Below are 56,367 nucleotides of genomic sequence, written 5' to 3'. Positions count from 1 at the left end.
GCGTCCGGCTCGAATACATGATGTCCTTGTGGCGCGACAACACGTCGGGCATGCTGCGCGGCAGTTCGCCCCGCGCGCTGAACAGGTCGACCTGGAACACCAGGGAACTGCGATCCTCGTCCAGGTCGAGCAGATATTGCAGCGGCGTGTTGGAGACGATGCCGCCGTCCCAGTAATATTCGCCCTCGATGCGCACAGGCGGCAGGGCCGGCGGAAGCGCGCCGCTGGCCATGATGTGCTCGGGGCCGATGCGCACATTGTCGGTGTCGAAATAGAGGAAATTGCCGGTGCGGACGTTCACGGCGCCGACACTGAGCCGCTTCCTGCCGTTATTGAGGATATCGAAATCGATGACTTCCGTCAGCGTCTCCCGCAATTCCTCGGTCTGGTAGAAGCTGGTCGCGCCCTCGGCCCCGGCCGGCATCAGCCATGGACTGGGGAAGCGGGGCTTGAAGAAGCCGGGCTGGCCCAGCGTCATCGTCAGCCACGAACTGGTGCGGTTGCGGATGTCGCGGAAGATGTCGCCCTCCGGCGTGTAGCTCCACACCTTCCGCCCGGAGATCTTCTGCCAGAACTGCTCGAGGCGGGCGAGGCGCCGGCTCGGCTCGTTGCCGGCGATGATCGAGGCATTCACCGCGCCGATGGAGACGCCGGAGAGCCAGTTGGGCTCGCAGTCGGCGTCGGCGAGCGCCTGGTAGACGCCGGCCTGGTAGGCGCCGAGCGCGCCGCCGCCCTGGAAGACCAGTGCGACGCGGTCATACCGCCCGGCGATTTCCGCGATGCTCGCACGCGCGGCCTTGTCCCGGTTTCGATCAAGCACGGTGTCCGTTCTCCCAATCCCGCGCCGCAGAGGCGCAAATGCGCCAGTGTCTTGGCACGGGCCTGTGACATCGCCGTGTCGGCAGGCGGGACTGGGGCGACCGGCCGCGGGCCGGTGGCGAAGGAGAAAACGCAGGCCCCCATGCGCTGGTTTTGCCAGGTAAGGCGTGACGATGGAGGGCGATCACCAGGTCACCCTTCTCGGCGGAGAGGAAGAGGTCGATCGGGGATCGCCCCTCCAATCGGGCCTGAGTTGGCGCATAGGGGCGGCCCGCCGGCGCGAACGCGCCGGGGCTACCTCAATGGGCCCTGTCGATGCAGAAATCCACGACGTCGAGCAGGGCCGATTTCACCGGGCCATCGGCAAAGAGGCCCAGGGCATCCTTCGCCATCGACCCGTAGTGACGGGCGCGCTCGATCGTATCCTCCAGGGCGTGATGGCGCCGGATCAGCGCCACCGCATGGTCGAGGTCGGCCTCCGCAATCTCGCCCCGCTCGAGCGTGCGGCGCCAGAATTCGCGCTCCTGCTCGCTGCCGCGGCGAAAGGCGAGCACCACCGGCAGGGTGATCTTGCCCTCGCGGAAATCGTCGCCGACATTCTTGCCGAGCTCGGCGCCCGAGCCGCCATAGTCGAGCGCATCGTCGACGAGCTGGAACGCGATGCCGAGATTCATGCCGAACGACCGGCAGGCCGACTGCTCGTCGCGGGGGCGCTCGGCGAGCACCGGCCCGACCTCGCAGGCGGCGGCGAAGAGTTCGGCGGTCTTGCCGCGAATCACGGCGAGATAATCGTCTTCGGTCGTCGCCGTGTCCTTGGCGGCCGCAAGCTGGGCAACCTCGCCTTCGGCGATCACGGTCGCGGCGCTGGAGAGGATGTCGAGGGCCCGAAGCGACCCCACCTCGACCATCATGCGGAAGGCCTGGCCGAGCAGGAAGTCGCCGACCAGCACGCTCGCCTCATTGCCCCACAGCATGCGGGCGGCCGGCTTTCCCCGGCGCATGTCGCTCTCGTCGACGACATCGTCGTGCAGGAGCGTCGCGGTGTGCATGAATTCGACCGAGGCGGCCAGCTTGATGTGCCCCTCGCCGCCATAATTGGCGAGCTGGGCGGTCGCGAGGGTGAGAATCGGCCTCAGACGCTTGCCGCCCGACGAGATCAGGTGGTTGGCGACCTCGGGAATCATCGTCACATCCGATCCCGTGCGCGACAAAATGGTGGAATTCACCTTCGCCATGTCGGCCCTGGTCAGCCCGACGATGGCATCGATGGACGCCAGCGGCCCGGATTTGTCTTCAAATGCGACGACGACACCCAAAATAACCACTCCCTTGACCGGCGCACCATAGAAATGAGCGTCGCCGCACACAAGCATCCTGTTGCCGCATCGTAATCACCTCCGGCTGATCGAACCCGGAGTTCTACGGCATGGGCGATATCGTGCCCGATTATCATCCCCGCTGTTGCATGTCGTGCCCATAGCAGCAACAATTGGGTGATGGAAGAAATCGTGCGCACCAACGACCTTGTCCTCATCTCCTATATCGAAGCCTTGCTCGATCAGGCCGGCGTCACCCATCTGGTGCTCGACACACATATGAGCGTGCTCGAGGGATCGCTCGGCATCATCCCGCGCCGCATCCTGGTCGATTCGGACCAGGCCGGGCTGGCCCGCATGCGCCTGCGCGAGGCCGGGCTCGCCAAGGAACTGCGCGAGACGTGAGCGTCGTCACCAAGAGCCCGTTCCTCGGCGGACGGCTGACGCTCCTCCAGCCGGAGAAGGGCCACCGCGCCGGCACGGATGCCGTGCTGCTGGCCGCTTCGGCTGCACCGAAACCGGGCGAGACGTTGTTCGACCTCGGCGCCGGCGTCGGCGCGGCCGGCCTCGCCGTGGCGATCCGTGCGCCCGAATGCCGGATCCGGCTGGTCGAGATCGTCGCCGAGATCGAGGAACTCGCGGATGCCAATATCCGGGAGAACGGTCTCGGCGCCCATGTCGCGGCCATGCGGGCCGACGTCACCGCGCCGCTGCTTCAGGAAGGCCCGATGCAGCCCTCGGGCGCCGACTACGTCATCATGAACCCGCCCTTCCACCTCGAGGGCACCGTACGCGCCCCGCCGAGCGCCTATCGCGGCACCGCCCATATCCACGGGCCGGAAGGGGACGAAGCATGGATCCGCTGCGCGCACGCGCTGCTGCGCTCCAAGGGCACGCTGACGATCATCCATCGCGCCGATGCGCTGCCCCGGTTGCTCGCCGCGCTCGACCGACGCTTCGGCGACATCCGCATCAAGCCTGTCCTCCCGCGCATGGACGAGCCCGCCGGCCGCATCCTGCTGCGCGCCGTGAAGGACAGCCGCGCCCCGCTGGTGCTGCTGCCGCCGCTGGTGCTCCACGGTGCCGACGGCGCCTTCACCCCCGAGGCGCAGGCTCTGCATCGGGGCGAGGGCCTGATCGACTGGCGGAACGGCGGCTGAGTTCACGCCATGCGGTTGATCAGCTCGATGAACCGGGCGAACAGGCCGGCCTGGGAATGGATGCCGAGCTTCTGGTGGATGTTGCGCCGATGCACCTTCACGGTGCCGACGCTGATGCCGAGGGCGCGGCCGATCGATTCGGACGAATGGCCCTGCAGCACGAGATTGACGATCTCGCCCTCGCGTCCGGTCAGGGACTGGCTCGCCCACAGCCGCGCCCGATCGAACTCGGAGCCCGGCAGCAGCGGAAGGGCCGTACGGTCCGGCGCGCTCCGGGCGGTCGGCAGATCCTTCCAATGCTGCCCGCAGAGGCACAGGACGAGCGGCGCGAGGTCGCGCAACGCCCGCACCTCGGCGGTGCCGAACGGCCCCGAGCGGGCCAGACGCATCAGCGACAGCACGACGGCCGTGCTTTCGGGCAGCTGGACGAAGAAGCCGGCCTCTTCCGCGAGCCCCGTCTGGGTGTAGTAGGAGCGATAATACTCGCTCGTGTAGAACCGGTCGGGCGCCAGTTCCCGCATGCGCCAGAAGCCTTCCCGCCCCTCGATGGCGGCATGGTAGAACGGGTCGAGCAGATAGGGGCCCTCCTGATAGAGCGCCACATAGATGTAGCTTTCTGCGGCGGAGAACGTCTCGAACAGCATCGGCGGGCGCGCCGCGCCGCGATAGCCGAACACCACGCAGTGATCGAAACCCACATGCAGGCGCAGCCAGTCGAGCAGGGCCCGCTCGAACACGCCGCCCGTTCCGCCCGCCGACCGGATCGCATCGGCCAGCGTGAGCGCACTCTTGAATCGAGGATTGGACGCGCGAATGACTACCCCTCCTGCCGAACAAACAAGCAGATTCTACCCCCCGAGAGGTATATACGGCCACGAATTTCCTCTGTTAGCATTCCCTGATACCGGGACGAAAGCCTGAAGGTGAGCCCGGCGGAAAGCCCGCATCCAGGGGTTGGACCAGTGAGCGAGACGGCACTGCCCGATATCGAATTTCGCGCCATCACCAAGAAATATGGCGAGGTGACCGCCGTCCACGGCGTCGACCTCGCCGTTCCCAAGGGCGCCTTCGTCGCGCTGCTCGGCCCGTCCGGCTGCGGCAAGACCACCTGCCTGCGCATGATCGGCGGCTTCGAGGAGCCCAGCACCGGCCAGGTGATGATCCGCGGGCGGGACATGGCGGGCACGCCGCCCTTCCGGCGTCCCGTCAACATGGTGTTCCAGCAATACGCGCTGTTTCCCCATTTCGACGTCGGCGACAACATCGCCTACGGCCTGCGCCAGGCGCGCCCGCGCATCGAACGTGCCGAGATCGGCCGCCGGGTCGACGAGGCGCTGGCGATGGTCCGCCTCGCCGGCTATCAGCGGCGGCGCGTCCACGAATTGTCCGGCGGCCAGCAGCAGCGCGTCGCCCTGGCGCGCGCGCTGGTCAACAGGCCGGCGGTTCTCCTCCTCGACGAGCCGCTGGCGGCGCTCGACAAGAAGCTGCGCACGGAGATGCAGCTCGAACTGCAGAACCTCCAGCGCGAGCTCGGCATCACCTTCGTGCTGGTGACGCACGACCAGGAGGAGGCGCTGTCGATGAGCGACCTCGTCTGCGTCATGAACAAGGGCCGCATCGTCCAGCTCGGCCAGCCCAGCGCGATCTATGACGACCCGGCGGACCTCTTCGTCGCCGATTTCGTCGGCAAGACCAACCTCCTGCCCGGCACGGTCGCGCAGGCCGGCGAGGACGGCGCCCAGATCCGGCTCGCCAACGGCGTTGCCCTAGCCTCCCGCAGCCGCAGCCGCCTCCACGGCGGCCAGGCGGTCTCGGTCAGCATCCGGCCGGAAGCCCTGCGGCTCGGCGCCACGGAGGGGCCGCTGCTGCAGGGCACGATCCAGAACCGCATCTTTCTCGGCTCGACGGCCGAATATGCCGTCGATGTCATCGGCCTCGGCACGGTGATGGTGACGGCCGACCACAACGCGAACGAAGCGGGCCTCAGGGGACCGGGCGACAGCGTCGCCATCGGCTTCGCTCCGGGCGCCCCGCTCGCCTTCCCCGCCTCCTGAATCTTCAAAGGCCGTGGAAACGGTCGACACACAGAGGGAAACCAGCCATGTCGAAATCCTACCGCGACAACCTGCCGATCTCGGCCAGGGCGTTCGTCGACCAATTGCTGCGCTATCGCAAGGGCTCGATCAGCCGCCGCCATTTCCTCGGGGTGACCGGCCTCGGCATGGCGATGGCGGTGCTGGCGCGCGAGAACGGCTTCCTGCCGGCGCCCGCCTATGCCGCCGGAGAGCTCGGCGACAAGATGTCGATCGCGACCTGGCCGAACTACCACGATCCGCAGACCTTCGTGAACTTCACCAAGGCGACGGGCGTCGCCGTCGAGGTCAACGTCTTCGGCTCGAACGAGGAGATGCTGGCCAAGCTGCAGGCCGGCGCCTCGGGCTGGAGCCTGTTCGTGCCGACGAATTATACGATCTCGACCTACAAGAAGCTCGGCGTCATCGAAGCGCTCGATATGTCCAAGCTGCCCGCCTATAACGGCCCGACGGAAGACAAGCGCTTCACCGCCGAAGGCACCATCGACGGCACCATCTATGCCGTGCCGAAGAACTGGGGCACCACCGGCTTCTCGGTCAACACGCAGAAGCTCAGCAAGCCGATGTCGAGCTGGAAGGAATTCTGGGACACCGCGATGGCCGAGGGCGACAACCGCACCCTCGTGCACGACTACCAGCTCACCGCCATCGGCAACGCCCTGAAATATTACGGCTTCTCCTTCAACTCCCTGAAGCCGGAGGAGATGGCCAAGGCCGAGGAGTTGCTGCTCAAGGTCAAGCCGCATCTCTACGGCATCTCCAGCGACTACCAGCCGCCGATGCGCGCGGGCGACGCCTGGATGACGATGTGCTGGACCAATGACGGGGCGCAGCTCGCCCGCGATCTCCCCCACATCCAATATGTCCTCGGCCGGGAGGGCGGCGAGATCTGGACCGATTTCTATGCCATCCCGAAGGACGCGCCCAACAAGCCGGCCGGCTACGCCCTGCTCAACTACCTGATGACGCCGGAGAATGCCGTCAAGGAACACCTCGCCAACGGCGCCCCCTGCACGGATTCGCGCGTCAATGCGCTTTTGCCGAAGGAATTCCTCACCAACCCGATCCTCTATCCGGCCGCCGAACTGCTGGCGCCGCTGGAATTCGGCGCCGCCGCGACGCTCACCAGTCCCGACCGCGCCGAGCTGATGGCCCGCTTCAAGGCGGCATGAGCCTCAAAACGGGCATTTCAACGGCCTTCTCTCCCGTTTGGGAGAAGGTCCCGGCGGGGGGATGAGGGTCTGGACGTCGACGAAGACAGCTCGATAGTTGCGCTGGAATTGTCGAATGCCAGTCCCTCATCCGGCGCTACGCGCCACCTCTTCCCGCCCGGGAGAAGGAAATTGCGCCATTTCTTGCATGCCCTGCGCCTATGGACACCCCGCCGCCTTCCCCGGAAATATGCGCCGCGTCCGGCTCCGCCGGGACCCACACAGACTGACCGACCACACCAGGACACCCCGCCCCGTGGCCACCGCTACCGCACGCCGCACCCTCGTGACCACCCTGCTCCTCGCGCCGGCGACGGCGTGGCTGGTGGTCTTCCTTGTGCTGCCGTTCATCGCCGTGATCGTCTTCAGCGTCGGCCTGCGTGCGCCCGAAGGAGGCTACCAGGCGGCCTTCACCCTGGCGCAATATGCCAATCTCGGCGCCCGCTCGACCGCCTTCTGGAACACCATGGTGCTGGCGCCCGCCGGTGCGCTCGCCTGCCTGCTCGTCGCCTATCCCGTCGCCTATTACCTTGCCTTGCGGGTGTCGCCGCGCCGGCGCCTCATCCTGCTCGCTTTGGTGGTGATCCCGTTCTGGACCAGCCTGCTGATGCGCACCTATGCCTGGATGTATATCCTCGGAGCGCGCGGCATACCCGCCTTTCTCGACCTCATCGGCATTCCCGACGTCAGGCTCCTGAACACGCCGGGCTCGGTGATGCTCGGCATCGTCTACGGCTATCTGCCGCTGATGATCCTGCCGATCTATGTCAGCCTCGAGCGGCTCGACAGGCGCCTGCTCGAAGCCTCGGCGGATCTCGGCGCCACGCCGGTCTCGACCTTCCTCGGCGTGACGCTGCCGCTCTCCCTGCCCGGGGTGATGACCGGCATCTCGCTGGTGACGATCCTGCTGCTCGGCGAGTACCTGATCCCGACCCTCCTGGGCGGCGGCAAGGTCTTCTTCATCGGCAACGCCCTCGTCGACCTCTTCCTGCAGTCGCGCAACTGGCCCTTCGGTTCGGCCATCGCGGTGACGCTGGTGGTGGCCTCGGTGCTGGTCCTGCTGGTCGCCAACAGGGTCACGGCACGGATTTCGGGCGCGCGCCAAGTGGACCTCATCTAAGGGTGGACCTCATCTAGTGGATCTCGTCTGATGCGCGCCTTCGTCATCGCCGTCTTCGGCTTTCTTTATCTGCCGATCGCGCTGGTCGTGCTGTTCTCCTTCAACGCCGGCCGCAACGCCAGCGAGATCGTCGGCTTCTCGTTCCGGTGGTATGGCACGGCGCTGTCCAACCCGTTCCTGGTGGAAGCGCTGCAGAACACGCTGATCGTGGCCTCGACCAGCGCCGTCCTCGCCGCGGTCTTCGGCACGTCGGCCGCGCTCGGCCTGGCGCGCGTCGGCCCCAGGACCCGCGCGGTGTTCGACGCCCTGTTCGGCGCCGCGATCGTGGTGCCGGGCGTCGTCATCGGCATCGCCACGCTGGTGGCGCTGGTGGCGCTGTTCGCCGCCGTCAATCCGCTGCTGGCCTCGGCCTGGCCCGGGCCGAACCCGCCCCGGCTCGGCCTCGGCTACAGCTCGATCATCGCCGCTCACGGCCTGTTCTCGATGGCGCTGGTCACCATGATCGTCAGGGCGCGCCTCGGCAGCCTCAGCCGCGACCTCGTCGAGGCTTCGAGCGATCTCTACGCCACCCCGCTGACCACCTTCCGCTCGATCGTCCTGCCGCAGATCTTCCCCGCCATCCTCGCCGGGCTGCTGCTCGCCTTCACCTTCTCCTTCGACGATTTCATCATCGCCTTCTTCGTCGCCGGCGCGCAGACCACGCTGCCGATCTACATCTTCGCCTCGATCCGGCGCGGCGTGACGCCCGAGATCAACGCCATCGCCACCATCGTCCTCATCGCCTCCGTGGCGATGGTTCTCGTGGCGCAGGCCCTGCTGCGCCGGCGCAGTTGAAGAACGCCTTTCGCAGGCGCCAGCCCTCCAGCCCATGCCCGAGAGAAAATCCATGATCCTGCAAGACCGCATCGCCATCGTCACCGGCGCGGGTTCCGGCATCGGCCGTGCGGGCGCCCTCGCCATGGCGCGCGAGGGCGCCCATGTCGTCGTCGCCGATCGCAACGCCGCGGCCGGCGAGGAGACGGCCGGCCGGATCCTGTCGCAGGGCGGGCGTGCCGAAGCCGTGGCGACCGACGTGGACGACGACGATGCGGTCGAGAGACTGATCCGGTCGACGCTCGCAAAGCACGGCCGCATCGACATCCTGCACAACCATGCCGGCATCCAGGTCGGCGGCCCGCTCACCGAGGTGACGCTCGCGGCGATGGATGCTTCCTGGCGGGTGAACGTCCGCGCCCATTTCCATACCGCCAAGCTGGCGATGCCGGCCATGATGGCGGCGGGCCGCGGCGTCATCCTCAACACCGCCTCCAATTCGGGCGTCTTCTTCGACCGCGAGATGATCGCCTATGCGACGTCCAAGCACGCCATCGTGGCGATGACCAGGCAGATGGCTATCGACTATGCCCGCTACGGGGTGCGGGTGAACGCGCTGTGCCCCGGCTGGGTGGATACCCCGTTCAACGACCCCTTCATCGCCCAGATGGGCGGCCGGGGCGCGATCGAGGCCTATGTCCGTGACAAGATCCCGATGGGACGCTGGGCCAGCGCCGAGGAGATCGCCGAGGCCATCCTCTTCCTCGTCTCCGACCGCTCCTCCTTCGTCACCGGCCATGCCCTCGTCGTCGACGGCGGCGAGAGCATCTCGTAACGCAAATTAACGCATTGTTTTGACGCGTTTTCTTAATCGAAATTCGATCGGCTTTTCTGAAAATGCCATAGTCGGCTTGGTGGAGGGCGACCGGCGGTCGCCCCCTGTCTTACCGTGCGGGGATCACCAGCAGACGCGACGACGGACCCAGACCACGCGGTGCCGGTAATAGACCCTGCGGTTTACCCAGCGGCAACGCCGGTGCCCGTAATAGCCGTGACGATAGCCGTAGCCGCGGCGGTGATAGCCATAGCCGTAATGACGGTAGCCATGACGGTAACCATAGTGGCGCCGATACTGCACGTCCGTGGCCGCCGGGGCGGGTCCGGTCTGTTCGATCGCCTGGACGAGCGCATTGCTGGCCGCCGGATGGATGACGGCCGCCTGCGCATTCGTGACGGCGAGGGCGCCGCTGCCCATGCCGAGCGCCAGGGTAACAGCGAAGACGAGCTTACGAAACATTCTAGCCTCCTTTGCTATTGCCGATATGAAGGCCTGGTCGAACCCGATTCAGGCCCCCCGCTGCAGCCGGCGCCTCGATCCGAGATCGCCGACTCTCTCGTTTTCGGATTCCCGCCCTCCTTGGATCGGCAAAGTCTCCGCACGAAATGCCGAAAAGTTCGCACGTGCCGGCCGGCACGTCGCCGGCAAGACAGTCAAGCGATATATTATGGAACCTTGTCACCTCTGCAGACATCATACATCCATACCGCAACTATTCCTATTCATAGTTGAACGTGGCTTGATCGATACATTCATGCGGCGTTCACCGGCATGAACGGCGCCTCGCGATGCCGGCGAGGTTCGGCCGGGACATCGCGGAGGCGGGGCCCTCCTTCTGCGAAGGGGATTCGATCCCTATATTGATCGGCGGGCGCCCCCGACGGCGCTCCTGTTGCAAGGACGGAAACGCGTTGTCCCCGACGATCACCGACACCCTTTCCCCGGATTCCCCCTCTTCCACCAAGGTTTCGAAAGCTGGACCGGTGCGGCGCATGCTGGCGCCGCTCCTCGCCCTCGTGCCGGAGAAATGGCGCCGCCGGGCGCCCGTGGTCGCCGTGCTCCACCTCTCCGGCGCCATCAGCGCCGCCTCGCGCTTCGGCGGCGGCCTGAACATCGCCAGGCTGGAGAAGACGATCGACGGCGCCTTCCGGGTGAAGGGTGCCAGCGCGGTCGCGTTGGTCATCAATTCGCCGGGCGGCTCGCCCGCCCAATCCCACCTGATCATGCGGCGCATCCGGGCGCTGGCCGAGGAGAAGAAGCTTCCCGTCTTCGCCTTCGTCGAGGATGTCGCGGCCTCTGGCGGTTACATGATCGCCTGCGCCGCCGACGAGATCATCGCCGATCCCACATCGATCATCGGCTCGATCGGCGTGGTCTCCGCCTCCTTCGGCTTCGACCGGCTGATCGACAAGCTGGGCATCGAGCGGCGCGTCCACACGGCCGGCCGCTCCAAGACGATGCTCGACCCCTTCCGGCCGGAAAAGCAGGAAGACGTCGACAGGCTCCTCGCCTTGCAGCGGGACGTGCACGACATCTTCATCGCGCTCGTCAAGGAGCGGCGCGGCGCCAAGCTGAAGGGAGCGGACGACGTCCTGTTCACCGGCGAGTTCTGGCTCGCCTCGCGCGCGATCGAACTGGGCCTCGCCGACGGCATCGGCGACATCCGCTCGACCCTGCGCCGGCGTTTCGGCGAGAAGGTCCGCTTCAAGCCGGTGTCGGAGCCGCGCGGCTTCCTGAGCCGCCGTCTCGGGCTGGGGACCGGCCTTGCGGCCGCCCAAAGCGAGCAATGGGCGGAAGGATTGCTCGCCGCCATCGAAGCGCGTGCAATTCGCTCGCGTTTCGGTCTATAGTCACCAATGTGTCAAACAGAGGGCCTGCCATGCACCCTGTCGTTCTCGCACTCGCCGGCTTCGTCGGCACCGTGATCCTCCTGCGCCTCATCAAGCGGGAATGGGACAGGATCAACCGCGAGCTCTACAAGCCTCAGCCCGTGAGGCAGGAGGCCGTCAATCTCCGGCGAGACCCCAGGAGCGGCGTCTGGCGCCCCGAATAGCCTGATGCCCGTTGCGGGGCGCCGATCCGGCGGCCCGTCCGGCCTGGAATGGGTGCGACGAACGCCGGTGGCTGTCGCCGGCCCGTTCAGTCTTCGTCCTGCACGATCCTGCATGCCCGGCGCATCGGCAGGCTGCGATCTTCGACGATCGTTCCGTCGGACAGGATGACGTGCTGCCATTCATAGACGTCGCAATGCGATCCGGTCACGGCCCGGTCGCGGATCCTGACGACCGGCGGCCCGCGATGGCCGCAGCGTCCGGCGGCGATGCCGGGCGGACAATTGCCCGTGACGATGACCAGTGCGGATGTATCGCCGCCGCTATGGCCGCCGGAGGACGTTGAGCCGCCGGGCGAGGAGCCTCCCGGCGAATTTCCGGAACGGCCGGTGGTCGCCGCGGAGGCCGATGCGGAGGAAACCGCGAGCGCGCCGATGACGAGGGCTGCGACGAGGCCGCCGCGCAGATGAAATCGCTTGTCCATGGCATTTCTCCCAAATTGCGGAACGCCATCCGTTCCCGTCCCTCGAAAGTCCCATGACCGGCCCCGGAAGGATGTGCGGGCCGGCACACATCCCTCGGCACGGCGGAAGCGGCGCCGGCGCTATTCAGAATCCGGTTTCCCCTGTTTCGATCTTGCTCTAAGGGTGTGGCCCGTCGTCCGGGGCTTCGGCCGGGACGACGACAACGACCAAGCCCGAGCAGTGAAATGGCCGATGCCTTGCCCGCCCATATGCGCCCCGAACGGTCCTTCCAGGGCCTCATCCTGACCCTGCAGCGCTATTGGGCCGATTACGGCTGCGTCGTGCTGCAGCCCTACGACATGGAGGTCGGCGCCGGCACCTTCCATCCGGCCACGACCTTGCGTTCGCTCGGCCCGAGGCCGTGGCATGCGGCCTATGTGCAGCCCTCCCGGCGTCCGAAGGACGGGCGCTACGGCGAAAATCCCAATCGTCTGCAGCATTACTACCAGTTCCAGGTCATCCTGAAGCCGTCGCCGCCGGATCTCCAGGAGCTCTATCTCGGATCGCTCGCCGCCATCGGCGTCGACCCGCTGCTGCACGACATCCGCTTCGTCGAGGACGATTGGGAAAGCCCCACCCTCGGCGCCTGGGGCCTGGGCTGGGAATGCTGGTGCGACGGCATGGAAGTGTCGCAGTTCACCTATTTCCAGCAGGTCGCGGGGCAGGAATGCAACCCGGTGTCCGGCGAACTCACCTACGGCCTCGAACGGCTCGCCATGTATGTGCAGGGCGTCGAGAATGTCTACGACCTCAATTTCAACGGCCGCGAAGGCGCCGAAAAGGTCACCTATGGCGATGTCTTCCTGCAGGCCGAGCAGGAATATTCACGCCATAATTTCGAACATGCCGACATCGCCATGCTCAAGCAGCACTTCGCCGACGCCGAGAAGGAGTGCCGGGCCCTGCTCGCCGCCGGCGACAAGGGCGACCGGCACGAACTCGCTTTGCCCGCCTACGACCAGTGCATCAAGGCGAGCCACCGCTTCAACTTGCTCGACGCCCGCGGCGCCATCTCCGTGACGGAACGCCAGAGCTACATCCTGCGCGTGCGCGAGCTCGCCAAGGCGTGCGGCGAAGCCTGGGTAAAAACCGCAGCCGGCGGCGCCTAACGAGCTACCCTCCCCTGGAGGGGGAGGGTCGACGCGAAGCGTCGGGGTGGGGTGGCCCGAAAGGGAGCGGAATGACGAGAAAAACCATTTCCGACTTTCGCCGCGCCGGCGCTCGACGTCTACGCGAGAACACCACGGGAGCCGAACAGAAACTCTGGCATGCCTTGCAGCGGATTCCCCTGGAGGGCTCGAAATGCGCCACACTTCACCCTCCCCTCAATGGGGAGGGTCGGCCCGTAGGGCCGGGGCGGGGTGGCGGCTCTACGGCGGCAATGTTATTGGAAACCCTGCAGCCAGATGCAATTGTTCGAAACGACGCCAGACGGCGCCCCACCCCGACGCTCCCCATCGAGGGAAGGTGCGGGTTGCGGTTCCATTCCACACGGAGATCGTATGAAAGGTGACGCTCTCTCCCGTTTCCGGCTCGCAAATGCCAAACGCCTGCGAGCGAACACCACGCCGCCCGAGCAGATTCTATGGCGCCATCTCGAACGGATACCGCTCCACGGCACCCATTTCCGGCGGCAGGCTCCGATCGATCGCTACGTCGTCGACTTCGTCAGCCACAATGCAGGCCTCATCATCGAACTGGACGGCGACCAGCACGGCTCCTCCCTCGCTCGTTCCCATGATGCACGGCGCGCGGCTTTCCTCGAAGGCCAGGGATATCGGGTGCTCCGGTTCTGGAACGACGACGTCCGTTCCAATCTGGAAGGTGTCCTCGATACCATCTATGCGGCGCTGTATGGCGACCTCCATGCCGCACCGACGCGGTTTGAGCGTCGGCGACTTCATCGAATCCCGTCCGATCCCGTCGATAGTCCACACCACACCGATGCTGCGCATCACCCCACCCCGGCCCTGCGGGCCGACCCTCCCCATCCAGGGGAGGGTGAACCTGGCACCGACTAACCCATGCCCGATCTTCTGCTTGAACTCTTCTCCGAGGAAATTCCCGCCCGCATGCAGGCCAAGGCGGCCGAGGACCTCAAGAAACTGGTGACGGATGCGCTGGTGGCGCGGGGCGTGGTCTATGAGGGCGCCTCGGCCTATGCCACGCCGCGCCGTCTCGCCCTCACCGTGCACGGCCTGCCGGCCCGCCAGCCCGACACGCGCGAGGAGCGCAAGGGCCCCCGCGTCGGCGCGCCGGAAGGAGCCGTCCAGGGCTTCCTCAAATCGGCGGGCCTCGCTTCGCTCGACGAGGCGAAGATCGAGAGCGACCCGAAGAAGGGCTCCTTCTACGTCGCGGTCATCGAAAGGCAGGGCCGCGCCGTGCCGGAGCTGATCGCCGAGATCGTGCCGGAGACGGTGAAGGCCTTCCCCTGGCCGAAATCGATGCGCTGGGGCTCGGGCTCGCTGCGCTGGGTCCGGCCGCTGCATTCGATCATCTGTACCTTCGGGCTGGAGACGGAGGACCCGGAGGTGGTGCCGTTCGAGATCGAGGGCGTCAGCGTCGGCGACACCACGCGGGGGCACCGCTTCATGGCGCCCGGCCTCCTCAAGGTGCGCCGATTCGAGGATTACGTCGCCAAGCTCGAAGCCGCCCGCGTGGTGCTCGACCCGGCCCGCCGCCGCGACATCATCCTCAACGACGCCCGCAACCTCGCCTTCGCCCAGGGCCTCGAACTGGTCGAGGACGACGCCGTGCTGCACGAGGCCGCCGGCCTCGTCGAATGGCCGGTCGTGCTGATGGGCGCCTTCGACCCCGCCTTCCTCGGCGTGCCGGACGAGGCGATCCAGGCCACCATCCGGGCGAACCAGAAATGCTTCGTCGTGCGCGATCCGAACACCGGACGCCTGACCAACCGCTTCATCCTCATCGCCAATATCGAGGCCAAGGACGGCGGGGCGGCGATCGTCGCCGGCAATGAGCGCGTCATCCGCGCCCGCCTGTCGGACGCCAAATTCTTCTGGGAGACCGACCAGAAGCCCCTGCCCGGCTATGAGGACACTGGCAAGCCGCTCGACCAGCGCCTCGCCAAGATCATCGCCTCGAATGTCGTCTTCCACGAGAAGCTCGGCACCCAGGGCGAGCGCATCGCCCGCATCGCGGCGCTGGCGGGAGCCATCGCGCCGCTGGTCGGCGCCGATCCTGCCAAGGCCGAGCGGGCGGCGCGGCTCGCCAAGGCGGACCTCGCTTCCGAGATGGTCGGCGAGTTCCCGGAGCTGCAGGGCCTGATGGGCCGCTATTACGCCGAAGCGCAGGGCGAGGAGGTCTCGGTCGCCGCCGCGGTGGAGGATCATTACCGGCCCCGGGGCGCCGGCGACGCGGCGCCGTCCGAGCCCGTGGCGATCGCCGTGGCGCTCGCCGACAAGCTCGACACGCTGGTGGGCTTCTGGTCCATCGACGAAAAGCCCACCGGCAGCAAGGACCCCTACGCCTTGCGCCGGGCGGCGCTCGGCGTGATCCGCATCGCCTTGGACAACCGTCTGCGCCTGCCGCTGCTCGCCCTCGTGCGGAAGGCCCCCTTTGCCGGCGGCGGCGGCATCGCTGACGATCTCCTCGCCTTCTTCGCCGACCGCCTCAAGGTGCAGTTGCGCGAACAGGGCGCGCGCCACGATCTCGTCGACGCGGTGTTCGCGCTCGGCGGCCAGGACGACCTGCTGCTCATCGTGCGGCGCGTCGAGGCGCTCGGGCGCTTCCTCGGCACCGACGACGGCAAGGCGCTGCTGGCCGGCGCCAAGCGTGCGGCCAACATCCTGCGCATCGAGGAAAAGAAGGACGGCGCCGGCGCCTATGCCGGCGGCCTCGACCCCGCTTTGCTGGCCGAGCCGGAGGAACGGGCGCTCCAGGCCGCGCTGCAGACGGCCCGCCAGGCCGCCGCGGCAGCGGTCGCGACCGAGGATTTCGAAGGCGCGATGACGGCGCTGGCGCAGCTGCGCCTCCCAGTCGATGCCTTTTTCGACAGGATCCTCGTCAATGCGGACGACGCCGCCCTGCGGCTCAACCGCTTGAAGCTGCTGGAGGAAATCCGCGCGGCCATGCGCAGCGTCGCCGATTTCTCGAAAATCGAGGGTTGATCGCGCCGCGACTGCAAGACATCCCGTCCGGGCCGGCCGATCATCGATCCTCTCGATAGATTGCATTATGCGGCCCGGATGGTGTTAACTCATGCCGATATGCGGCATCGCCATGAATCAGGCTCGGAATCAGGCTCGCGCATGGTTTGGCACTGCCGTTCAACGCAGGCGCCGGCATGACAGTTTCGGAAACGACACTCCCCCGCCCCTCGACCAACTGGGACGACTACCGGTATGTCCGCGCGGTCGCGGAAACCAAGTCGCTGGTCGGCGCCGCCGAGATCCTCGGCGTCAACCATTCGACCGTGTTCCGCCGCATCAACGCCGTCGAGGAGGTGCTCGGCGCCCGCCTGTTCGAACGCGGGCGCGGCGGCTATTCGCTGACGGCCGCCGGCGAGGAGATGGTGGCGCTGGCCGCCCGCATGGCCGACGACATCACCGGCTTCGAGCGCCGCATCGCCGGCCGCGACGTCAAGCCCTCCGGCGAATTGCGGGTCACCACCAATGACAGCATGATGGCGCATCTGATGATGCCGGTATTCTCCAGCTTCCTCGACGCCTGCCCCGACATCCGCCTCGACATCGTCGTCTCCAATGCGCCGCTGAACCTGTCGAAGCGCGATGCCGACGTCGCCATCCGCGCCACCTCCTCGCCGCCGGACACGCTGGTCGGCCGGCGCGTCTGCACGCTCGGATGGGCGGTCTACGGGCCGGAGCGCCTGAGGGGCGCCGACATGCTCGACCTCTTCTCGGAGCGCTGGATCGGCACCGGCGAGAATCTCGGCAATATCCCGTCGGCCCGCTGGCTCGAGCGGGAAGTGCCGACGGAGCGCATCGTCATGCGCATCAACACCATCCTTGGCGTGGCGGAAGCGCTGCAGGCGAGCGCCGGCATCGGGCTGCTGCCCTGCTTCATCGGCGACACCCTCCCGCTGGCGCGGCTGTCCGAGACCATGCCGGACATCGGCGCCAACATCTGGCTGCTCACCCATCCGGACCTGAAGCAATCGGCCCGTGTCCGCGCCTTCATGGACCACACATGGGAAGCGCTGACGAAGCAGCGCCCGCTGCTGGAGGGGACGGGGGGGTAATGCAGAGCCCTTCGCCCCTTGCGGGAGAAGGCAAGCCTCCTCACCCGATCTCCACCACCACGCGGCCGCGGACCTGGCCGTCGAGGATCTTGGTCGCGATGTCCTTCACCTCGTCGAACGGGATGGACTGCGTCATCGCGTCCAGCTTGTCCCGATCGAGTTCGCCGGAGAGGCGGCGCCAGGCCTCGCGGCGCACCACCGCCGGACACTGCACCGAATCGACGCCCAGCAGCGAGACGCCGCGCAGGATGAAGGGCGCCACGGTGGCGGGCAGGTCCATGCCGCCGGCAAGGCCGCAGGCGGCGACCGCACCGCCATATTTGGTCTGGGACAGCACGTTGGCGAGCGTGGTCGAGCCCACCGTGTCGACGGCCCCCGCGAAACGTTCCTTGCCCAGCGGCTTCACCGGCCCGGTGAACTCGGCCCGGTCGATGACTTCGGCGGCGCCCAGACCCCGGAGGTAGTCCCCCTCCTCCGGCCGGCCGGTCGAGGCGACGACGTGGTGGCCCGCCCGCGCCAGCAATGCGACGGCCACCGAGCCGACGCCTCCCGCCGCGCCCGTGACCAGCACGGGGCCCCGCTCCGGCGTGATGGCATGAGCCTCCAGCGCCATGAGGCAGAGCATGGCGGTGTAGCCGGCGGTGCCGATCGCCATCACCTGGGCATGCGTCATGCCGAAGGGCACCTGCACCAGCCAGTCGCCTTTGACGCGGGCCCTCTCGGCATAGCCGCCGAGATGGGTTTCGCCGACACCCCAGCCGTTCAGGAGCACATGGTCGCCCGGATTCCAGTCCTTGTGCGAGGAAGCGATCACTTCGCCGGCGAAGTCGACACCCGGAATCATCGGAAAGCGCCGCACCACGGGCGACTTGCCGGTGATGGCGAGGCCGTCCTTGTAGTTCACCGTCGAATGGGTGATGCGCACCGTGACGTCGCCATCCATCAGATCGCGCTCGTCGAAATCGGCGAAATTGCAGGAATAGCCGGTATCCGGTTTCGTGACCACGAGGGCCCTGAAGGTCGACATGCGTTCTCCCGAAGAAATCGGCCGGATGCTGATCCCCGCCCCGGCTGTTGCCGTTTTCGGGGCGCGAAGGTCGGAAGGCAAGCAAAAAAGCGGGCGCGCCGATGCGGCGCCCGGCCGGCGGCGGGCACGCGGCACCTGTCGCCGGGGGGATGGCAGGACTATGCCGCCCCCAGGCGGAAATATCGCGGCAGGACGTCGCGACATCCTGCCGGCGACAGAACGCGCTAGCGGGCCCCGAACGCCTCCGTGAGAGCGACCGACAGGCTGCTCACATAGGCATCGAGAAACTGCTGCCCCTTGTCCGCCGTGGCGCTGGAGGCGGTGTTGAGCACGCCGTCGGCGGGTACCGCCTCGATATCGTAGGGCCACAGCTCGTAGCCGGGGACGCGCGAGGGCGCGTGATCGACGAGCCGGTCCATATGGACGAGGTCAGGACGCAGATGCAGCATCATCGATGTCTCCATGATGCCCGCATGCTCCATGTCCCAGTCGATCGAGGTGGTGCCGAAGATCGCCTGCGCGGTCGCAGCCGGAAGGAACTGCCAATAGCCGACATTCAGCAGGCGAAGCCCTTCCGCATTCGGCGCATTTTCGCGATAGGCGAGATCGCATCCCTCGCTGACATGCCAGAGATTCTCGGTATGGCCGACGATGAAGGCGATCTTGCGCGCCCCGTGCCGGACGAATTCCCGCGTCAGGTCGCGCACCTGCGCGATCAGGCTCGCCGCGTCGAGGCTGGTGGTCCCCGGAAAATGCTGGCCGCCGCCCGAACGGGGCATGGATTTGTAGCCATAGGCCAAGGGCGGCGCGACGAGATAGCCGCCGGCGGCGGCCACGCCCTCGCAGACGGCGGTGGGAAGAATGACATCGACCGAGAGCGGCAAATGCGGGCCGTGCTGCTCCGTGGCGCCGACCGGAATGAGGATCACCGGATCGCCGGCGAGAGCCTCCTGGTATTCGGGCCATGTGATGTCGGCCATGCGGAAACTGGTCACGTTGCTCTCCTCGCGAAGCGGTTTTCAGGATGTCTCATGATTCGAGCAGATAGGCATTCTCGGGCGCCCAGCCGGCAAAGAGCTCATCGCCGTTGCCGGGCGACAGCCGCTCGAAAACATGCAGCGGCACTTGCGCGCGGAGGCTGTTGTCGCTGCCGGCATCGAGATGGACGACGACGACCGATCCGACGAACTGCTCGCCGGCGACCCGGACCGGCACCACGTTGGGCATGTCGGGGCGCTCCCGCGACAGGACGAGGAAATCGGCGCCGATCACCATGTCGACACGCTGGCCGGCGGTGAGCCGCCCCTCGCCGGGTATGAGCAGCGGTCCGAAGGCGGAATCGATGGCCGCCTGTGTCCCCGCCATGCGCACCACGCCCGACACGATATTGTTGGTGCCGACGAACTCCGCGACGAAACGGTTGGCGGGCCTGCGGAAGATCTCGCGCGGCGCGCCGACCTGCTGGATGCTGCCGCCATTCATGATCACGACCCTGTCGGCCATGGCGAAGGCCTCCGACTGGCTGTGGGTGACGTAGCAGAAGGTGATGCCGAGCTGCTTCTGCAACTCGGTCAATTCGGCCTGCATCTTGACGACGAGATGGGCGTCGAGGGCGCTCAGCGGCTCGTCGAGAAGCAGGAGCTCCGGTTCGAGCACCAGCGACCTCGCCAGCGCGACGCGCTGCCGCTGGCCGCCCGACAGCTGGTTCACCCGGCGCCCGGCAAAGGCGCCGAGGCCGAGCCTCTCCAGCCAGCGGTCCGCCTTCGCCCGCCGGGTGGCGGTGTGGACGCCTCGCATCTTGAGGCCGAATTCCACGTTCTGGCGCACATTCAGGAACGGAAACAGCGCCAGGCTCTGCCACACCAGCGGCGTCTCCCGCCCCCAGGGCGCGACATCGTTCAATCTCCTGCCGCGCAGGCGGATTTCGCCGGATGTCGGCACGTCGAGCCCGGCGATCATGCGCAGCGTCGTGGTCTTGCCGCAGCCGCTCGGCCCCATGATGGCGATGAATTCGCCGGCCTCCACGGTGAGATCGATCGACTTGACCGCGACGAAATCATCGTAGCGCTTTTCGACTTTGTCCAGAACGAGCAGAGGGGCGGTCATAAGGCATCGCGTTGGCTGGAGGCAGGGACAGGGGCGGCTTCGTCACGCCGCCGCCCCGAAGACAGGAACAGCGCGACGGCAGCCAGCACGATGGTGACGAGGAAGACGATGCTGCCGATGGCGTTGACGCGCGGGCTCACCTCGCGTTGCAGCAGCACGAGAATGCGCACCGGCAACGTCTCCTGGAAGCCCGACACGAACCACGCCATGGCGAACTCGTCGAAGGAGACGGCCATGGTCAGGAAGAGCGCCGCGAGAATGGACGGCAAGGTGAAGGGTATGATGACATGCCGTATCGCCTGCCCCTGGCTCGCCCCGAGATTCCACGCCGCCGCCTCCAGATCCGCGTCCATCTGCGACAGGCGCAGGCGGATCAGCGCCATGGCGAAAGGCGCGCAATAGACGACGTGGGCGATGATGACCGAATACAGCGCCCCCGACAGGGACAATTCGCTCTGATAGACCAGCATCGCCAGGCCGAGGATCATGACCGGCACGTTCGGCGGCAGCATCGCCACCGCCATATAGATCGACTTGCCGGTGAAAGTGTAGCGATAGTCGGTATAGGCCGCGGTGAAGCCCAGCGCGGTGGCAATGACGGAGGTGCACGCCGCCACGATCAGGCTGTTGATCAGCCCCGAGCGTATGGCCGAATCCGACAGCACGGCGGCATACCACTGCGTACTGAAGCCCGCCCAGGGCAGGCTCGGGAAGCGCCCGGCGTTGAAGGAGAACACGAAGCTGGAAACGATCGGCGCGAGGATGAAGACGAGGATCAGCGCGAGATAGCCCAGCAAGGCCCAGCCGATGAGACGGTTCGCCATCACCGGCCTGCCTTCCGGCCGCCATAGGCGAGGCGCAGCGCACCGAGCCCGCAGGCCAGCAATGTCGCCACCATCACCATGGCGATCACCGAGGCGCGCGGCCAGTCCGAGCCCGAGCGCACCGTGTCCACCATCAGAATGCTCAGGGTCGGCGGCTTGCTGCCGCCGAGCAAGGTCGGGCTGACGAAATCGCCGAAGGACAGAATGAAGGCGAAGGTCGCGGCCAGCACGAGGCCGACCTTTGCCGAGGGTATGATGACCTCGAAGACCGTCCGCAACCGGCCGCAGCCCAGATTGTGAGCGGCCTCGATGAGATTGCGGTCGACATTGGACAGGCTGATCATCTGGATCAGCAGGACCAGCGGGAAGCACAGCGTGACGTAGCCGACCGTCGTGCCGAACAGGTTGCTGTACATGCGGAACGGACCGAGCCCCAACGCACCGAGCCCGAGATTGATCAGGCCCTGGTCGGTGAGCAGGATCTTCCAGGAATAGATGCGGACGAGATAGCTGGTGAAATAGGGCGTGATCAGCAGGAACAGAAAGGACCGGCGCAGGCCAGCCGGAATCCGGTAGGACAGGTAGAACGCACCGGGAAAGCTCACGAGGCTGGTGATGCCGGCAGCCAGCAGGGCGTAGAGGAGCGTGCGGAGGTAGATATCCCAGAAATACCCGGTCGAAAGCACCTTCTGCCAATTGGCGAAGGTGAAATCCGGGGCGAGCTTGTAGTTCCGCACGCTCCAGAACGTCATCATGACGAGGAAGCAGAGCGGCGCCACGAACAGCAGCACCTGCCAGATCAGCATCGGCGCCGCGAGCATCACGCCGAACAGGCCGCGCGACATTCCTTGCCGGCCGACGGGAATTGCCGGCGCGCGGGCCGCCTCACTGGGCATCTGCGATCTCACCTCGAGGAAGGAAACGACGATGCGCGGCAGGCCAACCCGGTTGGACGGCCTGCCGCGCCTTTATCTCAGGCGTTCTTGAAGCGAGTCCACACGTCCGTCCAGTCCTCGATCGTCTGCTGGGTCGGCAGGCCGCGGATCTCGATCTTGCCGTCGGTGATCTCGTTCATCACGTTGCGCTTGTCGAAGCGGTGCTCGAGCAGATCGGCCATCTTGGGATCGGTCTCGTTCAGCAGCTTCCAGCCGGCCTTGCTCGGCATGGAGGCGACATAGGAGGACTTGGTCGCGGTCTGCACCTGTCCGGCCGAGGAGGCCCGGTATTGCAGGAACTTCACCGCCAGGTCCTTGTTGGCCGAGGACGATACGATCGACAGCGATTCGGTCCATTGCACGCCGCCCTCGTCGGGAATGCTGGCCACCACCGGCACGCCGTTCTTCTGCAGCAGGATAGCCGCCCAGGCGCCAACCCCCGGCATCACCCAGGCCTCGCCATTGGTCAGCGAGGAGAACACCGACGACCACGGCCCGATCCCGGACATCTGCGGGGAGAGCGACATCAGCGTGTCGCTCAGCTTGGCGAACTTCGCCTTGTCGACGTCGTAGGGAGGACGGTTGCCGTTATACATGCTCAGGCACGACATGTTCGGCAGGTACCAATCATACATGCCGACCTTCTTCGTCACCTTGCCGTCCCACATCACCTTGTAGGACTTGGCCTCCTCCGCGGAGAGCTTGGTGTTGTTGTAGACGAGCCCGAGATATCCGAAGCTGTTGATCAGCGAGTAGAGCTTGCCGCCCTCCCAATGCAGCGGGAATTTCTGGAACTGCGGCCAGAAGTCGTTCAGCGGATATTGCGCGGGATCGAGCGCGTCGATCTGCCCCGCCTTCGCCAGCATCGTCACATATTCGGCGTCGGTCAGCACCACGTCGAAGGTACCGGGTGGCGAGGATTGCAGCAGCGCCATCATCTCTTCGCCGCCGGTATATTCCTTGGCCTGGACCTTCACGTTGTACTGCTTCTCGAAGCCGCCGACGACCTCGGGGCTGGCGTGCCCGGGCCAGCTCAGCAGGTTGAGCACGCCGCCGTCGGCCGCCTTGGCGGCGTCGAACGACAGCCCGGCCGAAACGCCCAGGCCGACGAGCGCGCCGGTCTTGATGAAGCCGCGCCGCGAGATCCTGTCGGCGAACAAACCTCTTCCTTCGAATTTAGCCATGATCTTTTATACCCCTTCTGAAGACTGATCGTTCATGGTCGATGCGGCGTGCCGCCGTCATTCTTGAGCGCGACGAGGCACAGCAACTCGAAAAGCACCTGTGCCGCGATATGCGCCGTATTGGTCGTGGAGTCATATTGCGGGGCGACTTCGACGACGTCGCCGCCGATGATGTCCAGGCCGGCGAAGCCGCGCAGCAGCTGCAGGGCCTCGCGCGGCAGCAAGCCTCCGATCTCCGGCGTGCCGGTGCCGGGTGCGAAGGCGGGGTCGAGGCTGTCCACGTCGAAGGTGACATAGGTCGGGCCGTCGCCGACCACCCGCCGAGCCCGCTCGATCACGGCCGGGATGCCCATCTCGACGACCTCCTCGGCGTGGATCACCGTCATGCCGGATTCGTAGGAGAACTCCCACAGATACTCCGCGCCGCCGCGGATGCCGATCTGTACCGTGCGCGTGGGATCGAGGACACCGGCCAGCACGGCTTCGCGGAACGGACCGCCATGATGGAATTTCGATCCCTCATAGGCTCCGGCGGTGTCGCAATGGGCGTCGATCTGAATGAGGCCTACGGGCCGGCGGGCGCCCAGCCCCATCAAGATCGATCCCGTGATCGAATGGTCCCCGCCGACCGACAGGGGAATGGCGGGCGTCTCGGCGATCATGCGGTAGCACGCTTCGATGTCGGCGTGGCATTCGCTCAGGCTGAACCGGCTGCGCATCGGCACGTCGCCGACATCCGCCACCCGCAGCACACCCATCGGTGCGGTGCGCAGGACGTGCTCATACGGGCCGACGCGGTCGATCGCCCGCACCGCCCGCGGCCCGAAGCGGGCGCCGTTACGGTTGGTGACGCCGAGATCCATCGGCACGCCGATAAGGGCGACATCCAGCGCGGCGAGAATCTCAGGCCTGAGGCCGCCGGCTATGAAGGACGCGTCGAGCAGCGTCGCGGGATCGGCGAAGGGCCATTTCCGGCTCTCGGAATCACGAAATATCCGCCGCGCCACCTCGCGGAAGTGGGGATCGTGAATGTCGCCGCCTCCGGCATCGGCATAGCGCTCGCGCAGACGGTCGAGGGCGGAAGTCTCAAGCGGCATCGGTCTCGTCACATCGGCTCAGGGCATGCCTCGCGGCAGGCGTGAGAAGCAGGGTTCATGGCGGATCGACGATGCCATTCCGGTCCGTCCCGACATAGATCGAAAAATGTAGACGGGGTATAATTAAAAATGAATGATACGGCCGCCCGATGGCCGTGCCGCTGCCTTCTTCCGTCCACCGCAGAAATTGACTCGAAACTACTCAATTTCATGGAGGAATGACCAAAAATCAGGCAACCGTCCTGAGGCCGAGGCGGTGACGTCGCTATAAGAGAAATTGAATGATATATTTCGACCCCTACCTTTTGCGTGCCTTTCTCACCGTGGCCGAGATCGGAACGGTGAACGGCACCGCCGCGGCGCTGGGCCGCACGCAGGCGGCCGTGAGCATGCAGATCCGCAAGCTGGAGGGGCTCGTCGGCACCCGGCTCTTCGAGCGCTCCTCCAAGGGGCTCACCATCACGGCCGACGGCCAATTGTTGACGGCCTATGCGCGCGAGATCCTTTCGCTCAACGAGGAGATCGGCAAGCGCCTGCAGAACAGCCAGATCGAAGGGCGGGTCAGGCTGGGCGTAGTGGAGGATTTTGCCGCCACCCGGCTGATCCACATCCTCAAGGCGTTCCGCGACCAGAATCCGAAGGTCGATATCGACATCATCGTCGAGCCGAACAAGCGCCTGGCGGCGATGTTCGAGAACCAGAAGCTCGATGTCGTCGTCTGCGACGTATCCCAGGTCAACCGCAAGCCGATGCTGGTATGGGGCGAGGAACTGCTGTGGGTGGTGCGCTCCGATATCGCCGTTTCCGCGGGGACGTCGCTGCCGATCATCATGTTCGAGGAATCGTGCCCCTGGCGCACGGCGGCCATGGCCGCGCTGGCCGACCGCGACATCCAGTGGAAGATCGTCTGCGAGGCCTCGACGCTGGTCGCCATGGTGACCGCCGTGCGGGTCGGCATCGGTATCGGCCCGATGATCTGCGATACCATACCGGAGGATTGCCGCATCCTGGACCGCGCGGCCGGTCTTCCGGTGCCGGTCCGCATCGATGTGGGGCTCTATGCCCAGTCCGCAGCTTCGGCCGAAGCCGATTATCTGGCGCGGTTCATCGCCCGCTACAGCCGGCGCGGCCTGGCGTGAGGACCTTCCGCCGACGGGCGGCGCGGCCCGATGCCGCAGGCGCCGCCCTGCCGGCCCGACTTGCCGCCCCGCGAGGCGTTCGTTCCGAAAAGACGATCCGGACGGCGCGGCGCCGGGGTACGACAGCGCTACCATCATCGATGCTACACAATATCGAATTCATACTTCGATATATTTTGTTATCGCGCGAGCCATCGGAACCGATATTTTCCGAATTGAATTCGACTGGCTCCTGTGAACAGCCTCCGCGGGCCGAAACGGCATCGCGGATCTGCGTCGCGGCATGAGCCGCCCGCGTTCCCGAAGCCGGCACGCCGCGGATCTCGCAAGCGGCTTATCTTGAGGGTGCATGATGACGAAGTGGGTCTATGGGTTCGGTGACGGCAGGGCCGAGGGCGAACAGGGCATGCGCAACCTGCTCGGCGGCAAGGGCGCCAACCTGGCGGAAATGTCGAATATCGGCCTGCCGGTTCCGCCCGGCTTCACCGTCACCACCGAGGTCTGCACCTGGTACTATGCCAATGGCCGCACCTATCCCTCCGAATTGAAGGCGCAGGTCGAAGCCGCGCTCGCCGAGATCGGGCGCATCACCGGCAAGGTCTTCGGCGACGCGGCCAACCCGCTGCTCGTCTCCGTGCGCTCCGGTGCCCGCGCCTCGATGCCGGGCATGATGGACACCGTACTCAATCTCGGCCTCAACGACACCACAGTCGCCGCCGTGGCGGAGGCTTCCCGCGACGAGCGCTTCGCGTGGGATTCCTACCGGCGCTTCATCACCATGTATTCGGACGTGGTGCTCGGCGTCGACCACGGCCATTTCGAGGAGATCCTCGACACCTACAAGGAACGCAAGGGCTATGTCGTCGACACCGACCTGATGGCGGCGGATTGGCGCGTCATGGTCGGCGAATACAAGGCGCTGGTGAGCCGGGAACTCGGCAAGCCCTTCCCCGACGATCCGCAGGAGCAGCTCTGGGGTGCGATCGGCGCGGTGTTCTCCTCGTGGATGAACGCCCGCGCCATCACCTACCGCTCCCTGCACGGCATTCCCGAAAGCTGGGGCACCGCCGTCAACGTGCAGGCCATGGTGTTCGGCAATCGCGGCGATACGTCCGCCACCGGCGTGGCCTTCACCCGCAATCCCTCCACCGGCGAGCATGCGCTGTATGGCGAGTTCCTGATCAACGCCCAGGGCGAGGATGTGGTCGCGGGCATCCGCACGCCGCAGCCGATCAGCGAGGCGGCGGCGAAGGCCGGCGGCTCGACCGAGACGTCGATGGAGAAGGCGATGCCGGGCGTGTTCGCCGAATTCGTCGCGGTGACGCAGCGGCTCGAGAAGCATTACCGCGACATGCAGGACATCGAGTTCACCGTCGAGGACGGCAAGCTGTGGATGCTGCAGACCCGCTCGGGCAAGCGCACCGGCAAGGCTTCCCTGCGCATCGCCGTGGAGATGGCCAAGGAAGGGCTGATCACCCGCGAGGAGGCGATCGGCCGCGTCGATCCCGCCGCCCTCGACCAATTGCTGCATCCCACCATCGACCCCACGGCCGCGCGGGTGGAGATCGCCCGCGGCCTGCCGGCCTCGCCCGGCGCGGCCTCGGGGGAGATCGTGTTCACCTCGGAGGAGGCCGAGGCCGGCAAGGCGGCCGGCAAGACGGTGATCATGGTGCGCCAGGAGACGAGCCCCGAGGACATCCGGGGCATGCTGGCCTCGGCCGGCATCCTCACCCGTCTCGGCGGCATGACCTCGCATGCGGCGGTGGTGGCGCGCGGATGGGGTAAGCCATGCGTCTCCGGCGCCGGCGGCATCCGCGTCGACGGCGCGGCGGGGGCGCTGATCGCCGGCGGGAAGACCTTCCGCCGGGGCGACGTCATCACCATCGACGGTTCGACCGGCCAGGTGCTGGCCGGACGCATCGCCATGGTGCAGCCCGAGCTGTCGGGCGAATTCGCCGAATTGATGGAATGGGCCGATGCGGTGCGCCGCATGAAGGTGCGCACCAATGCCGAGACGCCTGCCGATGCACGCCAGGCCCGCATGTTCGGCGCCGAAGGCATCGGCCTGTGCCGCACCGAGCACATGTTCTTCGACGGCGACCGCATCGTCGCCATGCGCGAGATGATCCTCGCCGACGACGAGAAGGGCCGCCGCGCCGCCCTCGCCAAGCTGCTGCCGATGCAGCGGGCCGATTTCCGCCAGCTCTTCGAAATCATGCACGGCCTGCCGGTGACGATCCGCCTGCTCGACCCGCCGCTGCACGAATTCCTGCCGCATACCGACGAGGAGATCGAAGAGGTGGCGAAGGCCATGGGCGCCCCGGCCGCGAAGCTGCGCGCCCGCGCCCTCGAACTGCACGAGTTCAACCCGATGCTGGGCTTCCGCGGCTGCCGCCTCGCCATCGCCTTCCCGGAGATCGCGGAGATGCAGGCCCGCGCCATCTTCGAGGCGGCCGTCGAAGCCGCGGTCTCCACCGGGCAGCCGGTGGCGCTGGAGGTGATGGTGCCGCTCGTCGCCACCAAGGCCGAACTCGACCTCGTCAAGGCCCGCATCGACGCCATGGCACAGGCCGTCGGCAAGGAACGCGGCGAGACGCCGGCCTACCAGGTCGGCACCATGATCGAACTGCCGCGCGCCGCCATTCGCGCCGGCGAGATCGCCGAGACGGCCGAATTCTTCTCCTTCGGCACCAACGACCTGACGCAGACCACCATCGGCATCAGCCGCGACGACGCCGCCTCGTTCCTCGGCACCTATGTGCAGAAGGGCATCTTCGCCGTCGACCCCTTCGTCTCGATCGACCAGGAAGGCGTCGGCGCGCTGGTGGAGATCGGGGCCGAGCGGGGCCGCCGGCAGAGGCCCGGCCTCAAGCTCGGCATCTGCGGCGAGCATGGCGGAGACCCCGCCTCGATCGCCTTCTGCGAACGCACGGGGCTGGACTACGTGTCCTGCTCCCCCTTCCGCGTGCCGATCGCCCGCCTCGCCGCGGCCCAGGCGGCCCTGGCGCGAAAAGCATAGCGAGGTTAGGCCGCCAGCTCGCCCGTCCTTGCTCCGGACGTGAATATTTTTGCTGAAATCGCATCGGCCGGGCGATCCGGATGCCGTGCTGCCGCGTTAAGGCTTCGCTGCGCCCGGGCCCCGATGGTTCCGAACGATACCATAGGGTGATCCGTGCGCCCCGCCGCAAACGAACCGGAGCCGAGGATGAACACCGACAGCATCGATCCCGACAAGGCCCGGATCGGTGTCCCGGGCCTCGACGACGTGCTGGGAGGCGGCCTTTCGCGGGGCCACGCCTTCCTGCTGGAGGGCAACCCCGGAACCGGAAAGACGACGATCGCGCTCCGTTTCATGCTCGAAGGGGCCCGGGCCGGAGAGCGCTGCCTCTACATCACGCTTTCGGAGACCGAGCGCGAGCTGCGGGCGGGCGCCGCCTCGCATGGATGGACGCTCGACGACAATATCGGGATCTTCGAGCTGGTGCCGCCCGAAAGCCTGTTCGACGCCGGCCGGGAGCAGAGCCTGCTCTACTCGTCCGACCTCGAGCTCGGCGAGACCACGAAACTCATCTTCGAGACGTTCGAGCGGGTACGGCCGAGCCGGGTGGTCATCGACAGCCTTTCCGAGATCCGCCTTCTCGCCCAGAACTCGCTGCGGTACAGGCGGCAGATCCTGGCGCTCAAGCATTATTTCGCCCGGCACTCCACCACGATCCTGCTGCTCGACGATCTGACCTCGGAACTGTCGGACAAGACGGCGCACAGCGTGGTGCACGGCGTCGTCCAATTGGAGGAGCTGGCGCCCGACTACGGCGCCGAACGCCGGCGCCTGCGCATCCTGAAATATCGCGGCCAGGCCTTTCGGGGCGGATATCACGACTTCGCCATCAAGACCGGCGGCGTCATGGTGTTTCCGCGGCTCGTCGCGGCGGAGCACCGGACGAGCTTCGCGCGCCACCAGGTGAAGAGCGATATTCCGGGCTTCGATGCGCTGCTCGGCGGCGGCATCGAACAGGGTTCGAGCACGCTGATCCTCGGACCGGCAGGCACGGGCAAGAGCACCTTCGCCCTGCAGTTCGTCTCCGCTGCGATCCGGCGGGGCGAGAAGGCCGCCATCTTCATCTTCGACGAGGAACTGAGCCTGCTGTTCGACCGGACCGCCGCGATGGGCTTCGACCTCGAAGCGATGCGCGATGCCGGCGCCTTGAACATCGAGCAGGTCGATGCCGCGGAACTGTCGCCGGGCGAGTTCGCCCATCGCGTCCGCGACCGGGTCGGCAAATCGCAGGCCAAGACGGTGGTGATCGACAGCCTCAACGGCTACCAGGCGGCCATGCCCGAGGAGAATTCGCTCGTTCTCCACATCCACGAGCTCATGCAATATCTCAACCGACAGGGAGCGAACACCTTTCTCACCGTGGCCCAGCACGGCCTCGTCGGCGACATGAAGGCACCCGTCGATGTGACCTATCTGGCCGATACCGTCATTCTCCTTCGCTATTTCGAGGCGCTGGGGCGGGTTCGCCGCGCCGTTTCGATCATCAAGAAGCGGACGGGCCGGCATGAAGAGACGATCCGCGAGTTCAGCATCGGCGGGAACGGATTGGTGCTCGGCGCGCCCCTCAGCGATTTCCAGGGCATTCTGCGCGGGGTTCCGACCTTCGTCGGCGACGCAGCTCCGCTCCTGAAGCTGAAAAATCCGGGCGATGACCATTCCTAACGCAGGTTCCATCAAGGCGGTCATCCACGCGCCGCTGGGCCGCGACGCGTCGGTGGCGAGCGCCCTGCTGGACGAGGCCAGAATCCCCTCCGTCATCTGTGCCGACACCGCCGCTTTCGGGAAGGCCTTGCGGGACGATGCCGCCTTCGCGCTCGTGACGGAAGAGGCGCTGCGCTCGGCGGACCTGCGTGACATCGTGGCCTTCCTGAAGGAGCAGCCGGCATGGTCCGACCTGCCCTTCATCATCCTGACCCTGCGGGGGGGAGGCCCCGAATCCAGCCAGGACGTGGTCCGGCTCACGGAACTGCTGGGCAACGTCACCTTCCTGGAACGGCCGTTCCGGCCGGCGACCTTCATCAGCCTCGCCCGCACCGCCCTCAAGAGCCGCCAGCGCCAATATGAGGCGCGCGGGCACATCGAGGAACTGCATGAGAGCGAGGAACGGCTGCGGACCGCGCTCGTCGCCGGACGCCTCGGCTCGATCGAGCTGGCGCTGGGCACCCGCAAGCTCACGACCTCGCCGGCCTGCCGGGCGATCTTCGGGCGGGATGATGCCGACGCCCCCTTCACCTATCGCGACCTCGTCGCCGCCCTCCCCCCGGGCGACCGGTCCCGGGTCGCCGCCCTCGTCGGGGAGAGCCTGCGGACAGGCACGGATCTCGCAGTGGAAAGCCGCATCCTGTGGCCCGACGGCACAGTCCATTGGGCGGAGTTGCGGGCGAGGCTTGTGCTCGACAGGACGGGCGCGAACTCCCGGCTCGTCGGCGTCGCCTCGGACATCACCGAGCGCAAGACGGCGGAGGCGACGCTCCGGCAGCTCAACGAAACGCTGGAGGAACGTGTCGCCGAGCGCACGGCCGAATTGAAGGAGGCGCACGCCGCCAGGCTGGCCGAGATCGAGCACCGGCAGAAGACGGAGGAGCAGCTGCGCCAGGTGCAGAAGATGGAGATGATCGGGCAGTTGACGGGTGGCGTCGCCCACGATTTCAACAACCTGCTGATGGTCGTGCTCGGCAATCTCGAACTCCTGCGCAAGCACAGTCCCGACGATGCCAAGGGCATCCGCCTCATCGACGGCGCGCTGCAGGGCGCCAGGCGCGGTGCGGCGCTGACGCAGCGGCTGCTCGCCTTCGCCCGCCGGCAGGACCTGAAAGCCGAGCCCAGGGACCTCGTCGGCCTGGTCGGCGGCATGACCGATCTGATCGAGCGGTCGCTCGGGCCGGGAATCGAGCTGCATCTCGACCTGCCCGCAGGCCTGCCGCCGGTGATGGTCGATGTGAACCAGCTCGAACTCGCCGTCCTCAACCTGGTGGTCAATGCGCGGGACGCCATGCCGGACGGCGGATCGCTCTCGATCACGCTCCAGCCCGCGGAGACGGCCGCCGCGCAGGACCTGCCGGCCGGGCGCTATGTCCGGCTCATCGTCGGCGATACCGGCCAGGGCATGGCCGGGGAAACGCTGAGACGCGCCACCGAACCGTTCTTCTCGACCAAGGGAGTCGGCAAGGGGACGGGCCTCGGCCTCTCGATGATCCACGGCCTGATGATCCAGCTGAACGGCGCGCTGCGGATGACGAGCGAGCTCGGCAACGGCACCCGGGCCGAATTGTGGCTCCCGGTGGCGACGGAGGCACCGGAGGCGGAACCGGCGCCGGAAACCGCCCCGCCGCCCGACGACAGCCCGGCGAGCTATACCATCCTGGTGGTGGACGACGACGCGCTCATCGCGATGAGCACGGTCGACATGCTCGAGGATCTCGGCCATGCGGTCATCGAGGCCAATTCGGGCGAAGCCGCCCTCGAGATCCTGCGGAACGGGCGCGCCGTCGACCTGCTGATCACCGACTATTCGATGCCGCGGATGAACGGCGCGCAGCTGGCCGACGCGACCCGCAGGCTGCGTCCGGGCCTGCCGGTCCTGCTTGCCACCGGCTATGCCGAGCTTCCCGAAGGCCGGAGCCTCGACCTGCCCCGGATCGGGAAGCCCTACCGGCAGGAGCAGGTGGCCGCCGAGATCCGTAGACTTTTGAACCCGGGCGCGGCCTGATAGTATTGCGGCCATGCCGCGACGCGGGGAGGCGCGGCAGCACGCAGCCCCCGATCTCCCGCCCCCGCCGAGGCTGGCATGTCGAACAAAGCCCTCCTTGCCTTGCTTGTCGCGATCGGCTCGGCCGCGCCGGCCGTCGCCGCGGCGGAGACCGTCGAGGTTTCCGACGATCATGGCGGCAGCGTGCGTGCCTATGCCGAGCGCTGGCAGGGCCTGGCGGCGCGCGGCGTCGATGTCAGGATCGTCGGCCCCTGCCAGTCGGCCTGCACCGTGCTGCTCGGCTATATCCCGCGCCGCCATATCTGCGTGACGCCGGAGGCGCGGTTCGGATTCCACACCGCCCATCTTCCCGAGGCGACCGCCCTCCTCTGGCGCGGCTATGCGCCCGACATCAGGGGATGGATCGAGGCGCATGGCGGGCTGACCCCCGACTTCAAATGGATGGGCGCGCCCGATACGTATCGCTATTTCCACAGATGCTGACGGCGGCGTTGTTCGGCCGACTTGCGCCTCCCCTCCGAAATCCGGTTAGGTTTGTCCATGAACGAATCCGGCAAGCGCCATACGGGCGGCTGTCTCTGCGGCGCCGTCCGGTACGAAGCGGAGGGCGAGCCCGATCTTTGCGGCCATTGCTATTGCGCCGACTGCCGCAAGGCCTCCGGCTCGGGCTTCATTCCCTTCATGGGCTTTTCGAGTCGCGCCGTGCGGTTCACCGGCCGCACGCAGCAGTTTCGCTCGACGTCCTGGCGGGGAACCGAGGCAGTGCGCAATTCCTGCCCGGTCTGCGGCGGCCTCGTCTTCGGCGGCGAGGTCGGCAAGGACGATTCGCATACGATCTATGCCGGCTCGCTGGACGACCCCTCCGCCTTCCGTCCCACGGTGGCGATCTTCACGCGCGGTCGCCCCGACTGGGCGACGATCCCGCCGGGCCTCGCCGTCTTCGAGACCCTGCCGGAGTGATGGCGAGGGCGCGCGATCGCCTCACTTGCGCCGAAACGGATGGCTGGGGTTGCGCACCACGAAATCCGGTACCTGTCCCGGCTTCTCCGGCATCGGCTCCGCTTCGGGATGGCTGCGATAGCTCGAGAACCGGAACCCCGCCCGCCACAGGGCTTCGACCTTGCGCCATTGCGCGATGTTCCGTTTCCCCGGAGGCTTGAAGGAACGCCCCATCCAGTGCAGCCGGGCGCCGCAATGAGGACAGGGCTTGTCCGCGGGATCCGAACTCCGGATATCGACGTCGATCTTGAAGGAGATCCGGCACTCGAAGCAGGCATGGGCCACCCGATAGGGCGCGCCGCGGTGATAGGCGGGTGGCATGGCGGGCCGCCAGCGGCGCTGGCCAGCGCCGCGGCGAAGTTCCATGCGTCGTGCTTTTTCGGCTGGACTCCCCATGCCCGAAAGATAGCTTCCCACCGCATTCCGAGCAATGACCGGCCAAAGGGATTTGTGCCCGGTCCGGCAAGGTCGAGGTGGTGCGCAAGGCAACACGGCAGCCCGCCTCGCCCCCGGCGCGGCGTCAGCGCATCGCCGGATGCGGTTTCGAAAACCCGATGGCCCACACATTATAGGCGGCCCCCGCCAGCATGAGGATGCAGGTGCCGAGGAACACCGCCGGCATGCCGGCATGGCCGCCGATGAAGCCGCCGACGAGAGGCCCCGCGACCTGGCCGGCGAATTGCGAGGATATCGAATAGCCGAGGATGGCGCCGGCGAAATGGTCGGGAACGTTGTGGCGGATCACGGCGGCGATGCAGGGCAGCAGGCCACCGAGCGCGAGACCCATCAGGAAACGCAGGCCGATCAGCTGCCAGCCGGCCGTCACGAAGGCCTGCGGGATCAGCAGCAGGCCCGAGACGGTGAGCGCCAGGATGATGACGGTGGAATGGCCGATGCGGTCGGCGAGCTTTCCGAGCTGCGAGGCCGACAGGATGCTGCCGAGCGCCGCCGCCGACATCACCAAGCCGGCGATGAAGGTCACCTGGCCCTCGTCCGCCACCAGCGTGCGGACATAGACGGTGATGATCGGCTCGATCGACATGGTCGCGAACATCAGCAGGAGGCCCGTCGCCAGCATGGCGAAGACGGCGCCCTTGTTGGGGATGTCCGCCCATCGTCCGCGCGGCTGCGCCTTCCTCTCCTGCGTCCGGCGCGGCGTTTCCCGGATCAGGAACACCGTCGCGACGAAGGCGACGAAGATGAAGGCGCCGGCGAACCAGAAGGTCTCGCGGATGCCGATCAGCGGCGGCAGGAGACCGCCGACCAGCGGGCCGATCAGGTTGCCGGCCATGATGCCGGAGGAGAGCACGCCCAACGCCCAGGCGGACCGGTGTTTGGGCGTCTGCATCGCGACGAGGATGGTCGATCCGGACGAATAGCCGCCCGCCAGCCCCGCCAGCAGCCGGAGGCCGACGAGCTGCCAGATATTGGCGGAGAAGCCGATGAGCGACATGGTGACGGCCATGCCGAGGCTCGCCCGCACCAGCATGGACTTGCGGCCGTAGCGATCGCCGAGACGCCCCCACAGCGGCGCCACCAGGGCGGCGGCGAAGAAGGTGGCGCTGTAGGCGATGCCGGACCATTGCACGATCGCCGCATGCCCCGTCACGCCGAGATGCTCCACATAGAGCGGCAGGAACGGCAGCATCAGCGTCATCGCCACGATCGTCGAGAAGGAGCCGAAAAGGCACACGATCAGGTTGCGCCGCCAATAGGCGGCGTTGTCGTCATTCATGTCATTTGCCGGTTGGAAGGCCAAATTCTATTGGTAGGACAATGAGGTAGGAATAGTCGTGGGAGCGATGGGTGTCAATTCCGCCCCGGCCCGCCGCCGCCTTGCCGCTATCCGCGATCGGCGGAGAGCTCCAGCCGGCGCGAAATCCCGATGGCGTCCAGGAACGCCTCGTCATGGCTGACGACGAGGAGCGCCCCGTCATAGGCCCGCAATCCCGCCTCGACGGCGGCGATCGCCTCGATATCGAGATGGTTGGTCGGCTCGTCGAGGATGAGCAGCCCCGGCGGCGCCGATCCGCCGAGGACACAGGCGAGGCCGGCGCGCAGCATCTGCCCGCCGCTCAGCGTCGCCACCATCTGCAGCGCCGCATCGGCCCTGAACATGAAGCGGGCGAGCGCCGCGCGGCAGGCATTCTCATCCGCCTGCGGGTTGATGCGCCGGAAATTGTCGCGGATCGACATCGCCGGATCGAGCAGGCTCACCCGCTGGTCGAGCATGGCCGGCGCGGTCGTGACCCGCATTGTCCCGCGCCAGGGCGCGAGCGTGCCGGCGACGAGCGCGAGCAGCGTCGTCTTGCCTGCGCCGTTGGGGCCGGTCACGGCGATGCGCTCCGGCCCGGTGACGGTGAAGGACAGGTCGAGGAGGACCGGCTTGCCCGGCACATGGCCGGCCGTCACGCGGTCGAGCGCCAGCACGATCCTGTTCGGCGGCAGTCCCGTCGGCGCCAGCCTGACGCAGACGGCCTCGAGGACCTCGATCCTGCCGCGCGCGGCGGCCGCCGCCTCCAGCGCCTCGCTACGCCGGCGTTCGGCGAGCCGCGCCTTTTCGCCGCCCGTCGCCTCGCTGCGCTGCTTTGCCCCGCCGAGGGCGATGCGCGGCACGCCGCCCTTCGCCGCCTGCCGCCTGCCGGCGCCGTCCCTGCGGGCCTGCCGTTCGGCCGACAATTGCGCGGCATCGGCAAGAGCGCCGGCGCGCTTCTCGGCGGCGGCGAGGTCGTGCCGGGCGGCGGCGAGTTCGACCGCGCGGCGCTCGCGATAGCCGCTCCAATTGCCGCCATAGCGGGTGGCGCCGAGCGAGGTCAGCTCGACGATGGCGTCGACGGTCTCCAGCAGTTCCCGGTCGTGGCTGACGATGATGGCGCCCGCCTGCCAGCCGGCGACGAGCTCGATCACGGCGGCGCGGCCGTCCCGGTCGAGATCGTTGGTCGGCTCGTCCAGGATGAGGAAGTCGGGCTCCCCGAAGACGAGGGCTGCGAGCCCGGCGCGGGTGCGCTGCCCGCCGGACAGCGCGGCGAGAGGCGTCTGCGCCGCCGCGTCGAGGCCCACTTTTGCGAGCGCGGCGGCGATGCGGGTCTCCAGCATCCAGTCGGCGGCGGCGATCTCGTCCGCATCGGCCTCCCCCGCCTCCGCCCGCCGCAGCACGGCGAGCGCCTCGGTCGCGCCGAACAGCCCGGCGATCGTCTCGCCGGGCTCCGCCCGAACGCTCTGGCGCAGCAGGCCGAAGCTGCCGCCGACGGATATCGTCCCGGATCGGGGCTGCCTCTCGCCGGCGATCATCGCCAGGAGCGTCGATTTGCCGACGCCGTTGCGGCCGACGAGGCCAGTCCGCTCGGCGCCGAAAGTGAGATCGAGATGGGAGAAGAGCGGCCGGCCGTCAGGCGTGGACCAGGAAAGATCGGACAGCACGATGGAGGCGGACATGGACGGCAAAATCCCCGGAAGCAAGGCAAATCGGCATTGCGATCGGGTGGAAATCCATGGCGGCGCACATCCTGCGGAAACGATTGTCGCCTCTGAGATTAGGCGATCGGCGCACACGGTTCAAGACAGCGATGGCTTCGGTCGGGAGGACCATCGCTCTTTTTGCGTCATCCCATGCGCCGCCATTCAGCTCCCGGCCGCCAGTCTGTCCTGCGTCTTCGTATCGAAATCGCCGGCGTCGTGGCGCTCGTGCAGCTGGCTCGACGGCTCGCCGAAGGTGCGGTTGACCATACGCCCGCGCTGCACTGCCGGCCGGCTGCCGATCGTGTCGGCCCAGCGCTGGACATTCTTGTAGTCCTGCACCGAGAGGAACTCCGCCGCTTCGTAGAGCCATCCCTTGACGAGGCCGCCATACCAGGGCCAGACGGCGATGTCGGCGATGGTGTAGTCGCTGCCGGCCAGATATGCATTGTCGGCGAGGCGCCGGTCGAGCACGTCGAGCTGGCGCTTGGTCTCCATGGCGAAGCGATCGATCGCATATTCGATCTTCGTCGGCGCATAGGCATAGAAATGGCCGAAGCCGCCGCCGAGATAGGGCGCGCTGCCCATCTGCCAGAACAGCCAGGACAGGCATTCGGCGCGCGTGCCGATGTCGGCGGGCAGGAACGCTCCGAACTTCTCGGCGAGATAGAGCAGGATCGCGCCGGATTCGAACACGCGGATCGGTTTCGGGCCGCTGCGGTCCATCAGCGCCGGGATCTTGGAGTTGGGATTGACGCCGACGAAGCCGCTGCCGAACTGCTGGCCGTCGCCGATCTTGATCAGCCAGGCATCGTATTCCGCGCCGCCATGGCCGAGGGCCAGGAGCTCCTCCAGCATCACCGTGACCTTGACGCCGTTGGGCGTCGCCAGGGAATAGAGCTGGAGCGGATGGCGGCCGACCGGCAAATCCTTCTCGTGCGTCGGTCCGGAAATCGGGCGGTTGATGTTGGCGAATCGCCCGCCGCTCTCCTTGTTCCAGGTCCAGACCTTCGGCGGCGTGTAGTCGGGCGGATTGGTCATCTCGAACGCTCCAGGCAAATGGCAGAATGGCGCGCCGCCACAGTCCCCCTCATCGGGGCCCGCGGGCGGCGCAGTGACGCAAGGAACTCCTGCCCTGCGATCGGGCCTCGCGTCTTCGCAATTTTGCGTGAGCGCACCGGTTCCGCCCGGCTGGGCGCGCCGTTGCCGTAAGGCATGGCGGCCAGAGAGGGGCTCACGCCTCGGCAAAACCATACAGCCGTTCGGGATTGTCGACGAAGATGCCCTGGCGCAGCGCCTCGTCGGTCACCCACTCGCCGAACATGTCGACGAGATCCGCATCGTCCGGCATCGGCACCCCGATCGAGGGATGCGGCCAGTCGGTTCCCCACAGCAGCTGGTGCGGGCCCGCCTCGACGAGCGCCGAGACAAAGGGCGCGGCATCGTCATAGGGCGTGTGACGGCGTCCCGTCACGCGATAGCTGCCCGAGAGCTTCACCCAGGCTCGTCCCTCGCGGACCAGGCCGAGGAGCGCCTGGAAGCCGGGATCGGCAATCCCCTTGGCGGCCGGCACATGGCCGAGATGGTCGAAGACAGCGGGCACGCCGAGGCCGGCGACGAGGCCGGCGAGGTCTTCGATCGCCGAGACGTCGGCGAGGAACTGGAGATGCCAGCCGAGGGGACGAATCCTCTCGGCGAGGCGGCCCGCGGCCTCGATCGTCAGGCCGGCCTTGAAGAGCAGGTTGAACCGGACGCCCCTCGCCCCCTGGCGGTGCAGCGCCTCGAGCTCGGCGTCGGAGATTTCGGGGTCGAGCACCACCACCGCCCGCATCGGCAGCCGGCTCCGCCGCACCGCCTCCAGCGTCCGGCGGTTGTCGAGGCCGTACACGCTCGGCTGCACGATCACCCCGCGCGAGAAGCCGAGCGTTCCGGCGAGTTCCTCATAGGCGAGGAGGGGCGCGTCCGGCGGCGTATAGCTCCGGCCGGGGGCGTAGGGATAGGCGGATTCGGGGCCGAAGACGTGGAAATGGCAATCCACGGCACCGGCCGGCAGGTCGAGGCGGGGCTTGCGGCCGGCGGGCCGGGCCGGCGCGCAGACGGGGATGGTCATGGGAGCGCTTCCTTCTCGCGGGAACGCTGCGGCCCGTCAGGGGCCGCAGCGCAGGGATGCACGACGCAGGGCGGCGGCCCGCTCAGGGCTGGACCGTCGCCTGCACCTTGGTCAGTTTGAACAGGTCGGCCGGCGCTTCGCACTTGCCGCAATTGATGCCGGGCACGTCGGGCGCCTGCCTGACGATATCGCCGGGCAGCGGCTGGATGGTGGCGCCCGGCGTCGGCGTGCCGTTGAGCGCGGAGGTGAGCGAAAGCTCCGGCGTCAGCACCGGATCGAACACTTCCGTGTTGAAGCTGTCCGGCACCTTGTCGGCCGGGAAGGCATTGCAGCCATCCTCGAACTTGTCGCCCGCGCAGACCTTGACCTTGTCGGCCGGCACCCAGGGCAGCGGATATTCGATGTTGTGGACGCTCACCTTCCGCTTGCCGGTCAGTTCCTCCATCATCAGCTTGAAGGCATAGCCGGAGACGTTGATGGGATCGCCCGAGGAGATGCCGGTGAGGCCCCGCTTCCGCAGATCGGGATTGGCGAGCGCGAGGCGGAAGCCGTTGGTGTTCTCGCCGGTCACCGGAACGAGCTTCTGCATGCCCGCTGCGAGCATGGCCTTGACGATGCCGTCCTCGCCATTCTCGCCGAAGACGGCGTCGACGTCCGGATGGGCGGCGAGCGCCTTGGCGGTCTCCTGCTGCGTCGCCTGGCTGCTCCACATGCCGTAATATTCGGCGATGATCTGGATGCCCGGATATTTCTTGAAGACGCTCATCGCACCGTCATAGTTCATCTTGTCGACGGAATTGCCGGGCACGCCGCGGTCGATGAACACCTTGCCCTTGCCGTTCAGCGTATTGACCAGCCACTGGGCCGTATTCTGGGCGAAGCCGGCGGTGATGTAGCTCACGGTGCGGGCGCAGGGCTCGGTCACGGTCGCGCTGTAGGTATAGACGAGGACGTGCTTCTCGCAGGCGTGGTGGATCGCCCGGTTGAGGCCGGTCGCCGAGATCGGGAAGGTGATGATGGCATCGGCGCCGGCCGAGATCATGCTCTCATAGGCCGAGGCCTGGGCCTGGACGTCGGTGCCGGAGATCACGGTCTTGAGCTCGACCATCTTGTCGTAGGGCGGCGTCGCGGCCAGGGCCTTGATCAGATTCGAGGTCTCGGTCTGGTAGCCGTTGCCGCTGTAGCTCATGCTCAGATAGATCTTGAACTTCTTGTCCTGGGCTTCGGCCGGGCCGTGAAAGGCCGCGCCGGCGCATGCCGCCAGGGCCGCGGCGAACAGGAGACCCTTGCCGTTTCCTCGCATCTTCATTTTTCTTCCCTGTCAGAAATGCCTGTTCTCAGGCTGTTGCCTCGGCGGAATGCCGAACTTCTAGTCTTTCCCCGGCTTCCGGCGGCGCCGGCCGAGCAAGTGCTGGAGATCGTCGCGCAGCAGAACGAGCGCGACGAAGATCACCGCGCCGTAGATGATGGTGCGCCAGCCCTCGGGAATGCCGAGGGAGGAGACGATGGTCGAAAGGGTGGTGAGCAGGATCGCGCCGGCGACGGCGCCGGGATAGATGCCGCGCCCTCCGACGATCGAAGTGCCGCCGATGACGACCGCGGCCACCGAAGGCAGCAGGTAGCTCTGGCCCATCATCAGGGTGACGCCGCTGACATAGCCGACGAGGAGAATGCCGCCGAGCCCCGCGCTCGCCCCGCTGATCGCATAGGTGGCGATCGTCAGCCGGCGCACCGGCAGGCCCGCCACATAGGCGGCGGTGGGATTGATGCCGAGCGCATAGAGCCTGCGGCCGAAGGCGGTGCGCGTCTGCACGAACCAGCCCGCCAGGGTGAAGAGGACCATGAGGTAGAGCATCGGCACGCCGATCGCGGTCGGTGCGAACAGCGCCGAAAGCATGGGCGAGGCGGCGCCGGTCGGCGTGCCCTGCGTGAAGCCGAGCGTCGCGCCGTACAGCATGATGCCCATCGCCAGCGTCATGATGAAGGGCGGCACCCCGAGCAGGCTGATGCCGATGCCGCTGCAGGCGCCGATCGCCGCGGTGACGAGCAGGATCGCCGGGACGCCCCATACCAAAGCGGCGCTCGAATCGCCGATCCAGTTGAAGGCCAGGATGCCGCCGAGGGTCATCATCGAGGCGACGGAAAGATCGAGGCCGCCGATGAGGACCACCATCTGCTGGCCGAAGGCGACCACCATCACGAAGCTCGAGATCAGGAGGATGGCCTTGATCTGCGCGAGGCTGCCGAAGCCCGGCCCCAGGCCGCGCGAGGCGAAGATCAGGACGATGGAGACCGCGAACAGCACCAGCGCGTTGCGCAGGTCGCGATCGAGGCGCGACAGGCCGCGGCCCGATGCGCTGCCGCGCGTGTCCGCGGGCCGCACGGGGGTGCCCGGCCGGGTTTCGGCGCTCATGAGCGAGCCTCCCCCTGCGACGAGAAGCGGGCGGAGATCGCGGCGATCACCACGGCGAGCACCATCACGGCACCCTGGAAGATGCCGGTGTAGAAGGACGACACGCCCGTGGAGAACAGCACCTTCTGGAGCAGCGTGAGCGTGAGCGCGCCGAGCATCGAACCGGCGACGCCCCCGCGCCCGCCGGCGAAGGAAGTGCCTCCGAGTGCGATGGCGGCGAAGACGAGCAGCAGATAGGGATCGCCGACATTCGGCGTGCCGGTCGCGGTCAGCGCGGTCAGCATGAAGCCGGCCAGCCCGTAGCAGATTCCGGCGAGGACATAGGCGATCACCTTGGTACGCCTGACGGGAATGCCCGCCAGCACGGCCGCGGTCTCGTCGGCGCCGACGGCATAGAGCCGGATGCCCCAGTCGGTCCGGCGCAGCAGGAACCAGACCGCATAGACGCCGACGCCGACCGCCAGCGCCACCGGAACGGTACCGGCGATGCGGTCGGTGAGGTCGTAGACCATGAAATCGGACACGTTTCCGCCGGGCGCATCGAGCACCAGCAGCGCGGCGCCGGAACACACGATCATCGAGGCCAGCGTCAGGGCGATCGACTGCAGGTTCCAATAGGCGACGAGCACGCCGTTGACGGCGCCGACCAGCGCGCCGACCGCCACCGCGACCGCGAGGCCCTGCAACGCCCCCAGCGGGCCGTCACCCGCATGGACGGCGACCAGGACATTGGTGAGCGACACCACGCCGGCCACCGACAGGTCGAAGCCGCGCGTCAGCACGACGAGCGTGCCGCCCGCCGCCGCGAGCGCGAGCGGCAGGCTGTTGTTGAGGATGTCGGTCAGCACCGACTGCGTCAGCGCATCGCTCTGGGTTGCAGCGAACACCACGAGGAGCACGACGAGGATGGCGACGATCACCGTGGTGCCGTCGCCGAGCATGCGGCGGTACCAGGGCTCGGGCCTGAGCATCGCCCCGGCCCTCGGGTTGACGGCTTCGACGCTCATGCCCGTGCCTCCTGTCCGGCAGCGAGGGCGACCAGGCGCGGCTCGGAAAGCGCTTCTTTCGGCACCTCTCCCGCCACCCTGCCGCGATAGACGACGATGCATCGGTCGACGAGGTGCACGAGTTCGGAGAGCTCGGTCGAATAGACGAGCACCGATCCGCCATGACCGACGAAATCGCGGATCACGCCGTAGATGACCGCCTTGGTGCCGACATCGACGCCGCGGGTCGGATCGAACAGCACGAGATGGCGCGCGCCCGAGGCCAGCACGCGCCCGATCAGGGCCTTCTGCTGGTTGCCCCCGGACAGTTCGCCGATCTTGAGGCGCAGATAGCGCTCGGCGAGGTCGACGCGCCGCGCTTCCCGCCGCACCGCGGCGCGCTCGCCGGCCCGGTCGAGGATGCCGAAGCGACTGAGCCGGCCGAGCAGGGAGAGCGAGATATTGGTGTCGGTGCTCAGGCCGAGGAAGACGCCCTCCGTCTTGCGCTCCTCGGGCACGAAGCCGATGCCGGCCCGCGCCGCGGCGGCCGGGGACGCGATGACGGCGGGTTTGCCGTCGATGGCGATCTCGCCGCCGCGCACCGGAGTCAGGCCGGCGAGCATGCGGAAGAGATCGCGCTGGCCCTGCCCTTCCAGAGCGGCGACGCCGACGATCTCGCCGCTGCGCACGTCCAGGCTGATGTCCCGGACATTGCCGCCCGCAAGGTTGCGGACCGCAAGGGCGACCGGTCCGCCGCGGCCGGCGGGCGCCGCATGCGCCGTTGTCCGGGCGCCCGCGGCGGCGCCCACCATCATCTCGAAGATGCGGTCGTCGCCGACGCCCTCCAGCGGGACGGTCTCGATGCTTTCGCCGTTGCGCAGGATGGTGCCCCGTCGGCACAGCCGCCGGATCTCCGACAGGCGATGGGAGATGTAGAGCACGCCGGTGCCCGTCGCCGTCAGCCTTTCGAGGATAGCGAACAGCCAGCCGGGATCGGCCAAGGCGGCCGTCGGCTCGTCGAGCACCAGCAGCTTGGGACTGCGGCTGACGGCGCGCATGATCTCGACGCGCTGCTTTTCCGCCAGCGACAGCGAGCGCACCGGCAGGTCGGGATGGATATGGCCGAGCCCGTATTCGCCGAGCATCGCCGCGGCGCGATCGCGTGTGCGGCGTGCCGAGACGAAGCCGAGCGGTCCCTTGAGCTGCAGGGGCAGCAGGAGGTTCTGGGCGACGGTGAGGTTGGGCAGCAGGCTGAGTTCCTGGAACGCCGTCGACACGCCGGCTGCCCGCGCCGCCATCGGGCTGCCCGGCGCGAAGGGGGCGCCGCCAAGGGCGATGCGCCCGCTGTCGGGGGTGACGATGCCGCTGAGGACCTTGACGATGGTCGATTTGCCGGCGCCGTTCTCGCCGAGAATGCCGTGGACCTCGCCGGCCTCGATGTCGAGCGACACGCGGCGCACGGCGATGGTCGCGCCATAGGCCTTCGAAATGCCCTCCATCACCAGGATGGGGGACGCCGCCCGTGCCCCGCTCGCCGTCGCCGCGGTCAGCATCGCGGCCACCGGTCTTTGCCCGCCTGCATGGCCGCGCCCCCTAGGAATTGTAGGCGCCGCCATCGATGCCGATGGCTTGGGCCGTCATGTAGGTGGATTCGTCGGAGGCGAGATAGACGAACATCGGCGCGATCTCCTCCGAGCGGGCCTGCCGGCCGAGCGGCACGAAGGAGGCGACCTTGGCCTCCTGTGCCGAGGCCCCGCCCATGAAGTCGATGGCGGGCCGGTTGAAGGCGGTGTTGACCCAGCCGGGACAGATCGCGTTGACGCGGATGTTGTCGGACGCGAGTTCGAGCGCCAGCGCCGTGGTGAAGGCGATCACCGCGCCCTTCGAGGCCGAATAGGCGGCGAGCCCCGGCCCTCCGCGCTTGCCGGCGAGCGAGGAGGTGTTGATGATCGATCCCCCTCCGGCCCTCCGCAGATGCGGGATCGCATATTTCGCGCCGAAGAAATGCGCCCGGACATTGACGGTGAAGAGCAAATCCCAATGCGCCGTCTCGAAATCGGCGATGGCGCCGGAATATTGCACGCCGGCATTCTGGACGAGCACGTCGAGCCCGCCCAGCCATGCCGCCCCCTCCTCGACCAGCGAACGGACGCTCGCTTCCTCGGCGACGTCCGTGCGGATGAAACGAACGCCATCCCCGAACTCCCGGGCCACCGCCTCGCCCGCTGCTGCGTCGCGGTCGCCGATGACGACACGCGCGCCCTCGGCGACGAAGCTGCGGACGGCTTCCTTGCCGATATTGCCGACGGCGCCGGTGATGATGATGCGTTTGCCGGTCAAGCGTGCTGACATGAGAGCGAAGCCCCTTCGTCGGTTGGGTTGGGATCAGCCACGCAGACGGCTCGCCATTTGGCGAAGGCCGGCTGCCGGACCGGCGTCGAGGCCGCGGAGGAAGCTTTCGATCGCGGCATTGCACTCCTCCGGCCTTTCCAGCGGCGGCATGTGCGCAGCCTCCTCGATCGCGACCAGGCGAGCGTCGGGAATCGTGCCCGCGATATGTTCGAGCATCGGCAGCGGGGTCGAGAGATCCGCTGCGCCGGCGACGACGAGGGTCGGCACCCGGATGCGCCCGATGACGGGCGACAGGACCATGTCGCGGATCGCGGCGGCGCAGCCCGCATAGCCATCCCGGGACGTGCGCAGCACCATGCGCCGCATGGAGGCCATGAGGTCGGGGTGGGCAGCCCTGAAGGCGGGCGTGAACCAGCGGTCGATCGTCGGCTCGACCTGCGGCTCGACGCCGTCCCGCCGCACCTCCCGCACGCGCTCCTGCCAGGCCTTGCGCGGCGCCTCGCTCGATGTCGCCACAAGCGCGAGGCTCTCCAGCCTGTCGGCATGATGCACGGCGAGGAACTGGCCGACCATGCCGCCCAGCGAAGCGCCGACGAGATGGGCCCGGGCGATCGACAGCCCGTCCAGCAAGGCGAGAAGGTCGCCGGCGAGCAGGTCGAGCGAATAATCCCCCGGCGTGGCGCCCGTGCCGCCATGGCCGCGCATGTCGTAGCGCAGCACGCGAAAGGAGGTCGCCAGCACGGCCAGCTGGTTCGCCCACATCGACAGATCGGCGCCGAGCCCGTTGGCGAGCACCACGACGGGCGCAGCGGACGGCCCCTCCAGCGCATAGGCCGTGTCGATTCCGTTGATGTGGATGAGATCCGGCATGGGGCCTTTCCGACAGGGCGCCGGCAGCGCCGACTGGTATATCCCTTTTTGTAGATAACATTGTCAACAATCTTATAGAAAATTTTATCGCCAAAATATATGAAGAACGCGACAGCGCGCGGCGGGAGGCGGGCACGGCGTCCAACCCGTGCGTTCGGCGCGGCAGTCGTGCTAGCTAGGACGAGTCGGAGGGGGAGACAGCTTGGGAACCAAGACGGACGCGCAGGCAGCAAGACTGATCGATGCCATCAAGTCGGACATCATCATCGGACGGCTTCGCCCACGAGAGCATCTGGTCGAAGACGAGATCAGCGCCAAATTCCAGGCCTCGCGCCATATCGTGCGCGCCGCTCTCGTCGGCCTCGAGCAGATGGGCCTCATCATCCGCCGGCCCAACCGGGGCGTCGTGGTGCGCGACTTCTCCGTCCGTCAGGTCGAGCAGATCTACGAGGTGCGGATGATCCTGCAGGCGGAGGCGGCCAGAAGGCTGCCGATGCCCGCCGCCGCCGAAACCGTCGCCGCCCTCAAGGCCATCCATGCGGACTACTGCCGCGCGCAGGACGCCGGCAAGCTGCTCGAGGTCAATGTCCTGAACGACGCGTTCCACCGCCGGATCTGGCAGACCTGCCCCAACCAGTACCTCGCCGACACGATCGAGAGGCTCTGGGTCGAGACGACGGGAATCCGCTGGTACGGCGTCGGCGATCCCACCCTCCTCGTCGACTCCCGCAAGGATCACGAGCGCATGATCCGGCAGCTGGAGGCCGGGGACCGGGAGGGCTTCGTGGCGCTCGCGGTCAGCCATATCCTGCCGCCGCTGGAAGCCTTCAAGCGGGCTCACGGGGCGGCCGCCTTCGGGCACCCGGCCGGCGTCCGGCCCGACCACGCCGAAGCGGAGCAGAGCCGATGAAGCCAGACTACGAACTTCTCGTCCGCGGCAACAATCTGCGGCTCAAGGACGACTTCCTGGGCATGTCGAACGTCACCCTGATCCAGGGGCCGAGCGGCCCGATCCTGTTCGACACCGGCGGCTACATATCGAGGCTCGGCCTCCTGAAGGCTCTCGACGCCCGCGGCCTCAAGCCTGCCGACATCCCCCTCGTCTTCCTCTCGCATCTGCATTTCGACCACGCCCACAATGTCGACCTGTTCGCGCATGCCGAATTCCTGGTCAGCCGGCGGGAATGGGACTATGTCGGCGCGCCGCATCCCGACGACCTGCTCGTGCCCTGGGGCATCCGGGAACAGCTGTCGAAGTCCAGGGTCACCCTCATCGAGGGCGAGGGGCAGATCGATCGGGGCATCGGCTTCTTTCCGGCGCCCGGCCACACGCCGGGGTGCTTCGCGATCGAGCTGGACACCGAGCGCGGCACCACGGTGATCGCGGGCGACGCCATCAAATACGCCAAGGAAGCCATCCTGCGGCGCTGCGACATGGCTTTCGACGAGATCGAGGTGGGAACCGCGACGATCCGCAACATCCTCGATCGCGCCGACCGCATCATGCCCGGGCATTTCCCCGAGCTCGTCAGGCTGCCGGACGGCAACTTCGTCTGGGACGAGGCCGCGCCCTTTGAACTGATGGTCCGTTAGAGCATCGCGGCTCGGCCCGGCAGGGAGCCGGTCACGCCACCTGGAGCGATACGGAACGCCGGACCTCGCGCGCCCCGCCGGAACAGGAGGGCGTTGGCGCATCCCGGCGTCGGCGTTCGGGCGCCCCGGAAGGGCGACGGCGGCCGTCGGCCGGCTCACCCCATCAGGTTGGCGTCGCGCATCAGCCGCCAGCGGCCGTCCGCACCCTTGCGCAGGATGGTGAGCGTGTAGCCGGAGCGGCGTATCGCCTCGCCGCCCGGCGGCGTGATCGAGACCTCGACGTGATTGCGCAGCCACGCCCAGTCGCCGAGCACCTGGATCTCCTGGATCTCGCTCCCGCCCTCGACGCGGATGTCCTTCGAGCCTTGGACCGCGGCTTCGAAGGCGTCCTTGCCGAAGGGCTCCCGCCCGGGGACCATGAAGATCGCGTCGTCCGTCATCAGGCCGAGCACCGTCTCGTGGTCTCCCGCCTTGCTGGCGGACATCCATTGATCCACCATGTCGCGAATGGCGCGCTCGTCTTCGGTCATGCGATTGCCTCCTGTTGGACGACGGCCGCGGCAGGCCCGAAGAAGACATCGAGATCGGGGCCGGAATCATGCCGGGGCGTCCACGCTTGCGGCAGGAGGAATATCCCCCTCCGTGCCGGAGGTCCATGACTGCAGGAGGCCGATGCGCACCGGCGTCTATGCCACGCGGTGTTCGGGGCGATGGCGCAGGCGGCGGCAGGCCGCCTCCAGGCGGCCGACAGCCGCCACGGCGAAGGCCAGGCTGGCCTCGTCGACCAGCCGCCCGTCCCGTATCTTCTCCGCGATGCCGCCGATCACCACCTGGGGTCCCGGCACGAGCAGCGCCTGGGCGGAGAGCAGCGCCTCGTTGACCTGCGCGTGCGCCCGCACGCCCCCCGTGAATGCCGGCGAGGACGAGATGACGAGCACCGGCCGGCCGGTGAGGGACGACGTCCCGTAGGGACGCGACGCCCAGTCGATCGCATTCTTGAGGACGCCCGGGATGCCGTGATTATATTCCGGCGTCGCGATCACCAGGCCGTCGCTGGCGGCAATCGCTTCGCGCAGCTGGCGGACGGGCTCGGCCGTCGCCGGCCCGTCCTCGTCTTCGTTGTAGAGCGGCACCTGCAGGTCGCGGATGACGAGGTCCGCACCGGCGCCGAGGGCGGCCTGAAGCCCGCGCAGGATGGCGGTGGAGTGGGAGTCGCGGCGCAGGCTTCCCGTCAAGCCGAGGAAGCGCAGGCGGTCGGGGCGGTCGATCATGTAAGGCCTCTCTGTCTGGGGGGCGGCCGTCATATGCGACGCCGCGACAGGCGGGCCCGGCAGGTGGAGGGAGGGGCGCTGCCCATCCGACCGTGCCGGTGCCCCGGTCCGCGCCACCATGGGCCGCCCGAATTCATCTTTCAAATTGAATGTTGAGATCGTATTGATCTGCAATCGAGCTTAATAACCGAGCGAGGTCGGCCATGGAGTTGAGGCAGCTGCAGCATTTCGTGGCGGTGGCCGAAGAGCTTCACTTCACGCGCGCCTCGCAGCGCATCAACATCGTGCAGTCGGCGCTATCGAGTTCCATCCGCGCCCTGGAGGACGAACTCGAGGCCAAGCTCTTCGTCCGCACCACGCGGCAGGTCCGCCTGACCGCCGCCGGACAGGTCTTCCTCGAAAAGGCGCAGGCCGTGATCGAGGCGGCCCGCGAGGCGCGCGAGGCGGTGGGCGAGGTCACCGGACTGCGGCGGGGAACGCTCAGCATCGGGGCCGCCCAGAGCCTGCCCGCCTTCCTCGACCTGCCGGAGGTTCTCGCCGCCTTCCATGCCCGGCACCCCGCCATCGAGGTGCGGCTGTGCCAGGGCAGTTCCTCGCACCTCCTCGAAAAGGTCCGCGACGGGCGGCTCGACCTCGCCATCGTGCCGATCTGCGCGCCACCGGCCGACGTCACGACGCGCCTGATCGCCTGCGACGCGCTCGTCGCGATCTGCGCCCCGGACCATGCCCTGGCGGGTCTGCCGCGGGTGCGCCTCGCCGCCCTCGCCGACGAGCCCTTCGTGGACTTCGAGCCGAGCTGGGGCACCCGCCGCCTCGTCGACCGCGGCTTCGCCGAAGCCGGCATCGACCGGCACATCGCCTTCGAAGTGAGCGATCTGGGGACGATGACGGAACTGGTCGCCCGCGGCCTGGCGGTCGCGCTGGTGCCGGAGGCGATCGCCGCGGCGAGGCAGCCGCGGGTGGCGATGGTGCCGATCGAGGGGCCGGAGATCTGCTGGGAGCTGGTCGTCGCCTATGTCGTCGGCGAGAGGGACCATGAAGGCCTCCCGGACAGGGCGCCCCAGGCCTTCCTCGACCTGTTGGCGGCCCAGGCGGGCGGCGGGCGCTCCCTCGCAGGCGCGTGACGCCGGGGAGATGACAGGCTTCCCCGCCATCGCCTATAAGGCGGGATGGCCGAAATTGTCTCCGATTCCGCCCCCTCCAACGCGCCCGAATGGACGGTCTCCGACCTGTCGCAAGCTCTCAAGCGCACAGTCGAAGACGCCTTCGGCTATGTCCGCCTGCGCGGCGAGATCTCCGGCTATCGCGGCCCGGTCGCCTCCGGCCATGCCTATTTCGCGCTGAAGGACGAGGGCGCCCGCATCGATGCGGTGATCTGGAAGACCAGCCTCGCCCGCCTCCGGACGCGGCCCGAGGACGGCATGGAGGTCATCGCCTATGGCCGCCTGACGACCTTCCCGGGCAAGTCCTCCTACCAGATCATCATCGACCGGCTGGAGCCCGCCGGCCTCGGCGCGCTGATGGCGCTGCTCGAGGACCGGCGGCGCAAGCTCGCCGCCGAAGGCTTGTTCGACGAGGCGCGCCGGAAGCCCCTGCCCTTCCTGCCGACGGTGATCGGCGTCGTCACCTCGCCGACCGGCGCGGTGATCCGCGATATCCTCCACCGCGTCGCCGACCGCTTCCCGCGCCATGTCGTGGTCTGGCCGGTGCGCGTGCAGGGCGAGACGAGCGCCGCCGAGGTCGCTGCCGCCATCGACGGCTTCGATGCCCTCGCCGCCGGCGGCCCGATCCCCCGCCCCGACGTGCTGATCGTGGCGCGCGGCGGCGGCAGCCTGGAGGACCTGTGGTCGTTCAACGAGGAGATCGTGGTGCGGGCCGCCGCCCGCTGCTCGATTCCCCTCATCTCGGCCGTCGGCCACGAGACGGACTGGACGCTGATCGACCACGTCGCCGACAGGCGGGCGCCGACGCCGACCGGTGCCGCCGAGATGGCCGTCCCGGTCAGGGCCGACCTCCTCGCCGCCCTTGCCGACCGCGGCGCCAGGCTCACCGGCCAGGCGCTCGGCATGATCGAGCGCCGCCGGCAGGAGCTGCGCAATCTCGGCCGGGCGCTGCCCACCGGCGAGACCCTGCTCGCCACGCCGCGCCAGCGCCTCGACCTCGCCTCCGGGCGCCTCGTCCAGGCCCTGCTCCTCAACACGCGCCGCCATCACCAGCGCCACGAGGCCCTGCTGCGCCGGCTGCAGGCGCAGCACCCGGCCGCCCGCCTGCAGCGCAGCCGCGACCGCCTCGCCGCCGCCGGCGAGCGCCTCGACGCTTCGGCCCGCATCGCCCTGGCCCGCAAGCGTGAAGCCTTCGCCCATCGCGCGGCGCAGCTTGCCCCGCGGCTGCTGAGCCGGCGCACCGAGACCGGGCGCGAGCGCCTGTCCGGGGTCGCCGGCCGTCTCCTGCAGGTGGTCGCCACCCGCACGGCGGCGCAGCGCGAAAGGCTCACGCGCTTCGCGACGCTCCTCACCGCCTATTCCTACCAGGGTGTGCTCGAACGGGGCTTCGCGCTGGTGCGCGACGGGGCGGGCCACCCGATCCGGCATGCCGCCACGGCGAAGGCGGCGGCCGTGCTCGACATCCAGTTCGCCGATGGCCATGTCGTCCTGTCCAACGCCGGCGCGCCGCCTGCGCCGAAGCCGGCGAAGACGAAGCCCCTCGCCCGGCAGCCCAGCCTTTTCGACGACGGTCCGGACAAGGCCTGAAGATCTCCGGCCGGGACGAAAGGGCAGCGCCCTCCCTCGGGGACCGGAGCGGCAGCTGTCGTACGGCCCGCCCGAACGACAGCGTTCGCAACAGATCGCTTGCAAAAACCTCGCCCCTCCGCCACTTCCTGCTATATTCCTTCATCCACCGATAAAAGCCGGACCGCCATGAACCGTCACGAGAATCGCATGAACATGCCGGGCGAAGCCCAGGTGCAATTCCTCGATGCCGACTTCCGCGTCGTGAAGCCCGGCAATTTCGTGCGTTGCGCCGTCACGGGAACGACGATCCCGATCGACGAGCTGCGCTATTGGAGCGTCGAGCGGCAGGAGGCCTACGCCTCGCCCGATGCGGCGCTGCAGCGCCTGAAGGCCCTCGGCATCATCTGAAGGAAAGCCTGTCCTTGTCCCGGACATTCAAGGCGTGGCTGCTGCGCGGCCCCGGCGAAGGCCTTCGCCTCGAGGACCTGCCGCTCCCCGACCTTCATCCGCGCGGCGTCCTCGTCCGTGTCGAGAGCGCCACGGTGCTGTCCTATATGGGCAAGGTGATCGACGGTTCGCTCGGCTACGCGACGCCGCCGCCGCCCTTCATCCCCGGCACCAACGCCGTCGGCCGCGTCGAAGCCGTCGGTTCGGAAGTGTCGCATGTCACCGCCGGCGAGCTCGTCTTCCTCAGTCCCCATCTCGTCGACGACGTTCCCGGCGAGGCGCCGGCACAGATCCTCATCGGCCTCACCGCGATGGGCGCCGCCCGCGTCGACGGGCTTCCCGACGGCGCACTGCGCCTGCAGCAGGTCTGGCGCGACGGCGTCTTCGCGGAATTCGCGCAATGGCCCGCCGCCTGCGTCACGCCGCTGCGAGGCCTCGGGCGCGTCCCGGACGACCGCCTGATCGCGCTCGCCAAGCTCGTCGTGCCCTATGGCGGCCTGCTTCGCGGCGGCGTGGAGCCGGGCCACACCGTCCTGGTCAATGGCGCGACCGGCTATTACGGCTCCGCCGGCGTGATGGTGGCCCTGGCGATGGGGGCGGCGAAGGTCGTCGCCATCGGCCGCGACCAGGCCGGCCTCGATCGCCTTGCCGAGACGCTCGGGCCACGCGTCGTCGCCGCCAGGGTCACCGGAGAGGACGCGAATGCCGACCTCGCGGCCGTCCTCGCCGCCGGCGGACGGGCGGATGTCGGGCTCGATCTCCTCGGCCGGGCCTCCAGCACGGCGACGACGCTCGCCACCCTCCGGGCGCTCAAGCGCGGCGGCCGGCTCGTGCTGATGGGCAGCGCCGCCGCGCCGCTCGAACTCGCCTTCGGCGAGATGCTCGGCAATGACTGGGAAGTCGTCGGCAATTTCATGTATCGGCGCTCCGCACCGGGTCAGCTCGCGGCGCTGGCGGCGGCCGGGCTGCTCGATCTCAGCCTGGTGAGGATCAAGCGCTTCGCGCTGGCGCAACTGCCCGAGGCGATCGCCGCGGCCGCCGTGATGCGGGATCTCGACCTCGTCGCCGTCGAGGGCGCGTAGCGCCGGGGCCTGCGGGTATCCCGCCCGCTCCTCCCCGGCTGCCCTTCCCGACAAGCCTTGCGCGAACACCGCCGGGCAGCGCCGGCAATATGCCGGCAGTCCCGCTATGCTATTTCCTGATCCTGAAGTGTCGATGCAGGAACTCGCGCATCGAATTCTCCTCCTCGAAGACGAGGCGGACCGGCACGCTCCGCGTGATCGAGGCGAGGCCGGTCCGCGCGGGGCCTCCGGTCAGCCGCACCATGTCCTTGGTCGTCGTCACCGGAATGAGCCTGCCGCTCTGGGCCCGGGACGCGATCGCCATTGCGTCGTTCTCTGTGAAGGGATGATGATCGGGGAAGACCTGAGTCGCCGCGATGATCGCGCCCATATCCGCCAGCGTCTTGAAGAACTTCTCCGGGCGGCCGATGCCGGCGAAGGCGAGCACCCGCTTGCCGCGCAGGACCGGGGCCGACGGATCGAGGACGATGCGCGCCTGCAGCGCCGCGAGGCCGGAGCCCCTGGCGAAGTCGAGCACGCGGCCGCCGGCGTCGCCCGGCCCGATCACCACCACGGCGGACACGAAGGGCATCTGGTCATGCAGCGGCGCGCGCAGCGGCCCGGCCGGAAAGGTCATGCCGTTGCCGATGCCCGTCTCGCCATCCACAGCGATGATCGAGCAATCCTTTTCGAGCGACGGGTTCTGGAAGCCGTCGTCCATGACGATGATGGTCGCGCCGTCCGATACGGCCAGGGCCGCGCCGGCCGGCCGGTCGACCGAGACGATGGTCGGCGCCTTGCGGGCCAGCAGCAGGGCCTCGTCGCCGACCTCGGCGGCGACGGCGCCGGGCATGACGCGCAGCGGCCCCGTTTCGCTGCCGCCATAGCCGCGCGTGAGGAAGGCAGGCTTGTAGCCGGCCTCCGCCAGCAGGTCGGCCACCGCAAGCGCCAGCGGTGTCTTGCCCGCGCCGCCGAGCGTGAAATTGCCGATGCACACCACCGGCACCGCGGCACGCTGGCCCGGCTGCCGCATGCGCGCCACGACGCGCCGGCCATAGACCTCCGCGACCGGTGCCAGCAGGCGCGCCTGCCACCCGGCCGGCCGGTACCAGAAGCGTGGCGGCTGGAGGAGCGGGCTCATGGCGTTTCGTTCGCGGCGAGGCCGGCCAGAGCCTGCATCGTGCGATCGAGCGCTCCGGAAAGCGAGGCGACGGCCTGCGCTCCGGCTTCCGCGAGGCGCGCGACCGCGCCGGGATCGGCGAGCAGACGCCCGACCGCCGCCGTCAATTCCTCGCCGTCGCGAACCGTGATCGCCCCGCCCATCGCGTCGAACGCTCCGTAAGCCTCGACGAAGTTATGCACGAAAGGACCGTGCAGAACAGACGCGCCGAGCTTGGCGGGCTCGACCGGATTCTGCCCGCCGCGACCGACCAGCGACTTGCCGACGAAGACGATGCGGGCAAGGCGGTAGAACAGCCCGAGTTCGCCGACGGTGTCGGCGATGTAGATGTCGGTGCCGTCTTCCGGCAGCCTGCCTTCGGAGCGGCGCAGGCAGGCCAGACCGCGGGCCGACAAGTCCGCGGCAATGGCGGCGCCGCGATCGGGATGGCGCGGGACGATGATGGTCAGGAGACCAGGAAACCGGCCCTTCAATTTCTCATGAACGGCGCCCGCCAGCGCCTCCTCGCCCGCATGGGTGCTGGCGGCGAGCCAAAGCGGCCTCCCCTCGACGGCCTCCTGCAAGGCTTCGAGCCGGACGGGATCGGCGGGCGGCGGCGGCGTGTCGAATTTGAGGTTGCCGGTGGAGATCACGTGCGGCGCTCCGAGGGCGGCGATGCGCGCGCCGTCGTCGGCGCTCTGTGCGGCGCACAGGTCGAAGCAGCGCAGCAGCGCACCGATGGTCCTCGGCGCCTTCTGCCAGCGCTGGAAGGAGCGCGGCGACATCCGGCCGTTGACCAGCGCCAGCGGGATGCCGGCGGCGCTGATCTCGCTGATCATCGCTGGCCAGAGTTCCGATTCGACGAAAAGGGCGAGATCGGGCCGCCAATGCGCGAGGAAGCGCCGAACGAAGACGGGAACGTCGAGCGGCACGAATTGATGGATGGCACCTTCGGGCAGGCGCTGCGCCATCAGCGCCGCGGACGTCACCGTGCCGGTGGTGAGGAGAATGCGGAACCCCTGCGCGGCGAGGCGCTCGGCCACGGGCAGGATCGTCACCGCCTCGCCCACGCTCGCCCCATGCAGCCAGCACAGCCGCCCTTCCGGACGCGGCCTGCCGGCGATGCCGAGGCGCTCGGACTTGCGGGCCGCATCCTCCTTGCCGCGCCTCTGGCGGCGCGCCAGCAGCAGGCCCGCGAAGGGGCCGAAGCCCGCCGTCGCCGCACGGTAGAGCCTGAGCGTGACGGGGGAGCCGGCCTTCATGCGGCCGCCTTCACGAATCGTCGGCCGACCATGGCGTAGGCGGTGCGGTGCGCGGCATCGAGCGCCGCCTGCACCTCGACGCGCTTGGCCTCCATCAGCGCGGCGTCGGCGTCGCCGGGGACATGGACGAGGTCTCCCACCACGAAGGCCCCGCGGGAAAACGGCAGGTTGATCACGGCGCGGTCCCAGCTCGAGAGCCGTATCATGTTGGACGTCGCCACCGCCACCGGCACGATCGGCCGGCCCGACAGGCGGGCGAGGGTGACGATGCCGAGCCCCGCGATACCGCCGACCCGCGGCACGTCGGCGGTCACGCCGACCGACTGCCCCGCCTTGAGGGTGGCGATCAGTTCGCGCAGAGCCGCCGGACCGCCCTTGTAATGCTGGCGGGCGGCCCGGCCGCCGGAGCCGCGGACCAGCCCGAGCCCGAGCCGCGTCACCGCGACCGCATTGATCTCGCCGTCGCCGTGGCGCGAGATCAGGATCCTGAACTCATGCCCCTCGCGCCGCATGAACGGCACGAGGAAATGCTGCCCGTGCCACATGGCGACGATATAGGGATATTGGTCGCGGATCGGCCCGTAGAGATCGGCGGGATGATCGGCGAAGCGGCTTGTACCATGGACGAATTTCAGCCAGCCCGCGAGCCCCTCGCCGAGCGCTTTCTGCACGAAACCGGACTGCCCTATCCGCTTGATCATCAGGCCGCGTCAGCGCTTGGCCGCGTCGGTCGACGGATCGAGCAGACGGTGGAGATGGACGATGAAATAGCGCATCTGCGCATTGTCGACGCTCGACTGGGCCTTGGCCTTCCAGGCGGCCTGCGCGGTCGCGTAATTGGGGAAGATGCCGACGATGTCGAGGGCCGCGAGATCCTTGAACTCGATACCCTCGATCGAGGTCAGTTCGCCGCCGAAGACGAGGTGCAGCAGTTGCTTCTGCGGTTCGCTCATCGAATGCTCCTGGTGGATGGGACGGAAATCAGCGTTTCGCACGCCGCGGGAAATGATGCTGCGGGAAAAGCGCCGCGATCGCAGCCTGCCGCCCGGAACCGGCGGCGAGCAGGGGCTCGTGCACCGGTTCGGGACGGTTGTAGACGATATCGGCGCCGGCGATGGTGGAGAGACGCCCGCCGGCCTCGCTGAGCAGGATGTCGGCGGCGGCGATGTCCCAGTCATGCGACGCGTCGGACGCGAAGGCGACATCAACACGCCCTTCGGCGACATAGGCGATGCGCAGGGCCAGCGACGACAGCGACGAGGTGCGTTCGACCTGCGGGAGGGCGTGCCTGATGACGTCGAACATCGGCTTCGGCCCGGCCGCGTGGCGGGTGGCGCCGGCCATGCCGGCATCGGCGCTGAGACGCTGCCCGTTCCGGAAGGCGCCAAGGCCACGGCCGGCGTGATAGAGA

Annotated in this window: 55 protein-coding genes (2 of these 55 cut by a window edge); 25 read left to right on the top strand and 30 right to left on the bottom strand. The window is 67.9% G+C overall.

What is annotated here, in order from left to right:
• Both J3R73_RS07105 and J3R73_RS07100 read right to left on the bottom strand, forming a co-directional pair.
• Positions 1–820: the 5' portion of a DUF3734 domain-containing protein gene (locus J3R73_RS07105; RefSeq protein ID WP_307424301.1), read on the bottom strand. 344 nt of this gene lie to the left of the window's left edge; the window shows 820 of its 1,164 coding nt (coding positions 1–820); its start codon is at positions 818–820; its stop codon lies beyond the left edge, outside the window.
• 298 nt (positions 821–1,118) lie between these two features.
• Positions 1,119–2,135 carry a polyprenyl synthetase family protein gene (locus J3R73_RS07100; RefSeq protein ID WP_307424297.1) on the bottom strand — a complete coding sequence of 339 codons (1,017 nt, stop codon included), beginning with the start codon at positions 2,133–2,135 and terminating at the stop codon, positions 1,119–1,121.
• A gap of 180 nt (positions 2,136–2,315) precedes the next feature.
• On the opposite strand from J3R73_RS07100, the gene J3R73_RS07095 reads away from it, so the two are divergent.
• Positions 2,316–2,540, top strand: a complete 225-nt coding sequence (locus J3R73_RS07095; RefSeq protein ID WP_307424295.1) for a putative signal transducing protein — start codon at positions 2,316–2,318, stop codon at positions 2,538–2,540.
• Positions 2,537–3,295, top strand: coding sequence for a tRNA1(Val) (adenine(37)-N6)-methyltransferase (locus J3R73_RS07090; RefSeq protein ID WP_307424292.1), 759 nt, complete (start codon positions 2,537–2,539; stop codon positions 3,293–3,295). Before J3R73_RS07095 ends, J3R73_RS07090 begins: the two co-directional genes overlap by 4 nt.
• A 2-nt stretch (positions 3,296–3,297) precedes the next feature.
• On the opposite strand, the gene J3R73_RS07085 is transcribed toward J3R73_RS07090, so the two are convergent.
• A complete protein-coding gene (locus J3R73_RS07085) occupies positions 3,298–4,032 on the bottom strand; it encodes a helix-turn-helix transcriptional regulator (RefSeq protein ID WP_307424288.1) in 735 nt (244 codons plus the stop codon).
• 225 nt (positions 4,033–4,257) lie between these two features.
• On the opposite strand from J3R73_RS07085, the gene J3R73_RS07080 reads away from it, so the two are divergent.
• The 5 genes from J3R73_RS07080 to J3R73_RS07060 all read left to right on the top strand — a co-directional run bounded on the left by J3R73_RS07080 (position 4,258) and on the right by J3R73_RS07060 (position 9,367).
• Positions 4,258–5,349 (top strand): ABC transporter ATP-binding protein, encoded by a 1,092-nt coding sequence (locus J3R73_RS07080; protein ID WP_307424285.1) that lies wholly within the window; start codon positions 4,258–4,260, stop codon positions 5,347–5,349.
• A gap of 47 nt (positions 5,350–5,396) precedes the next feature.
• Positions 5,397–6,560, top strand: a complete 1,164-nt coding sequence (locus J3R73_RS07075; protein ID WP_307424282.1) for an ABC transporter substrate-binding protein — start codon at positions 5,397–5,399, stop codon at positions 6,558–6,560.
• A 295-nt stretch (positions 6,561–6,855) separates the two neighbouring features.
• Positions 6,856–7,719 carry an ABC transporter permease gene (locus tag J3R73_RS07070; RefSeq protein ID WP_307424279.1) on the top strand — a complete coding sequence of 288 codons (864 nt, stop codon included), beginning with the start codon at positions 6,856–6,858 and terminating at the stop codon, positions 7,717–7,719.
• Between the two features lie 30 nt (positions 7,720–7,749).
• The gene (locus J3R73_RS07065; RefSeq protein WP_307424277.1) at positions 7,750–8,553 is read left to right on the top strand and encodes an ABC transporter permease; all 804 of its coding nucleotides are present in this window, start codon (positions 7,750–7,752) and stop codon (positions 8,551–8,553) included.
• A 52-nt stretch (positions 8,554–8,605) separates the two neighbouring features.
• The gene (locus J3R73_RS07060) at positions 8,606–9,367 is read left to right on the top strand and encodes an SDR family NAD(P)-dependent oxidoreductase (protein ID WP_307424274.1); all 762 of its coding nucleotides are present in this window, start codon (positions 8,606–8,608) and stop codon (positions 9,365–9,367) included.
• A 123-nt stretch (positions 9,368–9,490) separates the two neighbouring features.
• Here J3R73_RS07060 and J3R73_RS07055 read toward each other — a convergent pair whose 3' ends face one another.
• Positions 9,491–9,829 (bottom strand): hypothetical protein, encoded by a 339-nt coding sequence (locus tag J3R73_RS07055; RefSeq protein WP_307424271.1) that lies wholly within the window; start codon positions 9,827–9,829, stop codon positions 9,491–9,493.
• 452 nt (positions 9,830–10,281) lie between these two features.
• On the opposite strand from J3R73_RS07055, the gene J3R73_RS07050 reads away from it, so the two are divergent.
• Both J3R73_RS07050 and J3R73_RS07045 read left to right on the top strand, forming a co-directional pair.
• Complete coding sequence (locus J3R73_RS07050) at positions 10,282–11,220, top strand: S49 family peptidase (RefSeq protein ID WP_370879858.1); 939 nt, start codon at positions 10,282–10,284, stop codon at positions 11,218–11,220.
• Positions 11,221–11,249: 29 nt separating this feature from the next.
• The gene (locus J3R73_RS07045; protein ID WP_307424268.1) at positions 11,250–11,423 is read left to right on the top strand and encodes a hypothetical protein; all 174 of its coding nucleotides are present in this window, start codon (positions 11,250–11,252) and stop codon (positions 11,421–11,423) included.
• A gap of 86 nt (positions 11,424–11,509) precedes the next feature.
• Here the strand turns inward: J3R73_RS07045 and J3R73_RS07040 are convergent, their stop codons facing one another.
• Positions 11,510–11,905, bottom strand: coding sequence for a hypothetical protein (locus J3R73_RS07040; protein ID WP_307424262.1), 396 nt, complete (start codon positions 11,903–11,905; stop codon positions 11,510–11,512).
• 225 nt (positions 11,906–12,130) lie between these two features.
• On the opposite strand from J3R73_RS07040, the gene J3R73_RS07035 reads away from it, so the two are divergent.
• The 4 genes from J3R73_RS07035 (at position 12,131) to J3R73_RS07020 (ending at position 17,166) form a co-directional block, all read left to right on the top strand.
• Positions 12,131–13,054 (top strand): glycine--tRNA ligase subunit alpha, encoded by a 924-nt coding sequence (locus J3R73_RS07035; protein ID WP_307424258.1) that lies wholly within the window; start codon positions 12,131–12,133, stop codon positions 13,052–13,054.
• A gap of 393 nt (positions 13,055–13,447) precedes the next feature.
• Entirely contained in the window at positions 13,448–13,966 is a 519-nt protein-coding gene (locus J3R73_RS07030) for an endonuclease domain-containing protein (RefSeq protein ID WP_307424255.1), read from the top strand.
• 3 nt (positions 13,967–13,969) lie between these two features.
• A complete protein-coding gene (gene glyS, locus J3R73_RS07025) occupies positions 13,970–16,075 on the top strand; it encodes a glycine--tRNA ligase subunit beta (RefSeq protein WP_307424249.1) in 2,106 nt (701 codons plus the stop codon).
• A 176-nt stretch (positions 16,076–16,251) separates the two neighbouring features.
• Positions 16,252–17,166: a LysR family transcriptional regulator gene (locus J3R73_RS07020; protein ID WP_307424246.1), complete on the top strand. Its 915-nt coding sequence runs from the start codon at positions 16,252–16,254 to the stop codon at positions 17,164–17,166.
• Positions 17,167–17,206: 40 nt separating this feature from the next.
• On the opposite strand, the gene acuI is transcribed toward J3R73_RS07020, so the two are convergent.
• The 7 genes from acuI to speB all read right to left on the bottom strand — a co-directional run bounded on the left by acuI (position 17,207) and on the right by speB (position 24,339).
• Positions 17,207–18,193 carry an acrylyl-CoA reductase (NADPH) gene (acuI, locus tag J3R73_RS07015; RefSeq protein ID WP_307424244.1) on the bottom strand — a complete coding sequence of 329 codons (987 nt, stop codon included), beginning with the start codon at positions 18,191–18,193 and terminating at the stop codon, positions 17,207–17,209.
• A 224-nt stretch (positions 18,194–18,417) separates the two neighbouring features.
• A complete protein-coding gene (locus J3R73_RS07010; RefSeq protein ID WP_307424241.1) occupies positions 18,418–19,188 on the bottom strand; it encodes a creatininase in 771 nt (256 codons plus the stop codon).
• A 34-nt stretch (positions 19,189–19,222) separates the two neighbouring features.
• Positions 19,223–20,299 (bottom strand): ABC transporter ATP-binding protein, encoded by a 1,077-nt coding sequence (locus tag J3R73_RS07005; protein WP_307424238.1) that lies wholly within the window; start codon positions 20,297–20,299, stop codon positions 19,223–19,225.
• Complete coding sequence (locus tag J3R73_RS07000; protein ID WP_307424236.1) at positions 20,296–21,123, bottom strand: ABC transporter permease; 828 nt, start codon at positions 21,121–21,123, stop codon at positions 20,296–20,298. Before J3R73_RS07000 ends, J3R73_RS07005 begins: the two co-directional genes overlap by 4 nt.
• A complete protein-coding gene (locus J3R73_RS06995; protein WP_307424233.1) occupies positions 21,123–22,019 on the bottom strand; it encodes an ABC transporter permease in 897 nt (298 codons plus the stop codon). Before J3R73_RS06995 ends, J3R73_RS07000 begins: the two co-directional genes overlap by 1 nt.
• 77 nt (positions 22,020–22,096) lie before the next feature.
• The gene (locus J3R73_RS06990; protein ID WP_307424231.1) at positions 22,097–23,218 is read right to left on the bottom strand and encodes an ABC transporter substrate-binding protein; all 1,122 of its coding nucleotides are present in this window, start codon (positions 23,216–23,218) and stop codon (positions 22,097–22,099) included.
• A 56-nt stretch (positions 23,219–23,274) separates the two neighbouring features.
• Complete coding sequence (speB, locus tag J3R73_RS06985) at positions 23,275–24,339, bottom strand: agmatinase (RefSeq protein WP_307424228.1); 1,065 nt, start codon at positions 24,337–24,339, stop codon at positions 23,275–23,277.
• Between the two features lie 281 nt (positions 24,340–24,620).
• On the opposite strand from speB, the gene J3R73_RS06980 reads away from it, so the two are divergent.
• The 6 genes from J3R73_RS06980 to J3R73_RS06955 all read left to right on the top strand — a co-directional run bounded on the left by J3R73_RS06980 (position 24,621) and on the right by J3R73_RS06955 (position 33,205).
• Positions 24,621–25,478: a LysR substrate-binding domain-containing protein gene (locus J3R73_RS06980; protein WP_307424225.1), complete on the top strand. Its 858-nt coding sequence runs from the start codon at positions 24,621–24,623 to the stop codon at positions 25,476–25,478.
• Between the two features lie 352 nt (positions 25,479–25,830).
• Positions 25,831–28,497, top strand: a complete 2,667-nt coding sequence (gene ppdK / locus J3R73_RS06975) for a pyruvate, phosphate dikinase (RefSeq protein WP_307437161.1) — start codon at positions 25,831–25,833, stop codon at positions 28,495–28,497.
• A gap of 186 nt (positions 28,498–28,683) precedes the next feature.
• Positions 28,684–30,198, top strand: coding sequence for an ATPase domain-containing protein (locus J3R73_RS06970; RefSeq protein ID WP_307424221.1), 1,515 nt, complete (start codon positions 28,684–28,686; stop codon positions 30,196–30,198).
• Entirely contained in the window at positions 30,185–32,245 is a 2,061-nt protein-coding gene (locus J3R73_RS06965) for a hybrid sensor histidine kinase/response regulator (protein ID WP_307424218.1), read from the top strand. Before J3R73_RS06970 ends, J3R73_RS06965 begins: the two co-directional genes overlap by 14 nt.
• Positions 32,246–32,323: 78 nt before the next feature.
• Positions 32,324–32,728 (top strand): hypothetical protein, encoded by a 405-nt coding sequence (locus J3R73_RS06960; protein WP_307424215.1) that lies wholly within the window; start codon positions 32,324–32,326, stop codon positions 32,726–32,728.
• A 57-nt stretch (positions 32,729–32,785) separates the two neighbouring features.
• Positions 32,786–33,205: a GFA family protein gene (locus J3R73_RS06955; protein ID WP_307424211.1), complete on the top strand. Its 420-nt coding sequence runs from the start codon at positions 32,786–32,788 to the stop codon at positions 33,203–33,205.
• A gap of 21 nt (positions 33,206–33,226) precedes the next feature.
• Here the strand turns inward: J3R73_RS06955 and J3R73_RS06950 are convergent, their stop codons facing one another.
• The 11 genes from J3R73_RS06950 to pcaD all read right to left on the bottom strand — a co-directional run bounded on the left by J3R73_RS06950 (position 33,227) and on the right by pcaD (position 45,431).
• Positions 33,227–33,610 (bottom strand): hypothetical protein, encoded by a 384-nt coding sequence (locus tag J3R73_RS06950; RefSeq protein WP_307424208.1) that lies wholly within the window; start codon positions 33,608–33,610, stop codon positions 33,227–33,229.
• 154 nt (positions 33,611–33,764) lie between these two features.
• Positions 33,765–34,979: an MFS transporter gene (locus J3R73_RS06945; RefSeq protein WP_307424205.1), complete on the bottom strand. Its 1,215-nt coding sequence runs from the start codon at positions 34,977–34,979 to the stop codon at positions 33,765–33,767.
• Between the two features lie 107 nt (positions 34,980–35,086).
• On the bottom strand, positions 35,087–36,679 hold the full coding sequence (locus J3R73_RS06940) for an ABC-F family ATP-binding cassette domain-containing protein (protein ID WP_307424202.1): 1,593 nt from the start codon (positions 36,677–36,679) through the stop codon (positions 35,087–35,089).
• 186 nt (positions 36,680–36,865) lie between these two features.
• Positions 36,866–37,741, bottom strand: coding sequence for a glutathione-dependent disulfide-bond oxidoreductase (gene yghU / locus J3R73_RS06935; protein WP_307424200.1), 876 nt, complete (start codon positions 37,739–37,741; stop codon positions 36,866–36,868).
• Positions 37,742–37,934: 193 nt separating this feature from the next.
• On the bottom strand, positions 37,935–38,810 hold the full coding sequence (locus tag J3R73_RS06930; protein WP_307424197.1) for an amidohydrolase family protein: 876 nt from the start codon (positions 38,808–38,810) through the stop codon (positions 37,935–37,937).
• An 82-nt stretch (positions 38,811–38,892) separates the two neighbouring features.
• The gene (locus tag J3R73_RS06925) at positions 38,893–40,119 is read right to left on the bottom strand and encodes a sugar ABC transporter substrate-binding protein (protein WP_307424194.1); all 1,227 of its coding nucleotides are present in this window, start codon (positions 40,117–40,119) and stop codon (positions 38,893–38,895) included.
• A gap of 60 nt (positions 40,120–40,179) precedes the next feature.
• The gene (locus J3R73_RS06920) at positions 40,180–41,223 is read right to left on the bottom strand and encodes an ABC transporter permease (protein ID WP_307424191.1); all 1,044 of its coding nucleotides are present in this window, start codon (positions 41,221–41,223) and stop codon (positions 40,180–40,182) included.
• On the bottom strand, positions 41,220–42,230 hold the full coding sequence (locus tag J3R73_RS06915) for an ABC transporter permease (protein WP_307424188.1): 1,011 nt from the start codon (positions 42,228–42,230) through the stop codon (positions 41,220–41,222). The genes J3R73_RS06920 and J3R73_RS06915 overlap by 4 nt, the downstream gene beginning before the upstream one ends.
• Positions 42,227–43,762 (bottom strand): sugar ABC transporter ATP-binding protein, encoded by a 1,536-nt coding sequence (locus J3R73_RS06910; protein WP_307437156.1) that lies wholly within the window; start codon positions 43,760–43,762, stop codon positions 42,227–42,229. The genes J3R73_RS06915 and J3R73_RS06910 overlap by 4 nt, the downstream gene beginning before the upstream one ends.
• 40 nt (positions 43,763–43,802) lie before the next feature.
• The gene (locus tag J3R73_RS06905; RefSeq protein ID WP_307424185.1) at positions 43,803–44,561 is read right to left on the bottom strand and encodes an SDR family NAD(P)-dependent oxidoreductase; all 759 of its coding nucleotides are present in this window, start codon (positions 44,559–44,561) and stop codon (positions 43,803–43,805) included.
• Between the two features lie 33 nt (positions 44,562–44,594).
• A complete protein-coding gene (gene pcaD / locus J3R73_RS06900) occupies positions 44,595–45,431 on the bottom strand; it encodes a 3-oxoadipate enol-lactonase (protein WP_307424183.1) in 837 nt (278 codons plus the stop codon).
• A gap of 202 nt (positions 45,432–45,633) precedes the next feature.
• On the opposite strand from pcaD, the gene J3R73_RS06895 reads away from it, so the two are divergent.
• Positions 45,634–46,341, top strand: a complete 708-nt coding sequence (locus J3R73_RS06895) for a GntR family transcriptional regulator (protein ID WP_307424181.1) — start codon at positions 45,634–45,636, stop codon at positions 46,339–46,341.
• Positions 46,338–47,024 carry an MBL fold metallo-hydrolase gene (locus J3R73_RS06890; RefSeq protein ID WP_307424179.1) on the top strand — a complete coding sequence of 229 codons (687 nt, stop codon included), beginning with the start codon at positions 46,338–46,340 and terminating at the stop codon, positions 47,022–47,024. The genes J3R73_RS06895 and J3R73_RS06890 overlap by 4 nt, the downstream gene beginning before the upstream one ends.
• Before the next feature lie 155 nt (positions 47,025–47,179).
• Here J3R73_RS06890 and J3R73_RS06885 read toward each other — a convergent pair whose 3' ends face one another.
• Together J3R73_RS06885 and J3R73_RS06880 are read right to left on the bottom strand one after the other, a co-directional pair.
• Complete coding sequence (locus J3R73_RS06885) at positions 47,180–47,554, bottom strand: SgcJ/EcaC family oxidoreductase (RefSeq protein ID WP_307424177.1); 375 nt, start codon at positions 47,552–47,554, stop codon at positions 47,180–47,182.
• Between the two features lie 156 nt (positions 47,555–47,710).
• On the bottom strand, positions 47,711–48,295 hold the full coding sequence (locus tag J3R73_RS06880; RefSeq protein ID WP_307424174.1) for an NADPH-dependent FMN reductase: 585 nt from the start codon (positions 48,293–48,295) through the stop codon (positions 47,711–47,713).
• 203 nt (positions 48,296–48,498) lie between these two features.
• Between J3R73_RS06880 and J3R73_RS06875 the strand changes: the two genes are divergently transcribed.
• From J3R73_RS06875 to J3R73_RS06860, 4 genes are all read left to right on the top strand, one after another.
• Positions 48,499–49,419, top strand: coding sequence for a LysR substrate-binding domain-containing protein (locus J3R73_RS06875; RefSeq protein WP_307424171.1), 921 nt, complete (start codon positions 48,499–48,501; stop codon positions 49,417–49,419).
• 45 nt (positions 49,420–49,464) lie between these two features.
• Positions 49,465–51,045: an exodeoxyribonuclease VII large subunit gene (gene xseA, locus J3R73_RS06870; RefSeq protein WP_307424168.1), complete on the top strand. Its 1,581-nt coding sequence runs from the start codon at positions 49,465–49,467 to the stop codon at positions 51,043–51,045.
• Positions 51,046–51,213: 168 nt separating this feature from the next.
• Complete coding sequence (locus J3R73_RS06865; RefSeq protein ID WP_307424165.1) at positions 51,214–51,435, top strand: DUF2093 domain-containing protein; 222 nt, start codon at positions 51,214–51,216, stop codon at positions 51,433–51,435.
• 14 nt (positions 51,436–51,449) lie between these two features.
• On the top strand, positions 51,450–52,556 hold the full coding sequence (locus tag J3R73_RS06860) for a zinc-binding dehydrogenase (protein ID WP_307424162.1): 1,107 nt from the start codon (positions 51,450–51,452) through the stop codon (positions 52,554–52,556).
• Between the two features lie 109 nt (positions 52,557–52,665).
• Here J3R73_RS06860 and lpxK read toward each other — a convergent pair whose 3' ends face one another.
• The 5 genes in view from lpxK to J3R73_RS06835 are tightly spaced (at most 28 nt apart) and all read right to left on the bottom strand, a layout consistent with a single transcriptional unit that may run on beyond the window.
• Entirely contained in the window at positions 52,666–53,676 is a 1,011-nt protein-coding gene (gene lpxK / locus J3R73_RS06855; RefSeq protein WP_307424159.1) for a tetraacyldisaccharide 4'-kinase, read from the bottom strand.
• Positions 53,673–54,956, bottom strand: coding sequence for a 3-deoxy-D-manno-octulosonic acid transferase (locus J3R73_RS06850; protein WP_307424157.1), 1,284 nt, complete (start codon positions 54,954–54,956; stop codon positions 53,673–53,675). Before J3R73_RS06850 ends, lpxK begins: the two co-directional genes overlap by 4 nt.
• Positions 54,953–55,657, bottom strand: coding sequence for a lysophospholipid acyltransferase family protein (locus tag J3R73_RS06845; protein ID WP_307424155.1), 705 nt, complete (start codon positions 55,655–55,657; stop codon positions 54,953–54,955). Before J3R73_RS06845 ends, J3R73_RS06850 begins: the two co-directional genes overlap by 4 nt.
• Positions 55,658–55,666: 9 nt before the next feature.
• The gene (locus J3R73_RS06840) at positions 55,667–55,909 is read right to left on the bottom strand and encodes a DUF4170 domain-containing protein (protein ID WP_307424153.1); all 243 of its coding nucleotides are present in this window, start codon (positions 55,907–55,909) and stop codon (positions 55,667–55,669) included.
• A gap of 28 nt (positions 55,910–55,937) precedes the next feature.
• A protein-coding gene (locus J3R73_RS06835; protein ID WP_307424150.1) for a 3'(2'),5'-bisphosphate nucleotidase CysQ crosses the window boundary here: on the bottom strand, positions 55,938–56,367 show its 3' portion. It continues 389 nt past the right edge of the window; only the last 430 of its 819 coding nucleotides appear in the window; its start codon lies off the right edge, out of view; it ends in the stop codon at positions 55,938–55,940.

The sequence above is a fragment of the Labrys monachus genome (assembly GCF_030814655.1).
In the GTDB taxonomy this organism is placed as follows: Bacteria; Pseudomonadota; Alphaproteobacteria; order Rhizobiales; family Labraceae; genus Labrys; species Labrys monacha.
This window is presented reverse-complemented; position numbering and strand designations above follow the sequence as displayed.

Coding starts and splice junctions, on each gene's coding strand:
- J3R73_RS07095 (WP_307424295.1), top strand. CDS start 2,316: ATGGAAGAAATCGTGCGCACCAACGACCTTGTCCTCATCTCCTATATC.
- J3R73_RS07075 (WP_307424282.1), top strand. CDS start 5,397: ATGTCGAAATCCTACCGCGACAACCTGCCGATCTCGGCCAGGGCGTTC.
- J3R73_RS07065 (WP_307424277.1), top strand. CDS start 7,750: ATGCGCGCCTTCGTCATCGCCGTCTTCGGCTTTCTTTATCTGCCGATC.
- J3R73_RS07060 (WP_307424274.1), top strand. CDS start 8,606: ATGATCCTGCAAGACCGCATCGCCATCGTCACCGGCGCGGGTTCCGGC.
- J3R73_RS07055 (WP_307424271.1), bottom strand. CDS start 9,829: ATGTTTCGTAAGCTCGTCTTCGCTGTTACCCTGGCGCTCGGCATGGGC.
- J3R73_RS07045 (WP_307424268.1), top strand. CDS start 11,250: ATGCACCCTGTCGTTCTCGCACTCGCCGGCTTCGTCGGCACCGTGATC.
- J3R73_RS07040 (WP_307424262.1), bottom strand. CDS start 11,905: ATGGACAAGCGATTTCATCTGCGCGGCGGCCTCGTCGCAGCCCTCGTC.
- J3R73_RS07035 (WP_307424258.1), top strand. CDS start 12,131: ATGGCCGATGCCTTGCCCGCCCATATGCGCCCCGAACGGTCCTTCCAG.
- J3R73_RS07030 (WP_307424255.1), top strand. CDS start 13,448: ATGAAAGGTGACGCTCTCTCCCGTTTCCGGCTCGCAAATGCCAAACGC.
- glyS (WP_307424249.1), top strand. CDS start 13,970: ATGCCCGATCTTCTGCTTGAACTCTTCTCCGAGGAAATTCCCGCCCGC.
- J3R73_RS07020 (WP_307424246.1), top strand. CDS start 16,252: ATGACAGTTTCGGAAACGACACTCCCCCGCCCCTCGACCAACTGGGAC.
- acuI (WP_307424244.1), bottom strand. CDS start 18,193: ATGTCGACCTTCAGGGCCCTCGTGGTCACGAAACCGGATACCGGCTAT.
- J3R73_RS07005 (WP_307424238.1), bottom strand. CDS start 20,299: ATGACCGCCCCTCTGCTCGTTCTGGACAAAGTCGAAAAGCGCTACGAT.
- J3R73_RS07000 (WP_307424236.1), bottom strand. CDS start 21,123: ATGGCGAACCGTCTCATCGGCTGGGCCTTGCTGGGCTATCTCGCGCTG.
- J3R73_RS06995 (WP_307424233.1), bottom strand. CDS start 22,019: ATGCCCAGTGAGGCGGCCCGCGCGCCGGCAATTCCCGTCGGCCGGCAA.
- speB (WP_307424228.1), bottom strand. CDS start 24,339: ATGCCGCTTGAGACTTCCGCCCTCGACCGTCTGCGCGAGCGCTATGCC.
- J3R73_RS06980 (WP_307424225.1), top strand. CDS start 24,621: ATGATATATTTCGACCCCTACCTTTTGCGTGCCTTTCTCACCGTGGCC.
- ppdK (WP_307437161.1), top strand. CDS start 25,831: ATGACGAAGTGGGTCTATGGGTTCGGTGACGGCAGGGCCGAGGGCGAA.
- J3R73_RS06970 (WP_307424221.1), top strand. CDS start 28,684: ATGAACACCGACAGCATCGATCCCGACAAGGCCCGGATCGGTGTCCCG.
- J3R73_RS06965 (WP_307424218.1), top strand. CDS start 30,185: ATGACCATTCCTAACGCAGGTTCCATCAAGGCGGTCATCCACGCGCCG.
- J3R73_RS06960 (WP_307424215.1), top strand. CDS start 32,324: ATGTCGAACAAAGCCCTCCTTGCCTTGCTTGTCGCGATCGGCTCGGCC.
- J3R73_RS06955 (WP_307424211.1), top strand. CDS start 32,786: ATGAACGAATCCGGCAAGCGCCATACGGGCGGCTGTCTCTGCGGCGCC.
- J3R73_RS06950 (WP_307424208.1), bottom strand. CDS start 33,610: ATGGAACTTCGCCGCGGCGCTGGCCAGCGCCGCTGGCGGCCCGCCATG.
- J3R73_RS06945 (WP_307424205.1), bottom strand. CDS start 34,979: ATGAATGACGACAACGCCGCCTATTGGCGGCGCAACCTGATCGTGTGC.
- J3R73_RS06940 (WP_307424202.1), bottom strand. CDS start 36,679: ATGTCCGCCTCCATCGTGCTGTCCGATCTTTCCTGGTCCACGCCTGAC.
- yghU (WP_307424200.1), bottom strand. CDS start 37,741: ATGACCAATCCGCCCGACTACACGCCGCCGAAGGTCTGGACCTGGAAC.
- J3R73_RS06930 (WP_307424197.1), bottom strand. CDS start 38,810: ATGACCATCCCCGTCTGCGCGCCGGCCCGGCCCGCCGGCCGCAAGCCC.
- J3R73_RS06925 (WP_307424194.1), bottom strand. CDS start 40,119: ATGAAGATGCGAGGAAACGGCAAGGGTCTCCTGTTCGCCGCGGCCCTG.
- J3R73_RS06920 (WP_307424191.1), bottom strand. CDS start 41,223: ATGAGCGCCGAAACCCGGCCGGGCACCCCCGTGCGGCCCGCGGACACG.
- J3R73_RS06915 (WP_307424188.1), bottom strand. CDS start 42,230: ATGAGCGTCGAAGCCGTCAACCCGAGGGCCGGGGCGATGCTCAGGCCC.
- J3R73_RS06910 (WP_307437156.1), bottom strand. CDS start 43,762: ATGCTGACCGCGGCGACGGCGAGCGGGGCACGGGCGGCGTCCCCCATC.
- J3R73_RS06905 (WP_307424185.1), bottom strand. CDS start 44,561: ATGTCAGCACGCTTGACCGGCAAACGCATCATCATCACCGGCGCCGTC.
- pcaD (WP_307424183.1), bottom strand. CDS start 45,431: ATGCCGGATCTCATCCACATCAACGGAATCGACACGGCCTATGCGCTG.
- J3R73_RS06890 (WP_307424179.1), top strand. CDS start 46,338: ATGAAGCCAGACTACGAACTTCTCGTCCGCGGCAACAATCTGCGGCTC.
- J3R73_RS06885 (WP_307424177.1), bottom strand. CDS start 47,554: ATGACCGAAGACGAGCGCGCCATTCGCGACATGGTGGATCAATGGATG.
- J3R73_RS06880 (WP_307424174.1), bottom strand. CDS start 48,295: ATGATCGACCGCCCCGACCGCCTGCGCTTCCTCGGCTTGACGGGAAGC.
- J3R73_RS06875 (WP_307424171.1), top strand. CDS start 48,499: ATGGAGTTGAGGCAGCTGCAGCATTTCGTGGCGGTGGCCGAAGAGCTT.
- xseA (WP_307424168.1), top strand. CDS start 49,465: ATGGCCGAAATTGTCTCCGATTCCGCCCCCTCCAACGCGCCCGAATGG.
- J3R73_RS06865 (WP_307424165.1), top strand. CDS start 51,214: ATGAACCGTCACGAGAATCGCATGAACATGCCGGGCGAAGCCCAGGTG.
- lpxK (WP_307424159.1), bottom strand. CDS start 53,676: ATGAGCCCGCTCCTCCAGCCGCCACGCTTCTGGTACCGGCCGGCCGGG.
- J3R73_RS06850 (WP_307424157.1), bottom strand. CDS start 54,956: ATGAAGGCCGGCTCCCCCGTCACGCTCAGGCTCTACCGTGCGGCGACG.
- J3R73_RS06845 (WP_307424155.1), bottom strand. CDS start 55,657: ATGATCAAGCGGATAGGGCAGTCCGGTTTCGTGCAGAAAGCGCTCGGC.
- J3R73_RS06840 (WP_307424153.1), bottom strand. CDS start 55,909: ATGAGCGAACCGCAGAAGCAACTGCTGCACCTCGTCTTCGGCGGCGAA.